This is a genomic window from Algoriphagus aquimarinus (assembly GCF_900112005.1).
In the GTDB taxonomy this organism is placed as follows: domain Bacteria; phylum Bacteroidota; class Bacteroidia; order Cytophagales; family Cyclobacteriaceae; genus Algoriphagus; species Algoriphagus aquimarinus.
In genome coordinates, this window is record NZ_FOKK01000009.1 from 42,456 (window position 1) to 100,126 (window position 57,671).

A 57,671-nucleotide genomic window follows, 5' to 3' on the forward strand; every position below is an offset into this window, starting at 1 on the left:
TTTCCAGCCATTGAAATGGCTGGCTAAGTGATCGTACGTCCCGATGGGACTATTTATTAAGCAACCTTCCCCACTCCACTTTCACCTCAAAATCCCAAAACCGAAAAACTATCCATCCTTTTGATTGATAGTAGTCATTGACTTCCTGATCCCGCTGCATATTCCGTTCGATCTTGGCGATCCAGAATTCACGGTTGGATTTGATCGTATGTTTTCAGTTGTCCTAATCATAGCCATGCCAGAAGGTGCCGTCTACAAAGATGACGAGTTTGTACATTTTGAGACTGATCTCAAGCTTGCCATAGAGAGGCTTCTTTGGAGTTTTATACCTCACTCCTGCTTGCCATAAGGCTTTCTTTAGAAGCTTTTCTGGCTTGGTATTCTTAGCCCTGATCATAGACATGTTATAGGACCTGGTCTTGGTAGTGTAGAACCCATTTTCCTCGCAGAATTGGGGGATTGCTATTTTGGGCCGTATGTAGGGTTCATTCTTCAAACAGTTCTTTAATGTGAATTTCCAATGCTTCAGCGAGCTTCTCCATTACCTCGAGCGATACATTGCGTTTACCTTGCTCGATGCCCGAGATGTAAGGGCGGTTGAGGCCTGATTTAAGAGCTAACTCCTCTTGTGACAGCTCTTTACCTTTTCTTAGTAACTTTACTTTTTCTCCAAATATCTCTTTTATGTCCATATATTTTGTTTACTATTGTAAACATTTAAATTTTTTAGTATATTTAGTTATACTAATCACAGCAGCATTTTACTAAAGATATCATGTACAAAAAACATTTACCTGAATTGTTGCCAGAAAACTGGAAGCTCAGTGATCTGGATGAAGCCAATGGCTATGCGGAGTTCTTAGGGTTTGACGGTGAGTTTTTGATTTCCATCATGAAACACCTCGATGAATATCCATCCGATCCCTACTTTCTATGTCTTAACCAAATGAAAGGAATACTGGGTCGATATGATTTTGACAGCCTAGACTGGCCAGAATGGTTTGAAAACCCAAAAGAGGCGATGGATTCTGCTTTGAAGCTAATAGAATGGATTAATCAGAACTATGCGAATTTTGCTCCGGTAACGCAGTACGTGATGGTGTCCTTGGGGACTGAGGATAGGATCAATTCAATTTCAAGGCATTTTGATGGATATATAACCGTACAGGAATTTCAAAACAAGAGACTTGTATTCAGAAAGGTCAACTTGACATGGGGAGCAGCTAATTACTCCGAAGCAGCTTTGAAAGCTATTTCCTTGTTTTACAAAACACAAGGCTTCGATACAGAGAACTTGGTGGTGGGGTATTTAACCAATGAAAAGTTTCAGTTAATAGAAGACCTAAGGCCTGCTGTATTGGATCAGATAAAACAACGTCCTTTTTGAAAAGTAAAACCTAAACTCTATGAAAGCAATTGAAGAAAACCCAATCATGCTTAAGCGAGGTCATTTAGTCAAGTTTCACACACCATATCCTGAAGAAGACCCAAGTCAGTTGTACTTACTGTTAGAAGTTAAAGATCATGATCATTTTGATACGCCTTGGGCAGATATTTTGGCATTGGGCACAGGGTTTTCTTTTCCCTCTATCAATATGGTGAAACTGGAGGATCTGGAAGTGGTGGAATGGGACAGTTTCGAGCTCATAGGACATTATGCCACTGTTGTAACAGAAGAAGGATTGAATGTGTCGGGAAAAATAGTCCATATTCTGGAAAATGAGAATAATACAAAACCCCTACAAACCTTGAAGATCCATGTAATGCTAAAAGATGAACGGGGGGAAATGACCGCTGGTGAGTTGCTGTTGAATGCTTTTAGACAGCAGACTGGAAAAACATATTTTTAAAGGATTTGGCTAAAGCCCCATTGTGATTGTTATATTCAATGGGAATGGGCTGAAGCCACATTCCTATTGATAGCAATGCCAGACCAAAATCGTAGCAGTGCCAAATCAATTCCCTCCAGCTTCAGATGGTGGTTAAAAAAAATTCGGCCATCGTTTTCCGGCTTTAGCCTAAGTATTCATTCCACATAGGAATGAGCTGAAGCCCATGAGTATCAAATGGAATCTAAACGACTCCATCGCCCCATTTCTTTACCAGGCATCAGCAAAGCTATTGGAGGGGTGATCTTGGAAATTTGGCTAAAGCCCTATTGTGATTGTTATATTCAATGGGAATGGGCTGAAGCCACATTCCTATTGATAGTAATGCCAAACTAAAATCGGAGCAGTGCCCAGTCAATTCCCTCCATCTTCAGATGGAGGTTAAAAAAAATTCGGCCATAGTTTTCCGGCTTTAGCCTAAGTATTCATTTTACATAGGAATGGGTTGAAGCCACATTCCTATTGATAGCAATGCCGCTGAATATTGGATTTGTGCATGGTGTTTGAATTTATTTATAAAAAGATTGTATGAAGCTTTCAAAAAACAAATTCACTATTCTGACAGCTATTCTCTCTGTTGGAGTGGCAGCATTGGCAAAAGCAGCCGTTGATAATCGATATGAGGCATATACTGGGGAACCCGCCCCAAAAAATCCAGAGACTGATGAAGCATCTATAGGGAAAGTGATTCTTTATACCACCCTTACAGCAGCAATTGGTATCACTGTAAAACTTGTTGTGAGGAAATATTTCACCAAACAGTGGAAAGCATTGGATGGTGAAGTTCCAAAGCATTTGAATTAAAAAAGAATACTAGTGTCCGCAATGATGCGAGAGGCACTAATTCCTTTACCCTCTCTGGGAGTAGTCAAATTGTCTTTTGGCTAAAGCCCCGGTTGGGAATTTTATCTACAATTAGGAATGGGCTAAAGCCACATTCCTATTGATAGCAATACCAAACTAACATCCGAGCAGTGCCCAGTCAATTCCCTCCTGCTTCAGATGGAGGTTAAAAAAAACTGGCCATCGTTTTCCGGCTTTAGCCTAAGTATTCATTTTACATAGGAATGGGTTGAAGCCACATGCCTATTGATAGCAATACCAAACTAACTTCCGAGCGCTGCCCAGTCAATTCCCTCCTGCTTCAGATGGAGGTTAAAAAAAACTGGCCACCTTTTTCCGGCTTTAGCCCAAATATTCATGCACATAGGAATGGGCTGAAGCCCATGAGTATCAACTGGGAAATAAACGACCCCATCCCCCCAATTCTTTACCAAACATCAGCAAAGCTATCGGTAGGGTGATCTTGGAAATTTGGCTAAAGCCCCATTGTGATTGTTATATTCAATGGGAATGGGCTGAAGCCACATTCCTATTGATAGCAATACCAAACTAAAATCCGAGCAGTGCCAAATCAATTCCCTCCATCTTCAGATGGAGATTAAAAAAAAATTCTGCCATAGTTTTCCGGCTTTAGTCCAAGTATTCATTTTACATAGGAATGGGCTGAAGCCACATTCCTATTGATAGCAATGCCAAACTAACATCCGAGCAGTGCCAAATCAATTCCCTCCATCTTCAGATGGAGGTTAAAAAAAACTGGCCATCGTTTTCCGTCTTTAGCCTAAGTATTCATTTTACATAGGAAAGGAGAGCATAAGCAAAGCACCTAGTTATGTAGCTGCATTTACAGCTTAAACTGTAGCGTCAGATACACGCCTCTACCGTCGGAAGGCAGAATTCCGGGCCCTGGATATCCTGTGGCTCTTCGGGTGAAATAGATGGTATTTGTCAAATTGTTTACGGAACCTTCCAGCTTGAATTTTTGGAATTCATAAGACAAACTCAAATCCAGAATTTGGTATGCTGGAATCAAGCCTACTACTGCCGAAACACCGCCTTCAGTGGCATTGGTGGCATCACTAAATTGGTCACTAAGGAAGCTGTATTGTAGGGAGGTTTTGAATTTATCGTAACCCAAAGCTACACCACTTTTGAAGTTGAGTTTGGGAACAAACTCCACTTGATTGCCTGTGATTCCAGGCACCTCGCTCAGTTTATACTGGGAGTGAATAAGGGCAATATTGGTAAAAACAGATCCTTTCCAAAGCTTGTTTTCAGGTAGGAAAGTGTTGATGTAATTCCACTCCACATAACTTTCTAGGCCCTTTAGGATGGCTTGCCCTATATTGGTTCTCTGTCTAAGCACTCTATTGCTTTCGTTGTAATACTGCACTTCCCCAATTCTATTGTTGTAATTCAGATAGAAAAAGCTCAGGTCGTAATTGAGGATTTTTCCCTGATCTGAGCGAATTCCCAAATCCAAAGAATAGCCTTTTTCATCCTGCAAGTTGGGATCTATGGTCGCGGAGGGATTAGATATCCGCATGTCACTGAAGGTAATGGATCTGTAATTTTGGGAAATATTGGAATACAGTTCTACCTGCTGCGTAGGCTTGTAGCTGAAACCCAGCCCTCCTATCAGGAAACTTCTGGTACTTGACCTGGACTCTTCAGTGACTGTTCTATCCAAAATATTGCCGGCAAGATCTTTAAATTCCGTCGCATAATATCCCTCAGATGAGGTTTTGATGTATTCAAATCGTACCCCTGGAGTTATGGAAAACTGCTCATTGATGAAAAAGATGTTTTCCATAAAAAGAGAGGTATTTCTATTAGGAAACTCATAATCATTGAGCAACTTATTTTCCCCTGGCACATAGTCAAAATCAGCATCTGATCCTGTGCTACCAAAGCCCTGACTGCTATGGTTATACCCATGGTAATACCTGATGCCCGCAAGTCCTATCGATTGAATATTCCCTATCGTGTATCTTTTCAAATATCGAAGTTCTGCTCCCCAGTTTTCGAAATCCCCTTTGATCAAATCTCTTTCCGAGTTGTCGTCTATAGTTGCTACACGGTTGGGACGAAAGCCCACAGAATAGCGGTTGGCATTTAAGCCGAAAACTCTAAGATTGATGGAATTACTTTTATTGAATTTATGGTCCAAATGCAGGGCATAAAGATTCCAATCCACCTGAAACCAGTTTCTCTCCCTGTTGCTTTGTCGGGGATCCTGCAGGTACATCTCATCGGTAAGTCCACCCGGCTGCTGGGCGAGGTAAGACATCTTGGTGAAATCCACACCCACACTGGTTTTCTCAGAAAGCTGGTAATTGATGTTTGAGTAAAAATTATAGCTCTCAAATTGAGAATTCGGTCTCCAGCCCTCCCCTTTTTTGTATTGAAAAAAGGAGTAGTAACTGAGTTTGCCTGCAGTGCCACTGACGCTGGTAAAGGTATTGTAGAATCCAAAGGAGCCCAGGGTCTGTCTGGCTGTAAGTTCAAACTTTTTATCTTCCACCGGGCGCTTCATCTGGAAGTTGATAAGCCCACCGAATTGAGTTCCATACTGCAAGGAAGCCGCTCCACGGACGATTTGAATTTTCCCTACACCTTCCAATGGCGGAGTATAATAACTCTCAGGATAGCCCAAGGCATCTGCGCTAATGTCGTAGCCGTTTTGTCTGGTGTTGAAATTGGAAGAGCGATTGGGATCCAAGCCCCTGCCTCCTATGCTGAGCTGAAGTCCTGCCCCATCATTTTCCCAGATATTCAAGCCGGCCACTTTGGAATAAGCCTGTCTGGCATTGTTGGTAGATAGGTTTGCTGTCAAATTCTCGGTTAAAATCACCTCAGACTTTTTAGCTTCATAAAGTCCCATATCATCCACAGAGCGCATTCTGACAAGCCCAAAATCCGACCCTGAATCTGTCACTACCGTTTCGGCTAAGTCTTGGCTTTGGGGAGTTAATAGGACTTGCAGGGTTTGATCTTTTCCAGAGATAAGCACTTGTATATTTTTATACTGGAAGGATTCACTGGTGAAATGTACCGTATAGGCTCCATCAGGAAGCTTATCGAAACTGAATTCTCCTTTCTTATTTACCTCTACCAATTTGGATCCATCATTCAGGTAGACCGTGCATTCTGCAATGATGCTCTGATCCTCAGCAGACTTGACAGTTCCGCTCAGTTTGTGCTGAGCCATCAGGATCAGCGGAAACAAGCTTAATATCAGGGTGTTATAAACCTTTAATTTCATCTTGAAATGGTAATATCCAATATTTAGGGCGAAATGATTCTTTTTCCTTTGACAGGTCGACAGTTGGGTCAATCAGTGCTTTTCCTATTCTTCCGTTTAGAGAGACGTAGGTGTCCGCATAGATTTCAGGGTTTTTAAAACCCGCTATTTCATAATGTTCTTTGAGAATATGGGCATACTGCAGCATCATATCCGGCTGTGTTGCCATCATTTTCTCCTGCTGTGGAGTCAGGAACTCCTTGTTATCCACCTCAATGGTTTTCCCCAACTCATCCTTTACAATGAATGAGGCTGCCCCCATTTTTTCCATAAGCATAACACGCCAGGAAAATCTATAACCTTCCTCCGTCCAGAACAACTCACCCGGATATAGCAGGTATCTAAAGGGTAAAAGAAGCTGAAAGGAGAAGAAAATAAGCAGTCCACCTGTTGCAAGATTTTGCTGGAACTTCGAAAAACTATAGGTTCGAACAGGTGTAAGAAAGGAATGGCTAATGGTGAGAATTGCAGCTATTTTCCCAATCAGGGCATGGTGAAATCCAGTAGAGAAGAAGATCATTGCCGTCCCTATCATGATGTAAGGGAACATCCCAATCGGAAAGAGTAGCGAGGTAAGCAAGTGGAAAGTAACCACTGAAAGGAAAGCCAGTTTACGGGTAGGCTTATAGAGCAAGAGAAAAGCTATACTCAAATCATATAGGCAAGCGATCCAACTGAACAGGTACGCCACCCACAGTTCGTTGAATAATCCTCCAATAAGCGGAATATCATTTTTTGCCGGTAGCCATATTTTCATAGGCAAGGCATGGAATAACCAGTCAGAGTTCAGCTTGGCTAGCCCGGCATAGAAATACAGGATAACTACTAGCAACCTGATGGAATCAGTGCACCAGCTTGGAATTTTGTCTGAGTTTATACTGGGTTTTCTCCAGGCATCCACAGAGAAATAGGCATTTGCTGGCAAGAAAATCAGGAGAAAACTGAGCAGTGAGATGAAATAGTAATGGTTTAAATAGGTGGTTTTATCCATCAGCTCTATGTAGGTGAAGCTAAGGAAAAACAGCATGCTCGCTCCCCTGTAAAATAGCCCAATGCAGATAAGCAATGCGGATAGAATCGCCACGATAAAAAGTAGATAAGTATAGGGTCCTAATGGCTTTATCCATTCGAAACCATAAAAAGTGAAATGATGCTTTGGCTCAATGTATAGCTGAAAAATCCAGCCCTTGTACCAAAAGCGCAACATACTGATCATCATCAAAACACCAAACATCATCCTGAAAACAGCCAAGGCTGCAGCGGATGATGTCTGGTTTAAATAGGATGAAAATGATGTTTTCAGATCAGTCACCATCATTGTCTGTGTAAGTGATGGTGATGCTCATGGCTGAAGTCATGTCAACCTTAAGAATTCTCACAGCTTTTTGCATCTCCTGATACACCTTAACCATGGCATCATTATCAGTTTCTATTTGATAGTAATAATCATCCGATAAGGCTTCAACAAGATTTTCTATAATTGAAAATTGCTCATTGATGTATTCCGATAGTAATTTTCCAGTGCTAGGATCTTTTGCATCAATTGAATTCAAATAGGACTTCAAGGATGGTCCTTGTTTTCCATTTGCAATTCCATTGAAAAAATTGCTGAAAGCTAGCTGAGCGGTCTTAGCTAATTTCCCTGAAATGTCTTTTTTGTAATAAGCTTCCACTTTATCAGGATTTGGAGTGCCTGCACTGGCAATTGTTGCTCCTGAAGGAATACCAAATTTCCCGCTTCTCACATGTCTCTCATAATAAAGCACATAAGCATTCACCAGGGAGGCAGTGGATGAACCTATATCCAAACCGGTTCGACTGATAAAATCTGCTTTTGCAGTTCCCTTCCAATCAGAGATGACCTGATCTAACAGGGTATTCATTCTGGACACAAGCACATTTACATAAGAAAGTCTCTGTGCTCCTTTTTCTGAGTCTTGATAAAAGGCAAGGATGTTTTCGTCTTGAGCTGCTACTCCATTGAGAAGGAAATCCAAAGCTGGAAATCCTTGCTGGGCATAAGCGGAGGGCAGGTTTAGATTGGCAGTACCTGAATTGATGTTGTTCTGAATTCCGGCTACATCCGCAGGATAGATATTATAGAAACTTCTCAGGGTGTATTTCTCAGCAGGTCCTACCTCATACATTTCTACATTCTGCCAAGAGATATAAGCTTCAGTCCAGGAGGTTCTAAAAGCCGATAGGCTAGCCTCAGTGGGATTGGTGGTGAATTCTTCTGCACTGATCACCATAGCCTGCAGATCCTTGTCAAACTCAGCGTAAGAAGGAAGAATCAATTCCTCTACCCAGAAAGTCAGCATTTCTTTTCGGTCATTGGAAACGTCCGGCTGAGTGATCTTCTCGGTAGAATCTACGCAGCTACTCATGGCAGCCAAAAGCAGAAATAGAATTAGAACCTTATTATTTTTCATCGTTATGCTTTGTCAGAAATGAAAAAGTATCGACCCAGTAAATAGGCCGATACATTTTTGGAAATCTTTATTTATCAGAGGTTAAACTTCGCCTTAATGGCAGCTTCAGCGTTGCTGATTTTAGAAGCGTCCAAGTCCCAAAATCCATTGTCACTTCCAATAAGTGCGAGTAAGATTGAGTCTGAGAAACTGGCATCAGCTTGATAAGCAGTAGCAAATCGTAAGGAGTAAATGAATCCAATGGCTTCGCCAATAGCATGCGCTCTCTTATCTTCAGTTGCGCTAGTTCTCCACTTACCTAAATAACCTAGGGCAGCATTGGCCAACGCTTTTTCAAATTCCTGACGGATAAATAAGGCTTGATTTTCTAATTCAACACGGTCATTGTTAGCAATCGCAGCTCTTCCTCTTAGAAATGCAGGGTAGATTTTAGCATAGCTCGCTTTATTGTACTCCCAGATGTAGGATCCTGCACCAAACTCAGATACAGTTCCTTTCTCACTGTCTGTGAAACCTTCCAGGTAGATTGGATTAGTAGTAAGCGTACCGTAGGCTGTATCCCAGTTATGCTCAAGTTGCGTGTAGTTTGTTCCAGCTACTAGTGTAGAATTATCAGCATTTAAACCAGCTGATAAAAGCACGTTGCCAATGTAATCAAGCTGAAATGCTCCAATCAAAGATTTCTGAATGACCTGAGCCACTTCAACTCCGTCCTCATTTAAAAGGTAAGTTCCTAGTTTGCCGGCCTTGTTCACTGCCGCTTCCTCATTGAGAGATAAGCTTATGCCTTCAATTTCTGCAAAAAGTAATTCGAAGTTTGCTTTAGTGCTTTCAATTTCCTGTGCGGATTTGGAAGTTGCAACTCTCTCGCTTAAGCTGATGTCAGAGCTGTTCAAATCAGCAGCAGTGAATAAATCACCTGTTAATTCCAGCGTTGAAAAAGGAGACTGAGTATTCGTAAATAGATTAGAAAGTATGGTCTTATCCAGTTGGGTGTTTGCACTGACGTTAGTCGTCACGTACTTGTTCAAGGACTGAAACATCATCAGAGAGATATTTCCTTCCTCTAAGGATACTGTGGAAGTTCCATTCGCATCCAGGAATTGTGAAGTGTAAGAACTATTGGAGTCTAGGCTGCTGTATTCTACGCTAGCTCTAAGTTTTGGATTATCTGATTCGCTTTCGCAGGCGGTGCTTCCTAACAAGACAAGCCCTATCCATACCTGAGGTTTTTTGAAATACTGAAACATTATAAATCGATGGTTTAATTGAGATCTGAGGCAAAGGTATTTATTTAGACTAATTCTAAAAAGGTTATTTGGATAAATTCTAAATAAAAAACTTTTAGTCAATTGTAACCTCCTGATTATGGGTAAAAAACAGTCCGAATATTTTTAAGAAAATATTTAATGTGATTATCCGCAATGATGCCAGTTGCCTTAGATTCTTTGTTTATCTGGTCGGAAGACCGATGACCGAAGACCGAAGTGACCTCAATTATAAATTTGAACAAATTCTAGATTGCTTTTCCCTCTTTACTGGTAGAAAAGCGGATATACATAAAATTTAAAAAAAGATTTGGGAGAAAAAGCGATTAATTTAAAACTAACACTTTTTGTAGGTAGCTACGATAGTATGCTTAGGCTAAGCTAGTTCCAGAGAAGAGTATACTGCCAATTTAAAAAATGACTTTATACCCCCTGAAGAGAGCATGCGGGTGAAAGAAAACCTATCAATTGCCTTCTAAGAAAGGATATATACAAATAAGGCTTTATGATGACACTTGTGTCAACTCAACTAATATCATTGGCCAAGTAGCCCAGTTAATTCAATACTGCTAAGCCCTATGCTACTTTCTTTTTGTTCTAGGTTGGTCCAGGCAAAATAGACTTTTCCTCCATGAATTTCCATTTGGGGAAAGCCACTATTTCTCGTAAGATCCATAGTTGTCACTCTTCGTACTGGGAATTCATCTCCAGCTTTATTTACCCTGCGAACGAATAGAAAAGTAGAATCATTTTCCATCCCCATCCAGGAGACCAACCCATTTTCCTCATCCAAGAGTGCCACATCTACCCTACCCATATCACCTGAAGAACCTATAAGTTGCGGGGCATCAAAACTGCCTCCAGCATCGGAAGAAAATGCCAGTTTAACCTGTGCACTTTGGTTTACATCTGTAAACCAACTCACCAGTACAGTCTCTCCTCGAGCTGCTACCTTGGGACCATTCACGGGACAACCTTTGATTTCCCAGCCATCTGCGTGAATAATCATGGGTTCGGTCCAGTTGCCTTCTACTAGTCTGGTAATAGCAATATCCCGGATTTCCCGGTCAGATCGGTTTCTATAAACTACCACAGGTCCCCTCCCTGTCATAGCTACGGAAGTTTGACAGCAGTCACAGGTTCGTGCATCCAGAAGTTCGTCCCAGCGTACATTTCCCTGCAGATCCACTTCGGCTGCCCGGATGGACATGGCCCCAGCGTGCTCATGTCCAGACCCTCCGGTATTTCTACCATCTAGCCAAGTCAGGAAAAATGTACTGTCACTACTTGCAATAGTACTGACAAAACCGTGCTCAGTCAAGGTACTATCCTGATGCAATGGAAGGCCTGTTTTCCAACTTTGCTGGCCTTTGGGAAGCACGTTTAATTTGATATCGTAGGCATAACTATCCGGAGCGGATTTTTGGAGTATATGTGTCAATAGGTTCCCCTTGTTTTGGGCAATAGCTGGGAAATCAGCCCAGTTGACAAACCAGTCGGTACCCTGCGTAATAAGTTGGGGACTGCTGAACTGCTCATTTTTCAATTGTGAATAGAACAGTCCGTAGGTAGAATCGTTGAGCTGCTCCACATAGGATAGCAGAAGATTCTCTCCATCTGAAGTTAAAACAGAAAGGGATGAAATTCCATTTCCAGGAAAAGTAAGGAATTCAACTTGGGCTTCCGGCTCATTAGACTGTTGGCAGGAAAGCAAAAAAATTAGGGGAAAGAGGTAAAGTAACTGTTTCATGATCCTAAAGTAAGAAATGAGTAATTCAAAACATGATTACCCACATTAAACAACTGGATTTTCGAGGAATTACTTAGTAAGAGAGATTCTTCCCCGCCAGATTTGCACCAACCTGCTTAACTTATCTCAACTTCTCATTTTTATCCTTCTTCACTTTTCTAATTCTGCGTCTAAAAATTAAGTACACGACAAGAATAAGAGCAGGTATGACCAAAAAAATGACCACGTTGCTGGTCTCGGAAAAGTCAATAGGACCTGTTGGTTTGGGTATATCTTTTGGTATTTGTGAATAGACAAAGCTCGGAATGGAGAGGAGCAAAAGAAGAACACTTGAAGTGGTGGATAGATATCTTTTATAGTTGTTCATAGTCATTGCTATTTGGTTATTAATTTATATGATTATACGCTTCTTTGCCAGTGGAATGTAATTAGGTAAATGGCCTCGACAAGCTCGGCCACACAGCTATTTGATACCTGTTCCAATTGGTATCAAGAATACCAAAACTTATAATTCTTTGATATCCTTACTGGTAGATAAGCTATTGATCTTGAGATCTTAGTATGCACAAAGTTCAATCCGACTATGGTTTTTCAGCAATACAAGCGACGGTAATTGTTTTGACGGATGCGCCTAGGCCAAGGAATCATTCCAATAAGGCACTCCTACATCACTTTAGCAGCTAAGTATCTTTGTACTTCATATACATCAATGCTTTTATTGAATCGCTTACTGACGGAAGGCATATTCTCACTGGATATCCAAATCTTAAGTTCGGCGTCTAAATCAAAGGTACCAGCTGTTTCCAGTGAAAACCTGGATATGCTCTTATAAGGCATGGACTTATACTCCACCTTGCTTCCGGTAAGTCCTTGTACATCAATAATTATAAGGCGCTTATCTGTAAACATAAACGTATCCCGAATCAGCTGAAATCCCAACTCGATCTGCTCTCCCTCAGCAAGTAATCTTCCGTACTTCTCTGTCAGCTTCTCTACAGAGACCTCACTTGCATTACCCAGTATTTTATTGAAAATGCCCATTATAATTTTTAGGATTGGTTAGTTGATTCCCTAAGTTAAAAAGATTAGCGGCTTAGTTTTCATTTCTAATTATGAAAATTTAGATAAATGGAAAGCTAATGTGACCTAACTACATCCTGCTATTCAGCACTTATCAAATGGTTTGAAAGTCTCAGTAAAGACATTTCTCCGAGTTTTATAGGTCCAATGACAATCAATAAAAAACACATTCCAACAGGGATTAAATCAATGAAACCTAAAAATCCTGTTTTGTCCGCTTATTTCAATATGCTAAATTGGAGCTTGACTTTACTAAAATGCTTGAAGTAACCTGCTTTCTTATAGATGATGATCTGGATGACAGGGAGTCTTTTGAAATTGGACTGAAGAAGGTGCCAATTCCAATTAAATACTCCTCAGCTCAAAACGGCCTCGAAGCGCTTGATTTCCTCTCAAGTTTGAATGACAAGCCGCAATTTATATTCTTAGACCTGAATATGCCTATACTTTCAGGGAAGGAATGTCTACCTCAGATCCGTCAGCTAGCAGGATATGAAAAAGTGCCTGTCATCATCTATTCTACCTCCTCCTATAAGGCAGATATCGAGGATTGCCAGAGATTAGGAGCTACGCATTTTTTCACAAAGGCGCATAGTATCAAAACTCTGACAGAGACCCTAACTCAGCTTCTCTCAGGTGAAAAATTGCCCTTTGTTTTAAATTCCACAAATCAATGAAAGACTATAACAGCACACCTACCTACCAGTCCGAGTACCGTTTCCAGCGGATGATTGAAGAAGTGCAGGATTATGCCATTATACTAATGGATATAGATGGTACGATACAAAATTGGAACAAGGGTGCTCAAAAAATAAAAGGGTACCAGGAGCAAGAGATTATAGGCCAAAACTTCAGTGTATTTTACCTTCCAGAAGACCAAAAGGACAGGCTTCCATGCAAATTAATCAATGAAGCAACGCTAAATGGTAGAGCTACGCATGAGGGCTGGCGGGTTCGTAAAGATGGAACAACATTTTGGGGATATATAGTAATCACTGCATTGCATGATGAGCAGGATAATGTGATTGGTTTCACCAAAGTAACGCGAGACCTGACAGAGCGCAAACTGGCGGAGGAGCAAAAAGACCGGGATGCCAAGAGCATAGAAATGCAGAATAAGCGATTGGAAGAATTTGCTTACGTGACCTCACATGATCTTCAGGAACCTATACGGAAAATCAGGGCTTTCGCAGATCTGGCAAAAGCTGAAATAGACGATAGAGAAAAGCTGGAATGGTATTTAGGAAAAATTGACAGCAGCGCAGAAAAGATGGTTCAGCTAATAAAAGACGTATTGGCTTATTCAAAGCTTTCGCATGATCACTCTCAATTTATCCCTATTGATTTGAATGCAGTAGTGCTTGACGTTTTGTCTGAGTTTGAAGTGTTAATTTCAGAAAAGCAGGTTGTACTTGAAGTTTCCAATCTGCCAGTAATTCTGGGTGTACGAGTTCAGATTCATCAACTCCTCAGCAACTTGATAAGCAATGCAATCAAGTTTAATCATGGTGTCCCACACCTCAGCCTTACCTCCATTTCAATTGTTGAAAGTAGAGATGATTCTGAACAGGAGTCAGGTTACCAAATCACCTTAACAGATAATGGAATTGGCTTTGATCAAAAATATGCGGAGAGGGCCTTTGAGCCCTTTAAGCGACTTTCTTCTGAATTTAATGGCACAGGAATAGGTTTGGCGCTTTGCAAGAGAATAGTAGAAAACCATAAAGGATCGATACAGGTGCAAAGTGAGCTTGGCAAAGGCAGTACTTTTTCGGTGTTTTTTCCTGAGATAATTTCAGAATAGATACTGACCATAGAAATCCATCTTCACTAATGAATAGCGCTATTACAGCTTTAGAAGGCCGTTTCTGACATTTTTTACCTGTTGATGAATTGCAGTTCTGACATTTTTTCAGAAAAAAGTGACAAAATTCACCCTTAAAACTATTGGCATCTGACTTGTATTTTCTCTCTCAGAATCGCGATTCTTTAATTGGTTTCTTGATTTGATAGTCTCGCTGACTCATCCTTTCGAGAACGTTTATTTGTTTAACTCTAAAATGTAAAAGCAATGAACACATTAATGAAAAGAAACGGGTACAGTCCAGCTGCCTCCTTATTTGATGACTTTCCTAGCAGAGGATTAGTGGACTGGCTTGATGCTGCTGGGTTTGGGAGATCAAATGAAAGCAGCACACTACCGAGCGTCAACATAGCAGAGACGGGCAATGACTTCAGGGTAGAAATGGCTGTTCCGGGCATGCAAAAAGAGAATTTCAAGGTGGAACTGGACAACAACACCTTGACTATACAGGCAGCAGTTTCCGAGAATTCTGAAGACACTACTAGAGAAAATGTAAACTACGCCCGTAAAGAATTCAGTTACCGTTCCTTTAAGCGCTCCTTTTACTTACCAAATACGGTAGAAAGTGACAATATAGAAGCTAAGTATCAAGACGGTATTCTGAAACTTATTATCCCAAAACGGGAGGAAGCCAAGCAAAAACCAGTAAAAACAATCCAAATTTCTTAAGGGTCAAAAGGCAATCTATCTAGGTTGCCTTTACCTACTTCTACCTAGACAATAAATATAGTTTTAGGTTAGCGATTTACAGATCTAAGCAAGTCTGTGTTTTTTGTTGAACAAAAAGTAATGAAACAATGGATAAACGCTCTTTTCTGAACTATTACAAAACGATTCTTGAAAAGGTAAGCTTTGACAAAAAGCTTTTAGAAAAGGAATATAAAAAAGCAAAAAGACTATTGGAAGGCCCGGAGGCCAAGGATTTAGATTATTGGGTGAACTCCAATGGACTTGCCCATAAAATTGGGACTTTTTCGATGAATAGGAAGTCCGAAAGAATCAATTGACTTACTTATCCATCAGCATTAGATTTAATAAGTTGGTATGGGTGTAATAGCTAGATCTTTTTAGCTATTACACTCTACTGACCTTTCACAATAAATCTATAGAATAGCAGGTCTACACAGGCCTTTTATTTTTGTTTGGTATCTTGAAATAAAACTGCATAACTATAGCTTAAATTATTGCATTATGAATGAATACCAAAACCCAAAAGACAGAAAATACACGGCCGAATTGCTTAATTCAGCTCCCAAAGAATCTGAAGCATTTATGAATCTGAAGCACACGGCAGAAAGAAAAGACGGAGCCATACCCGTGAAATACAGGGAGCTAATGTCTATAGCTGTAGCGCTAACCACGCAGTGTGCTTATTGTATGGAATCTCATATACAGAACGCTAAGAAAGCAGGAGCAACTAAGGAAGAAATAGCTGAAACTGTTTTTATAGCCTCTGCAATCCGTGCAGGAGGTGCTGTTGGAAATGGGCTTTTAGCCATGCGCATTTTTGATGAAGTTTAAGAATCCTGCCACTTTCTTCTGCTTTTGTAATGCTATTTTTCTTTACAGAAAAGGAATCAAGAAATAAAAGTGTGATAAAGCAGAAGCTATAACTCATCTTCTACTTTTGTCATTTTAATGATGGTTGGTGGCTCCTGAAGTTTTGCAGCAGCCATTGCAACAAATTCTTGAATATAGGGCTGATTATTGTGCAAGTCTAAGCCAGCTTGGTCTTCCCAAATCTCATAGAACACAAAGGTATTGGCATCATCAATCCCCTGATGCAAATCGTATTGTATACAGGCTTTCTCTTTTTTAGTTTCAACCACCATGCGCTCTAGAGCAGTTTTTATTTCGGAAGTAAATTCTGGTTTGGCTTTGGCAATTGCGGTCAAATAAATTTTCATCGTGTTGTTGTTATCAGGCTTTGTGGTAGGAAAATATTTTTCAAGTGTTTTTGGTACTTCTTGGTATAGGCATCTATGCGCTCCTGGGTCACATTCTTCTCCAGATCGTGAAAGTGCACTCCGTTTATGCGTTCCAAAGATAGAAAAGCATTCATCTTATGAAAGCCAAAAAGAACACCATCGTCAACACTGGTTTGGTCAAAAAATTCCCCCGGAAGCAAAAAGGCACTTTCTGGAGCATTCCAGGTAGTAGTTCCCATGTAATATTTGCCTGACAATCTTCCCCCTGTCCCATAGCCTACTTCTGGGTTTTCTGCTTTCCGTCCATCGCTGTAGTACATGCCTTTTCTATGCCCTGCGGTGAATACCTCATCTATATATTTTTTCAGACCGTTTGGCATCCCAAACCACCAGACCGGGAAATGGTAGATAATCACGTCTGCCCATACGTATTTCTCCACTTCCTCACTTAGCACATAGGGTTCATTGATATCGGTAGTTTGTAATCCAAATCCATTTTCATCGGCAAAGAATTCTTTGTCCAACTCCAACAATGTTTTATTGAATTTCCCTGCTGAATGCCCGAATATCTGGCCTCCATTTATTGCAAATACTTTCTTCATGTTTAAATCTATTTCGTTTGAAATGCAAAGTTTCATGAAATACTTTCATCATCAAAATAACTTAAGTTGTACATTTGTATCATAATAATTATAGATATGCAAGTCAACTTAGAGTGGTACCGTACCTTTAAAGCCATATTTGAAACAGGCACTTTGTCTGCTGCCGCGCAGGAACTGTTCATATCCCAACCGGGTGTGAGTCTGCACCTTAATTCCTTGGAGGCGTATACTGGTTACAAGATTTTTGACCGCTCTGCGCGACGCATGGTGCCTACGGAAAAAGGGAAAATTCTCTATAATTTCATTTTGGAGCCCCTGAAAAAACTGGAAGCTGCAGAACAGCATTTCCATAAGCGCTCTAAGTCCGAACGAGCCACAATCAGCGTAGGAATGTGTTTTGAAACATTTCAATACACCTTAGAGGAACATATTCCAGGGCTTCCATTTAACCTGATTATCAAATTCGGAGAATATCCACAGATGCAGCATGATCTGGATAATGGACTGCTTGATTTGATAGTAACTCCGCAAAAGGGGAATCAGAAAAACTTAAGCTACCGTCCATTTTCAAAGGAAAAGATTGTGCTGGTTGCGGGTAGCGGAACGGATCGAAAGGAATTGGACTCCTTACTGAAAAAGAAAGATATTTCCGCGGTAGGCAATTATCTCAAGCAGCAATTGTGGTACAGCACTGCCGGAGACATGGAACACCTGAAAAATTTCTGGTTGAAGAACTTCGGCGAACATCCCGATTTCAGCCCAAACTACATAGTTCCGAATATCAGCTCTATCATCAGATGTCTAAGTGGAGGCAATGGTTTTTCTGTATTGCCTGATTTTCTATGCAAAGAAGCAATAGCTTCTGGTAGCATCATGCTGGTGTGGGAAGGCAATCCGCCTTTAGAAAATACGCTGTATTTTGGCACCCGCAGGAAAACAATGTACCAGACAGAATTGGAGCAACTCCAAAAGCTTTTTGAAGAAAAGTGGGAGCAGGTACATAGCTAGGAATTAGTTCTACCTCTATATAAAAGAGGGATAAAGTTTGACATGTACCATACTTTATCCCTCTCCTTATTATTCTCCTTTCACGTATTTCCGCCAGTTGTGCTGCTCTTTGAAGCCCAGAACCTCACGGATTTTACGATTTGAAAACAAGGCTTCATGCTCTTCCAATTCCCTAGTGATGGGCACTCCTGGAAAGAACTGTTTAGCCAATTCCTTGCTCGGGAGGATCGCACCATTATGATCGTTTCCAGCATTGAAAACCTGATAACCAAGGCCGTCTTTCTTCAAACACAAATCCACGATCTGTCCGAGGTCTCGTGCATCTATATAGCAGAAAGCATTTCTACGACGAACTTCTGGGTTTTTGAAGTAACCTGGAAAGAGTTCAGCGTACTCGTGTGGCTCAATGACATTCCCAATACGCAACGCATAAATATCAATCCCTGAGCGTCGTTGGAAACTGCGGGCAGTTTTCTCATTTACCACCTTTGATAAGCCGTAGCTATCCATGGGATCCACATCGTAATCCTCTTCCAAGGGCAGCACATGGGGGTCTGTTTTCCCGTCCGAAAAACAAATACCGTAGGTGGTTTCCGAGGAAGCGATAACAACCTTCTTAATGCCCAGCTTTACAGCTGCTTCGATCACATTGTAAGTTCCTATGGTATTGACACGAAAAGTCTCATTGTCAGGATTGATCAAGATTCTTGGTACCGCCGCAAAATGCACCACGGCATCAAACTTGGGTACGCCAGTTCCAGCTTCCAACTCACCTAAGCCGGCATAGGAACTCATGGCATTGAACATCTGACCTGAATCCGTAATATCCGCGATCAGGTTATCTACCCTTGGATGATCCAAAGGCACCCGATCTACATTCACTACTCTATGTCCTTGATCGAGCAAATAGGCTACTGCATATTTCCCTGCTTTTCCAGATCCTCCAGTAAAAAGAATTCGCATTTTATTTATGTGTTTTTCTTCGTTAACGATGCTTCTACTTGTAGCCTGAGCCTGTAATCGCAACTTCCAAGTAAAGCATACAAATTAAGGAAAAATCGAAGACTATGTTTTCGGGATAATTAATCCCCTATTTATCAGATGAGAGACGCAGGTGCACCTCCCTCCACTTATTCATCTAGGCCATTCAAGTATTTCGCTAAAACGAATCCCATGCTAAAGCAGCCCTGCAACAAATACCCGCCCGTGGGTGCATACCAGTCCAGCATTTCTCCAATAGCATAGGTATTAGGAATTTTTTTACACTGAAAATTCTCATCTACCTCCTCCAAAGCAATTCCACCAAGACTTGAGATGGCTTCATCCAATCCCCCAGCGGATTTGATGGTTACGGGGACGGATTTGATAGTTTCCATCAGTAGATCAGGATTCGAAAAAGTAGCTTTTGCTGTGAATTGCTTCAAAAGTCCAATCGAGGTGCGGTCAAGATTTAAATCCTTCTTAAGAATATCTGTAACCTTAGCTCGTCCTGCATTCTTGTATTTTGCCCGCAGTTGTTCTACGGACATGGTGGGCTTTAGGTCCAAATGGATTACAACACTTTCTTGGGTAAGAAGCTTATCCTGAATCTTTTGGCTTAAAGCATAAATGGCATTTCCCTCCAGACCAAATTTGGAGATGACCAACTCCCCTGTAGAAAAATGGTTAGCATAAGTCAATGCAATGTTTTTCAAGGGTTTCCCCTCGTGTTTCTCTATGAAATCTTTATCCCAATCTATCTCAAAAGCACAATTGGCCGCTCTAAATGGCTGCACTTTCACACCACGCTCCTCGAATAGTTTTTTCCAGCCTCCATCTGAGCCAGTCACTTTCCAGCTGGATCCACCCATCGCAAATATTACGATATCAGAATCTATTGCATCTATATCTTCAAAGGACAATTGCCCCTCCTTATCCCATCCTACCCACTTCGTACCTAATTTGAAGTCTATTTCTCTACCTGAGATAAATCCCAGGATTTTATTGAGAACCTCGATAGGCTTTAGATCCAATTCTGGAAAAACCCGATTACTTGACCCAATAAAGGTGGGGATATCATGCGCATTCAGCCAGTTTATCAAATCCTTATTCGTAAACTGACGAATGATAGGCGCCATAAAGTCACTTGGGAAGTAGCGCTTTATCAGCTCCTCAATGGAGGAGTTGTAGGTCAGATTCAGTCCACCTTCACCGGCTACCAAAAATTTCCGACCCATAGTTTTTTTCCTCTCACACAGGGTCACTTTATACTTCGTAGTGTCCAGCTCAGCGGCAAGTATTAGTGCTGCTGGACCTCCTCCTATTATTGTCAACTTCTTCATCTCAGAAAATACATGGTTACTTATTTGTGTTTGGGATTTCAGAGATAAGATATTGTAGTGAAATAATTTAGAGTATTCAGGAGAAGATATTTTGATGATCCTTTGAGATATATGGTTTGCAAACAATGAACTGGCCATTTAAAACACCTTTTCTAATATTGCTAGCTCTTCCCTCTTCTCACTAGTTTCACAGTACGACTATAGCTGATCTCCGCCAAATTACAGTCATATCCATCAAAGTTGCTTGTATTATTAAAGTGAATAACAACCGTATCATGATTCAAGCCTTTACCAATTACAAAAAGGAAGCAGGATAAGAATATTTGATTATTAAAGTAACTACTCACTTTCTACAATAGCCATACGATACCGTTCAGTGGCCTTTTTTAAGTTTTCAGAAAGAGACTTAAGCCAGTTCAAGTGATTGGCCATTAGGTATGCTTCCTGAAGTTCATGAAGCGTTTCTGTATCTAATTCGGTATTACCTTGACGGATATTTTCATCTCTCAAACTTGATAATTGGTGGTATTTGCCTAACAATTTCTCCTGTGCATCTTCACTATTTTCTTCAGCCACACCTTGCTTTATTTCAGTATGAGCTAAGCTATCGAATGAAAACTGTAAGGTGTTAGAAATTTTTTCAATGAGTAGATTAAATTCTTTAGAAGCAGGGGTGGTTTTATGACTGACGATAAAATTACCAATGGATGCAATAGCTGAAATCATGGTCTGATTGAGCGTCACAATTTCATAAATCAGTTGAAATTCCTTCTGCTTCGACTTTGGGTCTTGGGTTAATCTCTGGAAGGCGGCATTCAAATTACTTATGGCAAGAAAAGCTTCTTTCCTAGCCACACTATAGGCGTGATTGTTTTTGTTGATATCCTGATATAGCTCATGTGTGGCTAGCAGGTACTTTCTATTCATTGTTAATGTATTGAGCAGCACTTGCTTTAAATTATTGACTTCCCAACTTGGAAAAATTAAATAATTGGCAACCACAGCGATAACTGCCCCTATGATCGTATCAATTACCCGAAATTGAATCACTTCAAAGGCATTAGGATTAATCACGGAATACACAAAAACAATACTAATGGTGATCAATGCAGCTGAATACTTATAATTCTGCTGGATCAATGAAAATGCCAATATCATCGATACAAATGCCAGCGCAGAATAGACCACTATATTTTGAGTAAGCAAAACAATACTTACAGCAAATGCAGCACCTATAAGTGTACCGATGATTCGATCTTTCGAACGTTCTTTGGTTAGCCCATAGCTAGGTCTCATAATGACTATAATGGTCAGTAAAATCCAATAGCTGTTTTGAATATCAAACAGAAAACCTATGAGATAAGCAACCACAATCGCAATGGTGAGGCGTAACGAATGTCTAAACATGGTGGAGTCCAGACTGAAATTTTGACTAAGAACATTTAGTCTGTATTCTTGAAGAGTTAAAAAATGACTAGAATCTTCTCTTTTCAGCGATACTACAGAGGCATTTTTGACATTTGCCATCACTCGTCTGATAGCCTTTATTTCTTGAAGGATTTGCTCTTGGTAATCGTATAGATTTTTCAACATCAAAGCACCCTCACGAGCTGCCGGCAATTTGACTGTATCAACGTAATTTGTGATAGATTCATTGGCATTTGATAATGCAGTTAACAAAGTATCCTTATTTGGTATTTTATCCTTTTGAATCAATAATTCAGACAAACGTATGAGATGATTCCCCATTATTTTGCTCAATTTCTTTGAAGCTTTAAGAAACTCTTTATGCTTGCCAAAAACCTCATCGATCAATTTATAATCCAAGTGTTTTGCCTCTATCAATTCGAAAATACGGATAGAAGAAAGTAGAATGAGAAGTTGCTTTTCTTCATAATGTGACCTTCCAGAGCGTTTGCGAGATGTCAGCAATGCTTCTCGAAGTGTTTCGTGCTTTTCATTGATTTTATGCTGAAGCACGAATGTTTGTTTAACGTGTTCGTCACGCTTAGCTTTCCCTGTTAATAATTTGGCTCGTAATTTTAGATACTCACCAATAAGCAGAAGTGTATCCGACAATAACTGATTCTGGTCTTTTACTGGAGCAAGTTTTTGAAAAACAAAGGATACTACCAAATACCACAGGCCACCAACTCCCATCAAACCAACCTGTACTAAAATCTCATGAGGAGTTTCCTTCTGAATGGCAAATGCCATTACCATTGCGAGCAAACCAGAAAAAGAAACTAAAGACGCCCTAAAACCATAAACAGAAATCAGCGAGACAATAAATGAAATAGTTAACAGCGCCACTACTAGAAGAGGTAGGAAAGGTTTTGAAAACAGGATGATAGCTGTAATAACCATCGTTAAGCCTATACTGACTAAAATGGCATTGATCTTTCGTTTGAAACTACCTGGAATATCACCAGGCGCGTTTAAAAAAGTGCCGACTACAACAGCCGGAGCATATTCAACATACCCTAAAAAATATAATACAGCAAAGGGAACTGCTATACCTACTCCCAGCCGAATTCCTCGGTCAAAATTGGAGCTTTTTAGAAACAGTTCAAGTAGTTTAAGTTTTTCTTTCAAGCGGCTTTAGCATGTGATTTATAAAGTTAAGATAATTAGGTAAGGGAAGCATAGACTGATAAAATCATTCCATTTACTCAAAAAAAGGGTATTTGATAAAAGTGCCAATAGAATTCCTTAGAACTGACATAATAGCAAGAGCCTATTTAAGGCAAGGCTATAACCTCATCTGAAAACACTGGGTAAATCTTGGCTCCAGCAGCCTTTTTCAAAATATGAAGCCCGGTCAACTGTCCAAAGGCAGGTAGAATTAAACATTGATTATGGTAGTGAAAACAGGGCAAGCGAAAGCTTTGTCTTCCTTTGGCCTTAATCAATACACCGGGATGAATGTGACCTACAATATTCAACTTATCTTCCTCCACTATTGCTTCTGGTTCATGAGTGAAAAGCAGATACTTTCCCACTTCAAACTCATCGACAACCTCAATAGAAGTATCATCCATCACTGAAGCAGCGAGAATATCGTGATTCCCCTTGGTCAAAATAAAACGAATAGCTGGGTGACATAGAAGAAATCCCTTCAAACCCTCCCACTCCTTATTCAGAGAACTATGGAATAAATCTCCCAGAAAAACCACAGTGGTAGGTTTTAAAGACATAATCAACTCATCCATTCTCTGCAGATCAGGGGAAATTTCTGGCAGAGGAATCATTATACCTTCCTTGCGGAAATGAGATGCTTTTCCCAGATGGAGATCCGCCACCACAAGAATCTGATGTTCAGGCAAAAAAGCGACTTTCTCTGGTAATAATTGAATTAATTCCTCCTTGTAATAAAAATCCATAGTTCATCTGGGAGCTATTATTTCTCCAATCTGTCTTTAAGTTTTCCCAAACGGGTTTGCCAATCTTCGTTGCTGTACCTTTCCCGGAAGGATTCTGCGAAAATAGGAAAAGAAAAGGGAGTTAGGCGTGAAGGAAAAGTCAAATTAATGGCATGGGTGCTGATCCTCACGAAGGCTGCATACATACGAGCAGACTCCAATTGAAAATCCATCACTTCATCATAAGCTTGTCTAAGCAATAAGTTTCCCGGATCGTAATCTTCAAAAACGGAAAAGAATAAAGCTGAATTGGCTTGCAGATGTCTTGTTTTGATTGGTTTGCCCGGATATCCCTGAAAAACCAAACCGGCAATGCTGGCAATATCCCTAAATCTTCTGCGAGCCATCTCAGTGGTATTGATACCAAGTCGAATGTCAGACACCAAATCATCTGTACTAAACAAGCCTAGCTCCAATGCTTCCTCCACTGGAATTGGAGAATCGCTCAGCAACTCAAATCCATACTCATTAGTAGCAATACTAAAAGTCGCAGGTTTGATTTTACTCAGTCGAAATGCAATCACCGCGGCCATTCCCTCATGAACAAATTTCCCCTCAAAAGGATAGACAAAAAGATGGAACCCATATTTGGTCTGAATATTTTCTATTAAAAGAGTGCCTTCAGCAGGAAGAGCAGAAAGCTCTCTCTGCTTTTCAAATAGCGGACTCAAAAACTGTAACTCAGGGCTTTTCAATTTCACAGGATTATGGATTACATCCATGGAATGACGTAGAGCTACACCCAAGTCTGCGGAAAGTGGCAACCTTCCTCCCATCCACGATGGCACAGCACCTTTCTTACCCGAACTGCTTCTTACAATCGCCTGCATTTCCCGCACCATCACCAGCTCCAGATTTCTTCCCGAAAACCAAAAGGTATCCCCAGGTTTCAGTTTAGAGATAAACCATTCTTCTATAGTTCCCAAGTATTTTCCGCTCATAAACTTCACTTGTATCATCGCATCACTGACGATAGTTCCGATGTTGAGCAAATGTCTATGGGCAATTCTGCGACTTGTGACCTTGAAAACTCCCTCTTCCGAAACTACCTTATGGAATTCATCATACGCTCCTAGCGAACGACCGCCTTTGGTGATCATAAGCAGGCATTCGTTGAACTCATCCTGAGTAATGGAAGAAAAGCAATGCGTATTCTTCACTTCATTGTACGTTTCCTCCGCTTTAAATCCTTCGGAAATTGCCAGCGTGACCAAGTATTGAATCAACACATCAAAGGAGCGGATGTATGGAATTCTACGTTCCATCATCCCTTCCTTCACTGCGAATTTGAGCGAAGCTCCCTCCATTATCTCTAGGGAATGAGTGGGTAAGAAATAAATGCGACTTAAAGCTCCAGGCTGGTGTCCACTTCTTCCTGCTCTCTGGAGAAAACGGGCGATTCCCTTCGGAGATCCTATCTGCACAACCGTATCAACAGGCCTGAAGTCTACCCCAAGATCCAAACTACTGGTACAGATCACAGCTTTCAAACTACCCTCATGCAACGCTGCCTCCACCCACATGCGAATCTCATTACTCAGCGAACCATGATGAAGCGCAATCGCTCCCGCCCAGTCGGGCTTAAGCTCAAGCAACTGTCTATACCAGATCTCTGCTTGCGAACGTGTATTCGTGAACAACAAGGTGGATTGGCTCTTCTCAATGATAGGAATGACCGTTTCAGCCATGTGAACGCCCAGATGTCCTGCCCATGGGAATTTCTCCAGTACCTCAGGTAGCAAGGTTTCTATCTGCAACTTCTTTTTAATCGCTGATTTGATCATCACACCTGAATTCTCCGGGCCTAGAAGTATGTCTTGAGCCTCTTCCAAATTCCCAATAGTGGCGGAAATCCCCCAGATCTTTAACTTTGGATTGAGGGCTTTTAAACGGCTTAGTGCCAGCTCGATTAGCACACCTCTTTTACTGCCCATCAGCTCGTGCCACTCGTCTACTACCACAAATTCCAGATCAGAGAAGTACTCCGTATATCCTTTGCCGGCTAGCAAAATATGCACACTTTCAGGTGTGGTGACTAGCGCTTGAGGGGGCTTCTTCTTTTGTGCTTGTCGTATTTTAGTAGAAGTATCACCAGTTCGTAAACCTATCTGATAATCAAGAGCCAAATCATCACTCACCAAGGTAGTAGCGGAATGTATCTCACTGGATAAAGCTCTTAATGGTGTAATCCAGAGACAATGCAACTTTCGAGTATCCTTGCCTTTTTTTACTTTTCGCTGTATGTAGTAATGATGCAAAACGCCAAACCAAATAGCCATGGTCTTCCCATAGCCAGTCGGAGCATTCAATAAACCCGAGCGGCCTTTGGCCATGGCAGACCAAGTCTTTTTCTGAAAGGCATGCGCAGTCCATCCCTGGTTGGAAAACCATACATCAGCGAAGCTATTCATGGCTTTTGTGCTTCTATCAATTGTAACAAATCGTTTTTAGTGTTTGCTTCCTTAACGGATTTATCCTTCCTCCATCTCAAGATTCTGGGAAAACGAAGCGCTACTCCTGACTTATGCCTCGGGCTGGAATTGATTCCTTCAAAAGCGATCTCAAAAACAAATTCAGGTTTGACACTTCTTACTGGCCCAAATTTTTCCAAGGTATTTCGTTTAACCCAGTTATCGAGCTCATTGATTTCCTTGTCAGTCAAGCCAGAATAAGCTTTCGCAAAAGGTACTAGAAGTTCCCCATCCCAAACTGCGAAGGTATAATCAGTAAAAAGGTTGGCTCTGCGTCCGTGCCCACTTTGCGCATATAGAAGCACGCCATCCACTGTCATGGGATCTGTTTTCCATTTCCACCAATTGCCTCGACGTCTGCCCGTCTCATAAGGACTTGTTTTTCTTTTGAGCATTACTCCCTCACAATTGTACTCACGAGCATTCTCACGAAAGACTGCTACTTCCTGCCAATTAGTGAAATCCATAGCTGCTGAAAGCAATAACTTTCCGTCTGTATGCTTAGCTATGATTTCTTTCAATAGTTCTCGTCGTTCCATTAGAGGCCTCTCTCTCAGGTCTACCCCGTCTTTTTCTAACACATCGAAACAAACCATGACTAAGGGAGCTTCTTTCAGGTATTTTGGTGATATATTCTTCCTACCAATTCTAGTCTGCATCACCTGAAAAGGCAAGGGTTGGCCATCTCGCCAAGGAATAATCTCTCCGTCTAGGACGGTGCCATTGGGAAGTGAGTCCTGCAAAGAAGTAAACTCAGGGAATTTATCTGTCAGGAGTTCCTCCCCTCTACTCCACACGAATATCTCCTTGTTCCTTACGATGATCTGCCCTCGTATCCCATCCAGCTTTTTCTCTATACACCACTCACTAATAGCTCCCAAATCCTCGGGCTCTGAATCCAATTGGTACGCAAGAAAAAAAGGATAGGGAATGTACGATTTGTCCAATTGACTTTCTGCTGCAAACATGGAGCTCATGGTTTCCTCATAAGGATTCCATTTCCCCATCAACTGGTGGGCAATAGAAGTTTGCTCTTTATCTAGATATTTTGCCAGCGCTTTGATAACCAATTGTCGGGAAACGCCCATTCTAAAATTTCCCGTTATCAGCTTATTGAATACGAATCGCTCAGCTAATGGAGCGCTCATCCAATAATCAATGATCAACTCTTTTTTTTCCTCGGAGGGTAAATCAGTCAATCGAGCAAGAAGAGCTAAGGTCTCTCTTAGGGAAACCTGTTGTTCCTTTTTCTGCGCAGGAAGTACCAAGGCGATGGCTTCTGCAAGGTCACCAACAGTGTAATAAGATTCTTCGAAAAGCCACATAGGCAAATCCGCAAGTTGAGCAGCCCACTCTTTTAGCTCAGAAGTTTTTACTGGTCGTTTGGGCTTATTGCCAATCAAGATCGAAACCGCAAAAATCTTATCCTCCTCCTCAGCGTGGGTAAAATAATCTACCATCGCCTGAATCTTCTGATTGGTCTTCGTAGTCTGGTCAACTGTCGTAAACATGGTAGTAAATGCCTTCATAACTTATTACACGTCTCCAGTCGCAGGTTCAAATTGAGTCTTCATTTCTACAGCATTGAGGTGGTACCGTTCTGTTAGCCACTTGGCGTAGGTAGTTTGATAACCGTGAGTGACATAGATATTTTCTGCACCAGTAGCCAGCACAGCCTCATTCAACTGGTTCCAGTCGCAATGGTCTGATAATACAAAACCCCGATCTACTCCTGAGCGTCTTCTGGCGCCTCGCAATTGCATCCATCCACTGCACAGTGCTTTTCGGGAAGGAGAAAATTTACTCATCCAAGGTGTGGACAATGCCGAAGGTGGCGCAACGATCATAGATCCCTTTATCGCTTTCCTATCCATCTCGGGAGTAACCCAGATTCCAGGAAAATTATGTCCATTCTCATTAAGTGTATTATTCACATTGGCTACTGCTCCGTGGAGGTAAATCTCTCCTATGCTTTGATCTAGGTGATGTAGAATGGATTGGGATTTTCCCAGAGCATAAGCTATCACAATGGAATTGAAGCCCTCTGCAGAATTTTGCTGCCACCATTCATTGATGCTTGTGTAGATATCCTGAGTTGGGGGGAATTTATAAATAGGAAGCCCAAAAGTAGATTCTGTGATGAAATGATGACATTTCACCGGTTCAAAGGGTACACTTAGCCCATCAGGAATCAGCTTATAATCTCCTGATACGACCCATATTTCGCCCTTATATTCCAGACGAACCTGAGCAGAACCGATGATATGCCCCGCAGGATGTAGGCTGATCTTTACTCCATTTATTGAAATTCCCTCATTATAGTCCACGCCTTGAACAGCGATGTTCAAACCTAATCTCAAGCGCAGAATAGCCACCGTATCCTTGTGGCAGATATAATGTCCATTACCCATTCTCGCATGATCACTATGCCCATGGGTGATGATAGCCGACTTTACAGGCTTCCAAGGATCAATGTATACGTCTGCTCTAGGACAATAAATGCCCTTATCAGTAAATTCCAGCATGGAAAGGCTTTTAGGAAGTTGATAATCGCTTTGGTGAATTACAACTTTTATACCGAGTGATTGTTTTGTTCACATTCCTAGGCACGGGATAGGAGGAATTTGGCTAAAGCGACTATCAGATAATATTCTACAATTAGGAATGGGCTAAAGCCACATTCCTATTGAATAAAATCGAAATACCGTGGAATTCTAATCTCTATCAATTACCTCTTGCTTCAGCTGGAGGTTTAAAACAACCGGCCATAGTTTTCCGGCTTTAGCCGAAATATTGATTCGGCTAATATTTCGACTAAAGCCCTGTTGGGATTAATACAAACAATTAGGAATGGGCTAAAGGCGCATTCCTCTTGAATAAATTCGAAATACCGTGGAATTCTAATCTCAATCAATTACCTCTTACTTTAGCTGGAGGTTTAAAACAAACGGCCATAGTTTTCCGGCTTTAGCCGAAATATTGATTCGGTTAATATTTCGACTAAAACCCTGTTGGGATTAATACAAACAATTAGGAATGGGCTAAAGCAGCATTCCTATTGAATAAATTCGAAATACCGTGGAATTCTAATCTCAATCAATTACCTCTTGCTTCAGCTGGAGGTTTAAAACAAACGGCCATAGTTTTCCGGCTTTAGCCGAAATATTGATTCGGCTAATATTTCGACTAAAGCCCTGTTGGGATTAATACAAACAATTAGGAATGGGCTAAAGGCGCATTCCTCTTGAATAAATTCGAAATACCGTGGAATTCTAATCTCAATCAATTACCTCTTACTTTAGCTGGAGGTTTAAAACAAACGGCCATAGTTTTCCAGCTTTAGCCGAAATATTGATTCGGTTAATATTTCGACTAAAGCCCTGTTGGGATTAATACAAACAATTAGGAATGGGTTAAAGCCGCATTCCTATTGAATAAATTCGAAATACCGTGGAATTCTAATCTCTATCAATTACCTCTTGCTTCAGCTGGAGGTTTAAAACAAACGGCCATAGTTTCCGGCTTTAGCCGAAATATTGATTCGGTTAATATTTCGGCTAAAGCCGCTATCAGATAAAATTCTACAATTAGGAATGGGCTAAAGCCACATTCCTATTGAATAAATTCGAAATACCGTGGAATTCTAATCTCAATAAATTACCTCCTGCTTCAGCTGGAGGTTTAAAAAAAATCCCCGCTATAGGCAGGGACTTACTCATACTGAGTTAAAACTGATTCTACTTTATAATATATTAGTTGGCTTCATCTTCTAATGCCTTGATGTTATTGTCTTCATAGTACTTATCACGATACTCCTGAAATTCCTCTTCCAAAGCAGTAACTAATTCGAGATTGGAATTTACATTTTGCCACATGTCAGGAAGTTTCTTTTCCAGTAAACCCACCCCTAAGTTGATGTTATCGGCTTCTATCTTGGATATTTTTTTCAAAACTGAAGTTTGACTATTCTTCAAATCATCAAATTCCCGAAGGATTTTATCCATCATTTCTAATTTCTCTAATTTATCCATGGTTCGATTTTTTAAGGTTATAGCAAATCGCTAATAACAAGATAATGAATAATTACCATGCCTAATGAAACCCCTTTAACCCACTTTGTGAAAACAGCCATGAGCGAAAGCAAAGACAACGAACCTTTTTAAACGCTATCAAACTGGACAAATCCCTCATAATTATTTTTTCGGTAAGTCCATTCCCCAAAGAATCCTATATTTTGCATACCCTTTAGTAAAAGAAGACTATTGACAATAAACCTATTCTTATTCCTCTAATTCAACAGATGTTTATTTCTAAAAAACTTATACTTTCTACTGGTATTTCACTGGCTATTTTTGCCAATTGTACACCAGAAAAATCACCCTTTGACGTATCTCCTGCCGATTCTCTGGATCCCAAAAGGATGGAAGCGCCCTACCCTGCCATCAGCATTCCCGAAGGCACTGACATGGAGTCTCCCCGCTGGAAAGGCATTGACCTAACTCCTCAGCCGCCTGTGGTGCCTGTTTCTGCTAATGAGCAACTGAAATCTTTTGTCTTACAACCTGGCTACAAACTAACTCCTATACTTTCTGAGCCTCAGATCCGAGAGCCTGCCGCCATTCAGTTTGATGGTAATGGAAGAATGTATGTACTGGAACTAAGAACCTACATGCAGGATATCGACGCCAACGGGGAATTGATGCCTACGTCACGCATTTCCCGCTGGGAGGATAAAGACAATGATGGTGTCTATGAAACTAGCGTCATCTTCTTGGATAGCTTAGTATTTCCTCGCTATGTAGTTCCCTTTGGGAAAAACACCATTTTGTCCATGGAGTCTAATGAAGACAATGTCTATAAGTACACCGACACGGACGGTGATGGAAAGGCCGACAAAAAAGAGCTCTTCGCTTCTGGACTTGGGAGATCAGGGAATGTAGAGCATCAGACCAGTTTCCTGACTTGGACTATGGACAATTGGATGTACAGCACATATAATTCCCGCAGAATTCGCTGGACTCCTGATGGAGTAATTCAAGAACCTACCGGAAACCCATATGGACAATGGGGCGTCACTCAGGATAATTACGGTCAGGTATGGTTCCAAGACGGTGCTGGCGGAGTACCTCAAAACTTTAACTTACCAATTGTCTATGGCAATTTCGGAATAAAGGGTCAGTACAAAGACGGCTTCAGAGAACCTTTCAGTTTGGTGAAATTGGCTGATTTCGAGCCAGGCATGCGGGAAACAAAGCCTGATAACTCCTTGAATAATGTAACGGGATCGGCTGGAAATGACGTATTCCGCGGAGATAGACTGCCAAAAGAAATTCAAAACAAATACTTCTACGGTGAGCCTGTAGGAAGAATTGTGCGTCAGGTAAACACTGAGAAATCAGAAGGACTTTCTTACATACAAAACCCTTACAGAGAAGCTCAATCAGAATTCATACAATCAACTGATCCGCTTTTCCGCCCAGTAGATATGGCAACAGCTCCCGACGGCACCATGTATATAGTAGATATGTATCGTGGGATTATTCAGCAGGGAAACTGGACTCAGGAAGGGAGTTACCTACGTACCAAAATCCAGCAGTATCAAATGGATGATATCGCAGGAAATGGTCGTATCTGGAGATTGACTTACGAGGGTATGGAGCGAAATACCGAAAAGCCAAGAATGTACGAGGAAACTTCTGCAGAGCTAGTTCGGCATCTGAGCAATCCAAATGGTTGGTGGAGAGATCAGGCGCAGCAGTTGATCATCCTGAACCAAGATAAATCGGTGGTGAAGGATTTGGAAAAATTAGTGAACAGTTCGGATAATGAACTGGCAAGAATACATGCATTGTGGACACTTGAAGGATTAAACTCCTTGAAAGTGGATATGATCAGAAAACTGATGAAAGACAGTAATCCTAAAATTCGTATTCAAGCACTCAGAGCAAGTGAAAGCCTATACAAATACGGTGAGAAAAGCCTTGCAGCGGATTATAGAACGATGGTCAAAGATTCTGATGTCGATGTAGCTTTTCAGGCATTGTTGAGTGCCTATATTCTAAATATCGATAAGGTAGAAGAGTTTATAAAAACGTCTATCAAAGAGAATCCTGCTCAGAGTTTTCAGGTAATAGGAGCTCAACTCTTAGAGAAAATGGCAGAACAAAAGAAGACGGCTGCCACTCAGTTTGCTCCTCAACAACTTGCACTTTTCAATAAGGGAAAAACCATCTTCGATGGCTATTGCTCTACGTGTCATGGTGTAAAAGGTCTTGGAACTCCTACTGGTGGAGGTGAGCTCATTGCTCCAGCATTCTCAGGGTCTCCTAGACTAATGGGCCATCCGGAATATGCAGTAAAAACACTTTTGCATGGGTTAACTGGAGCACTTGACGGTAAGGAATACGAAGGCGTAATGATCGCCATGGACAGTAATGATGATGAGTACATAGCTTCTGTGATTTCTTACATACGGAATGATTTTGGAAACTCAGGGAGTTTCGTCACCCCAGAATATGTAGCTCAGCTAAGAAAAGAAACAGCCGATAGAGAAGGTACATATGAGTTTGACGAACTGATCGGAGAAATACCTAAAGCACTTACACTTCAGGATAACTGGAAAATCACAGCTAGCAGTACTGCATTGCAGGGTGTTGGATCTACAAAGGATCCTTCATACGCCTTCAGCTTTAAAGGTTGGAAAACAGATGGGGCACAAGAAGCAGGCATGTGGTTCCAAGTAGAACTTCCTAAAGAAAGAAATCTCACGGAATTGCAGTTTAATTCCGGGGATAAAGAGTATCCAAGAAAGTATAAAGTATCTATTTCTTCTGATGGCAAAGCCTGGACTGAAGTTGCGACTGGCGAAGGAGTAAAAGGCATGAACACTATCCACTGGAATGCGGATAATCCTGCGAGATTCCTGAAAATTGAAACTTTGGATAAAGCCGAAGAACCATGGGCAATGAAGCAGTTAGTGCTGCTTGCTAGGTGATTTAAGCCTTAGAATTTTATAGCTTTGAAAGGCTATAAAGTAAAGCGATGGGAAAACCCCATCGCTTTTTTTATGAATTAAGTCTGAGGATTTATTGGTGGATATTTCAGATTTCAAGGATATTGCGCCCTGTCAGGGCTAGTATTTCTAAACTGCATTTTCACACAACGGCCTAGCTACCGTTGCTAAGGTATATTGCCCCTACAGGGCAAATTTGAAGGTTGATATTTAGTGTATTGTAATAGTAACAATAGGCCTGAAAGGCCTAAATTGAAAAGCGATGGCTGCAGCCCATCGCAAGTGAGAATGTGAAGATTGATTAGCTCTACCTCGATTGCAATCTTGAAGGGCGAGATAGAAAATCATTTTAAACCTTTTGACTAGCATTTAAAAACTAAGCCCCCATATCCTTTCAGCTCATTTCACGTACTTTTAACCCAAACCCATAAGTTAAATACACATGAAAAGATTTGTACTTGGATTTTTGGCAGCGCTACTGGTTATTGGAGGCATCTGGTTCTTTACTGATAGCAGAGCGAAAGAAGCTGAACTCCAGGCTAATTCAGATATGATCCAACAGCAGATCCAGCAAGTGGGAAAGTTAATCGTGACAGAGGCTTATTATTCACAGGTATTTACCTATAAAAACTCACAAAAGCTTTTTCTAAATCTGGTTAGCGCAAATAAAAAAGCCTTGATCATAGCTAAGGCTAAGGCCACAGTGGAATATGATCTTAGGCAAATGGAAACATCTATAGATGCCGATAATAAGACGGTCACTATTGTAAAAATCCCGGATCCTGTAATCAATGTTTATCCAGAGTTCGAATATTATGATGTGACTCAGGATTACCTGAATCAATTTGAAGGCAAAGATTACAACAATATCAAGACTAGTATAACAGCGCAGTTTCGAAAGAAAATAGATGAATCAGGACTTAAGAAAGATGCTCAAGAACGCTTGATGAGTGAGCTACTTAATATCTATATTCTCACCAAATCTATGGGTTGGACGCTAGTGTATAATGAAGTAGTAATCGAAAGTCCTGAGCAGATGAGTAATCTAAAAAAGTAAGCATATTAAGCTACATTAAACCGACGGGGCACTCCAAGTATCAAATACGCTTGTGATCGATTTACCGATTCGCTGAGGATCCTTAGCAATAATAGCTATTCCCAAAGCGACTAAGGTAGCAGCTACATCCAATCCCTTTTGAATATTGCGTAGTGTCTTAATGGTTCCTTTAATATCTTCTGTAATCGTATTTATTTTACCTAAGGAATCAGCAACCTCATCCATAATTAAGGTATTCGCAAAAGCCAAAATATCTTCGCCAGATTTCAACAGTTTGTAACGAGTATCCCCAAGTTCCTTATTCTCTTCCAGACTTAGTTTCTCCCAGTTTGCTATCCTAAAGTCTGTAATAGCTACAGACAAATCAAAAAAGTTATCAGATAATTGTTGCGCTTGATCAGAAGTCAGGTTTGCCATAATATCAGTCGTTAAGTTTGTTGAATTCGGAGATCAGCTCCTTTACATTACTAGAATATCCATGCAGTAATTCCTGAAGATTTTTGACAGAAAGCTTATTTCTGTTTTCATATAAAACCTGATGACCTTTAGCGATTTCCGCCAAGCTTCTCCCAAATACTTCGAGTTCCATTTCCTTTCGCTGTATAGTTTCCAAAGCTTGGTAGTAGTCTGCTGTTGCTTTACCCTTTTCGTAGTCTGAAGTCAGCGTTCTATTCATTTTCATATCTGTGTAATAGGCATAAAGTCTCTCCTGTTTGAATCTTAATTCCTTTTTTAGGTTGTTGCTGATGATAGTTTCAAACTTTTCAAATAAAATCTGAATGGGTTCATTGGCTTGCTCTATGTACTGAACGATTTTCTTACGCCTATAGAAATCCGTAGAGGCTCGTAAAAGAGTGTTAGAAAGACTGGAAAAGGCAGATGCCGTACGCTCTTCGATTTTTACCGGGCCAAGCTCATCTGCAGTCAGTGTTCCTATTAGAGCGTTGCTGCTGTATTGGGTCAGCTTATTCTGAGAAAGGTTTCCCAGACCTTGAAAATACCCTTCAATAGAATTATAAAAGATCTGAGTCACGCTATCAGCTTCTTGATAAAGTGCGCAGGAACAGTCTTGAGCTCGCTTTATTTCAAAAGTTCGTATCGCCTCATCCGCACATCTATCCAAACAGTGTTGTAAAAATGAATACTCTATTTGTTCAAAATTTCTGATGCTCTCGAGAGAAGTAGCAGAATAATCGCCGACAGATTTAAGATTGATACAACTAGATATCAACAACGGAAAAGTCATTAATATCAAAACTAGACTTTTCTCCAAAAGAAGATTTTTCATTTGAAAATGGTTTAAAAATGGTTGACAGGATCAACTTGTATATGCCACTAAAAACTTACATAACATTTACCATCAATAAGATAGGAAAAAAAATAGGAGTAGTTTAAACTTAAACAATACAAAATTACATCCGAGAAAATACTCCCTGAACTTTGCTCTGGAATCACAGGCTATAAAAAGTATAGGGAAGAGGATGAATATTAATTTACCACATTCATCCTCTTCCCTAATAAAACAAAAGTTCGAAGCTCTAGCTTAATCGAGGCCAAAGTGAGATATATCTACTTTTTTAACAAAAAAGCGGGGCCATGATAGAAGTCTCAGTTTTACGCAAACCTGTATTTAATCTAAATGAGGTAATTACAGCAAGACCATAAAACCTATTACTTCCTATAAGCCGATTGTCTCTCCACCATCCAGCCTGGATATAGCATAGGAAGTGGACTTACTTCATCTATTTTTACCAAATCATCCTCTGTCAAAATGAGCTGAGTAGAGTCAATATTGAGTTTCAATTGTTCCAAGGTTTTCGCCCCAATGATAGTACTGGTAATACCTTTCTGCTGACGAACCCAAGCCAAAGCTACCTGAGCAATACTCGCATCATGGATTTTCGCCAAATCCCCCATCACGTCCACTAAATCATATGCTTTTTCCTTGTCAATTGGAGGGAAATCAAATTTGGCTCTTCGAGAATCCGCATCAGCTCCTTCTCTGGTAAATTTGCCAGTCAAGAATCCACCGGCTAAGGGACTCCAAGGGAAAATAGCCAAATCATGATCTGCAGCCATAGGTACCAACTCATGTTCGATATCACGGCTGACAGCCGAGTAATAATATTGCAAGCCCATGAACTTGTGCCAGCCTCTATAATGCGCGATCGCCTGAGCTTTGGCCACCATCCATGCCGGCCAGTTACATATGGCAATGTATCTGACTTTGCCAGACTCGATGATATCATTTAGCGAACGGACGATTTCCTCCAAGGAAGTGAGGGGATCTACACCATGGACGTAAAGAATATCCACATATTCCATTTGCAATCTTTTCAAACTTGCATCTACCGAATTGAAAATATTGTATCTGGAAAGTCCAGCGCTATTCGGCTTGTCTTTCATTTTAGCCAAAAGTTTGGTAGCTATCACCACTTCGTCTCTCGGCACAGCTAAGTCCAATAATCCTTGTCCTAGCAGCTCCTCGGATTGTCCAAAGGAATATACATTGGCCGTATCAATAAAGTTGATTCCTGATTCGACCACTGCGCCAAGCATATCATTGACTTCTTTCTGCTGTAGCTTTCCAATGTTAGCCCACATATCAGCCTCTTGACCTCCGAAAGTCATGGTTCCAAAACATAGTTCGGAAACAATCAAGCCAGTGTTTCCTACATTATTATACTTCATCTTTAAAATAGGTTAGTAGTGGTTATTAAGTTGAATTAGTAAAACTAAAGCTATTACAAAACAGTTGCGTGAAGCCTAAAAAATATCAAGAAAAGTGGCTAGATCCAGTTTGAATGGCCGATTTATACTTTTTGCTCCTTACCTTTAATTTCAAATTACATAATAGATGAAGCTAAAACTCACCTTTCTTTTCTCCTTCCTGATTATACACGCTACTTTTTCATGTATAATGGAAAATGAAAAAGCATTCAATTCACAGCTAATTCCACTAGGAGGAAACACCTATCAAACTCAAGGATTAAGTGAAGAGAAAATCAGTTCTGAAGGAATTTTAAACTGGAAAAATCCAGACACCGAGTTCTCTGTTTTTGTAAAGTCAACTGCAGAGGAAGAAATCAATCTTGCACTAGAAATACTCTCACAAGAGAGCAATAGCCAAATCAGCATAGAATTAAATGGCCAAAAACAGCTTGTAAAACTGGAAAAAGGGAAAGCTGGAATCATTTCCGTAGGGAAAATGAAGCTCATGAATGGTTACAATGAAATCAAATTGAGAGGAGTAGAAAAATCAGGTACAGACTTCGCCCAAATTAAGGCTATTCAGATAAATTCAGAGAAAGAACTTTCTTTGGATTTTGTGAAAGACAATGTAGACAATCGATACTACTGGGGCCGTAGAGGACCTTCAGTTCACCTGAGTTATACCCTTCCGGCGGACAAAGATTTCAAATGGTTTTACAATGAGGTAACTGTTCCTGAAGGTGCTGACCCAATTGGCTCTTACTTCATGGCAAATGGTTTTGGGGAAGGGTACTTTGGAATACAGGTTAATTCAGAATCAGAACGTAGAATTTTATTTTCTGTGTGGAGTCCTTTCAAAACAGACAATCCAGGAGAAATTCCTGATGAGGAAAAAATCATTCTGCTGAAAAAAGGTGATGATGTCTATACCGGTGAATTTGGTAATGAGGGTTCGGGTGGCCAAAGCTTTCTCAAATACACCTGGAATGCAGGAAAAACGTATAGCTTCCTAAATTCAGTAGAGCCCGATGGAAAGGGAAATACCATTTACACAGCGTATTTCTTGGATCCTGAAGTTGGGGAATGGATGCTGATTGCAAGTTTTTTAAGACCTAAAACAGATACTTGGTATAAGAGACCTCATTCCTTTTTGGAAAACTTTGTTCCAGAATCAGGCCATTTGGAGCGCACCGCTAACTATGGTAATCAGTGGGCATCTGATGCTGAAGGCAATTGGGAGGAACTCACTGAAGCAAAATTCACGGGAGACGATATCGCCAAACGTGGGTATAGAATGGATTATGAAGGCGGTGAGAAATCAGGACAATTCTACTTGAAAAACGGAGGCTTTTTCAACAGAGTTATCGAATTGAACAGCATGCATCAGCGTAAATCCACCGCTACCCCTCCTACTATAAACTTTAATAAATTGCCATAACCACCAACGAATTTTCAATCAGCTTGCTTGTGTCACCCCGCACAATTCTAAAACTACTGAAATTTAAATTTACGAATGAATTACACGCTTCAATCCGTGGATCTCACGGTAGAAATCAATCCTATAGGAATGGAGATCAGCTCCATCAAATCGAAAATTACTGGCCTTGAATACATATGGCAGGCCGATCCAGCTATCTGGAATGGGCAAGCACCAGTCCTGTTTCCTATCGTAGGTGGATTAAAAGATGGTTTCACAATCATTGACGGCAAAAAGTATGAAATGCCTAAGCATGGCTTTGTCCGTAATTCTTCCAAACCCAAACTTATAGAGAAAACGGATGATTCGGCTCGTTTTCGCTTAAGCTGGGATGAGGAGTCCTTAGCGCAGTATCCCTTTAAATTTCAATTGAATATGGTTTTTACCCTTGTAGGAAAAACACTTTCTATCGAGCATCAAGTCACAAATCTTGGGAGCAAAACCTTGCCTTATTTCATCGGGGCACATCCTGCATTCAATTGCCCACTTCATGCTGGCGAAACTTATGAGGAGTATTCTCTAACATTTCCTGAACTGGAAACGGATGCAACTTGGCTGATTGAAGACAGTGGCTTGATCAGTGATCAGACTCAGTCTTTCTTAGAAAATAGCAGCTCTATTAACTTGGAAAAGCATCTTTTTGATAAGGATGCGTTGATTTTCAAACACCTGAAATCGCGAGAAGTGACACTTACCCATAAAGACAAGGGAGCAATTCTGTCGGTACAATTTGATGACTTTGATTACTTAGGTATTTGGGCAAAATCAGGAGCACCATTCGTATGCATTGAGCCTTGGCTAGGAATCGGTGACAGCGCAAATTCCAATAATGAATTCTTAGAGAAAGAAGGTTTGCAAAAACTCGAACCTCAGCAGAGTGAAACCAAAAGCTATTCAATTACGGTTATTGCCTAAATAGGGAGAAACAATAACTAAAGTGATGTCAGAGTTGAAAATCGGTTTTGGAGGAGGATGTCACTGGTGTACGGAGGCAGTTTTCCAAGCTTTACGAGGAGTTAGTAAGGTTGATCAAGGCTGGATAGCTTCTGAGGGAAAATTCAGCAGCTTTTCGGAAGCCGTGATGGTGACTTTTGACTCTGAGTCGATTTCCCTCAAAACCTTGATAGAGATTCACTTGCTCACTCATGCGAGTACTTCAGCTCACAGCTTTCGAAGTAAATACAGATCGGCTATCTACTATGAGCACTTGGAACAAAAAGCGATGTTGGAAAAAGCATTTGAGCAAGCTCAAGAAGTGGTAGAAGGAGATGCAGTCACGATGATTCTGCCGCTGGCGGAGTTTAAGAAGAATGAGGAGGAATTCTTAAATTATTACCAGAGTCGACCTGATGCACCTTTCTGCCAAACTTACATTTCCCCTAAACTTGATATGCTTAGAAAGCGTTTCACCAAAGAACTCAATTAGTAATTAAACTGAAGGAAAATATATGCTTAACTGGAACGACATCATCAAATTTGCAAACAACGGCAATCCTACTCCTCCAAAACGTGTGGAAAAAACGGATGAAGAATGGAAGGCACTTTTGACAGACGAGGAATACTACGTCGCTAGGCAGAAAGGAACTGAGCGAGCACATAGTTCTGAACTTTGCAGCTTATTTGAGCCTGGTTTGTATGCCTGCAAATGCTGTAAAACACCACTTTTTGATTCGAATGAGAAATTTGAAAGCGGTACAGGTTGGCCATCATTCACACAACCCGTAGCAGTGGAAAATGTAGGATATCATAAAGACATCAGCTTTGGGATGGTAAGAGTAGAAGCATTATGTAATGTCTGCGATGCGCATCTTGGTCACGTATTTCCAGATGGACCAGTTCCTAGTGGCTTACGCTATTGTATGAATGCTGTTTCTATGGAAAAAGTAGTTGAGGAATAAGAAAATCTTATCCCATAAATACAAACGCAGCAGGCTCTTATGGGCCTGCTGCGATTTTTTTTTAGCCAACATTCGCAATGAATGGAGCTTCTTTTACATGACTTACATTCTGCAAAGCAGCAATTAGGAATTTCGCCAAGCTAGTAGCTGAAATATGCTGTCCGGGACAATCTGTAAGTGAAACAGAAATCTCTGGAGCTTCATCTGTCTGGCCTATTAAGGGTAACCTTACTAATGTCCAATCCAACTTACTAGCACAGAGAAGTTCATATTCTAACTGTCTATCCTTAGTAGAAACCGGATAATTAGTATACATCCAATCCGTGGCAGCCTTTGTAGCTACTCCTTTTTGATCAAACTCAGTATCTACATTCAATCCTGTGACGACGATGTATCGACTAATTTTAGTCATTTCCAGTACTTCCAAAATGAGCTTAGTTGCCATGGTGAAAATGGTTGGTTCACTGAATGGAATGCCTGCTCCTAACGTACTTATCAATCCCCCACAACCGGAAATAAGTTCATGTAGCGCATTCTTGTCTAGCACATCTCCGATAATCACTTCCATGTTGGGATGAGCAGGTGGAATCTTCTCAGGATTTCGAATGAGTACTTTAATTTTGAAATTTTGACGAAGGAGTTCTTTGACTAGATATACTCCAGATTTGCCTGTACCGCCGATTACGGCTATTTTATTGAAGTTTTGCATGAGATTCTTTATAAAATTTGAGTAAAAATAAACCACAGCATTCCCTAGCAGGGATAGCTTAATCACTTGCTAAAAAGCAAGCGCTTGGTTCTGTCAGATATTTTATAAAGAGATTTTAATAGGTCAAACATAGCTTAAAATAATTTGTCTTAAAAGTAAAAGGGAGCTAGTTTCCAGTTAGCCCCCTTCTTTATCTGTTACGTATTTCCACTATTCCGCTAGTAATCGGACTAATGCATTGTAGGATTTGGTGAAATCAAACCTTGAGGCTCTTCGGTCACCCGTCATCGGTCTTCCCGCTTTAAAACAAGGGAGTTAAGATTAATCGTATGTGGATATAAAAACCTCCTATTTAGCCCATTCGATGTAATCTCGATTGACTTGTCCGTCTAGGACTGTTTCATTGGAATAAATGATAATTCTATACTTGAATGTAGCTGACTCGCCTTTTGCCAATTTGAAGTTCAGCTCATCCTTACCATCACTAAGCGCTTTTTGTCCCAAAGGATTTGCCGCAAACAAACCATATCCTCTAGCATGCCAGTAGGTTGGATAGCCTGGATTAGATGGAAAATCAAGTATAGCAACAGAGATGTTCTCGTCTTTAATTTTGCCTGTAAGACTTACCCAGTCTCCTCTAGTACCCCAAACATCATCACCTTCGACTCCTTCACTACTAAGGTACATGCCAGTGATTCCATCATTGTTCATCGTCGGCACACCCGTTGCTACTCCTGAAGCATCAGTGAAAATCTCAGGTTTATTAGATGGATGCTCCAGTTGTCTCGCAGTGCGAAGACCCAGCATACCTTCCTTATTATCTGTCATCTTCACTTCACCATTAGGTGCAGTCAGTGTAGCTATTCTATCAATAGTCCGTTGATCATCCTTGCCTCTGAAAATAAAGGTGGTATTCTCTGTCAAAAGGACTTCGCCTGCATTGTTCACCCAATCCAAACTCACTTCCAATATTCCTTCCTCATTTCCACTTTTCACTGACTTGATGGATTTATGAACAATATGTCCATACTTCGTTTTGTCTTTGATCGCAGAGGAATTGTTCCAAAAGTCAAGACCATTTACATCGCCATAATTGAACCACAGTCCCAAATGGTGCGGATGATCCACACGCTCCCCTGGACGAGGTGTTACTGGCCAGCCTCGGGTAATTGCATTTCCATTAGCAGTATTGATTGGATATAAAACTGGCTTTTCCAAAGAGTCCGGATAGATATAAGAAGTAAAGAACTTACCATCAATGATGACATCTACTTTCTTTGCAGCGTCGTCTTGGACTAGTTCTATTCTATCTTTCATCTGCTCAGAATCTTGTTCAGTTTCAGTTTTCCCCTCTGTACCTCCACAAGCAATAGTCATTGCTGATAAGGTAATTAGAGCTGTATAGTTAAAGAGTTTTTGTTTATGAAAATTCATCTTATAATTCACGATTTAGTAATACATGTTTAATGAAATAGAGTTAATGAGTTTTATCTAACTCACTATTTCCCTTTTTTCAATTGATTGAATAATGCCAGTTGCTCCTTCAGTGCTGCTACCCGATCAACAGGTTCGGTTCGGGCTTCCATCAGAATCCAACCGTCGTACTTGATCTCATTAAACAGTTTGAAAAGCTGCGCGTATGGATAGTCCCCTTCGTTGAACTCACGTACGTGAACAGTATCTCCAAACCATTTTTTCACCGAGTTGAAATTAGCCTCCAAGCCCGGCGCTAATAGATCTTCAGCATTACAGTTCCAGCATATTTTCACAGCTGGTTCTGTTACCTGATCAAATATCGCCTTCATCACCGGAAGTTCTTGAGTCAAATGCCCGTGTACCTCCACTCGCACTACTTGCCCATATTCAGCTGCGAACTTGCCAACTTCATTGAAAGCTGCTGCGATCTGAGCGATGGTTTTTTCTTTAGGCACACCTTCAGGCAGATTGTTTGGTTTAACCTTAATTCCAGTCGCACCTATATCCTTGCAGAGTTTGATATACTCTTTTGTACCATCAATATTTTTGCGAAGCACCGCAGGATCTGGACTGTGATATTCAAAATTACTTCCGTAGCCCAAGCAAGTCACTTTGCTTTCCTTAAAGCGCCTTTTCACTTCTGCACGTTCTGCTGCATTCAGGCTTGTCTCCACCCCATGCGCATGCTCTGTACGAAGCTCCACTCCTAGTACTCCTGCTTTTTCACAGTTTGCAATAAGCGTAGGTAGATCCCAGTCCTTACCCCATTGGTAAGTCACCAAACCGAATTTCATCCCTGATTTTGCCATTGAAAAGGCATCGAAGGGAATTTGCATAGCAGCTAGGCTTAAACCCGCAGCTACGCTTTTCTGCATAAAATCTCTTCTAGAATTACTCATAGCATTATACCTTATTTGGTACAGTGTAAGGATCACGATAATCTCTTGTCAGCATTTTGTCTGCTTCCTTGTCCTTGACAAACTTTTCTGTAGTTCCATCAAATCGTAATTCGCGGCCAGTCAGGTAAGATACGTTTGCTATCAAAGGCAGTACTGAAGACTTAAAGCCTTCTTCTATATCACAGTGAAGTGTCTCGTTATTTCCAGCTCGGATTGCATCCAAGAAGTTGGCATAATGCTCAGCACCACCTGGTGCCGCCAATACCTGAGTACTTGCTGCCGGAGCCGCTTGTTTTTTGGATTGGGCAAAAGGCTCTTTTTCCTTCTGACGGAAAGCTTTCCAAGTACCACCGTCAAGTTCTAAATACCCATTAGTACCATAAAACACATTTCCTATTTCTATGCCCAAGCTAGACTCACCATTAGTATATCTTCCACGGGTTTCAAATTCCAGCATGGTGCCATCAGCATATTTGAATACGGAGCTTTGCGTATTTGGAGTTTCCTGAGAGCAATCATTCGGATCGATGCCGTAGATTCCACCAGCAGAATAAACTGAAACTGGGTGCTCATTCTTATTCATTCCCCATCGAGCTACGTCAAACTGATGTGGTCCCTGATTTCCTGTATCACCATTTCCTGTAGCCCAGTGCCAGTGCCAGTTGTAATGCACTTTCTTCTCATTGTAAGGAATCATCTCTGCAGGACCTCTCCAATAATCGTAATGCAATGAAGCCGGTGGTGTGCTATCAGCTACTTTTCCAAAAGAATCTCTCGGTTTGTAGCAAGTACCACGAGCCATATAAACATCTCCTATTCCCCCACCATGAAGAAATTCCATAGCTTCCATTACGTTGGCAATGGAACGGTTTTGAAAACCTACCTGCACTCTGCGGTCGTACTTACGGGCTGCTTCTACCATTTTTCTGCCTTCCCATACATTGTGACTGGCAGGTTTTTCTACATAGACATGTTTACCCGCCTGGCAAGCCCAAACTGTAGCTAGCGCATGCCAGTGATTTGGAACCGCAAAGGAAACCGCATCAAGCTCTTTATCATCTAATACTTTGCGCATATCCCATTCTGTCAATGGGGTAACACCTGTTTTATCTATGACTACTTTTGATTTCTCAGAGAAATATTGTTCGTCTGCGTCACAAAGAGTTTTCAATCTCACATTGCGATTGTCTTTCAAAGCACACCACTGATTGATGTGATTGCTACCTTGTCCGCGGATTCCAACCACGGCGATGTTGATTCGCTCATTTGCTCCTATGATGGAAGCATATGATTTGGCACTCATACTCATGCCAGCCATTGCTATCCCGGCTGTGCCTAAGAGACTTTTCTTTATGAATTCTCTTCTTTTTTCCATTTCAATTTTAGGTTATAGGGTTTTTTGTGTTTGCTTTTTATGCTTACTGATTATTCGTTTTATCTTCTCATAGGCAGTATATGAGCTATGAATTTTTAATCTAAACAATCTCTTCATACCAATCAATACTAATTATTTGGACACCTAGATAACTTGTGCAAACGATTGCTTTTTTTTAACAAGCTAAGGTTTCTACAGAAGCTATACTTACACTTTATCACCGTAAATGGTGATATTCTGTTTTATCACTGTAAATGGTGATATTTTGATTTATCACCGTAAATGGTGATATTAGAATTATGATTGCATTGCTTACAGGAGACATTATTAATTCTAGAGAATTGAAGGATCAGAACCTCTGGATTAATCCATTTAAGAAATTGCTAGAAAAATGGGGACAGACTCCCAAGCAATGGGAGATATTTCGTGGAGATAGCTTCCAATTGGAAATTTCAGACCCCAAGGAAAGCTTACTCGCAGCTCTGCAGATCAAAGCACTTATCAAAAGTCTCCCATATCCAAATGAGAATAAAAGAAGCTCTCCAGTGGATGTCCGAATGGCAATAGGACTTGGTACAAAATCCTATGACGCAGATAGAATATCTGAAAGCAACGGGGACGCTTTTGTACGCTCAGGAGAAAAATTTGAGCAATTGAAAAGTGAAATGATTACGCTGGCGATCAACTCCCCATGGGCTGAATGGAATGATGAGATGAACCTTTACCTGAAACTGGCTGGGATTCAAATGGACAGTTGGTCCATATCATCTGGGGAATTGATGTCTGAAATGCTCTCCAACCCAGACCGCAAGCAGGCAGAAATCGGAGAAGTTCTTCACATCAATCAAAACTCAGTAAGTAAAAGATACAAAGCTGCAAACGGTGAGGATATCTTGGCTATGGAGAAATTATTCAGAAAGAAACTGAGCCAACTTCTCTGATGCTTATACTAATCAAACTTATTCTCGCTCATATAATCGGAGATTTCCTGCTACAGCCTACCACTTGGGTGAAGGAAAAGGAAAAACTAAAAGCCACATCGCCAAAGCTATATTTGCATGTTTTAATTCATGGAGCACTGGTCGCCCTACTTCTATGGGATCTTAGTTTGTGGCCAATAGTTCTTGCAATCACCATCCTGCATTTACTGATTGATCTCATCAAACTTTACGCTCAAAAGCCTAAAACAAAAACAACTTGGTTCATCGCAGATCAAGCGATGCATCTGCTTAGCATCATGATTATTTGGGCAGTATTTACGGAGGTCTCTGTGAACTGGTTATTAGTATTTCAAGACCCTGCAGTACTTGGACTGATCACTATTGTGCTTTTTCTCACGCAGCCTACCTCGATTATCCTATCCACTTTACTCAAAAAGTGGGCTGACTCCATCCCTTCCCAACCTGATCAATCCCTCCAAGATGCAGGCAAGTATATAGGAATTCTAGAACGACTATTTGTTTTTTCCTTTATAGCCACAGGACATTGGGAAGCCGTAGGTTTCTTACTAGCAGCAAAATCAGTCTTTAGATTTGGCGATTTAAAAAAATCAAAAGAGCGAAAACTCACTGAATACATCCTGATAGGAACCTTGCTCAGCTTTGGAACCGCCATGCTTGCGGGGATTATCTTTCTATCTATCTCCAATTAAATGACATCAAACTCCGAACTGGATTCCATCCAACTCAATTTTTCCTCAAGTGATTTACTGCTGCTCAATCTAGCTCTTGCCCTCATTATGTATGGAGTGGCGCTGGATCTCAGATTTGAGGACTTCAAATACTTGGTGAAAAATCCGAAAGGATTCATTTTAGGAATCTTTTCACAGTTTTTACTCCTGCCATTTCTTACTTGGTGCCTAGTGTTGATCATGAAACCACCTCCATCAGTAGCATTGGGGATGTTTCTGGTAGCAGCATGCCCCGGAGGAAATGTATCCAATTTTCTTACCAGCCTAGCTAGAGGAAACACAGCACTTTCGGTAAGTCTTACCGGGTTTTCCAGCATCCTATGTATCATCAGTACTCCATTGAATTTTGCACTCTGGGCAGGATTCTATGCGCCTACCTCAAACTTACTAAGAGATATCAGTCTGAATTATACCGAAGCATTTACTACAGTGGCGCTGATTCTAGGCCTTCCATTACTACTCGGGATCATCACACATAAGTATGCTCCTGTTTTTGCAGAAAAAGCATCTAAAATTCTCAAACCACTGAGCATTCTGATTTTTGCTGCCTTTATAGTAATTGCTTTTGCTGGAAATTTCGATTTGTTCACCAAGTACATTTCTTTGATTTTCCTCTGGGTGTTGGCTCACAATTTCGTGGCGCTTGGATCGGGTTTCTTAACTGGCAAAATATTCAAATTACCCCTGGCTGATGTGAAAACTATGACCATAGAGACAGGGATTCAAAATTCAGGTTTAGGGCTGGTTTTGATCTTTACTTATTTTGATGGCCTTGGTGGAATGGCTATTATTACGGCTTGGTGGGGCATTTGGCACCTGATCTCAGGCATGTGCATCGCAAGTCTTTGGAAATTAAAAGTTTGACAATATAAGCAGGCGGTGAAAACGCTAACATATCAATGCAATACTTAATAAATGAATTCCTTCGAACCCTCGTAATGATCTCATTAAAGGGATATTTCAAAAAAATAGTAATTGAAGGAAAAGAAAATATCCCTAAAAACACTCCCATCCTTTTGGTCTCGAATCACCAAAATGCGCTTATCGACCCCTTGCTTTTGGGCACGCACACCTGGTTAAAACCATATTATTTGACTCGCGCGTCTGTTTTCAAGCAATCATTTGTTGCCAAATTTCTGAATTATATACACATGCTTCCTGTATATCGCGTGCGGGATGGGTTTTCTTCTATTCAGCAAAATCAAGGCACTTTTGACCAAACCTATGAAGTACTTCGCAATAATGGAACAGTGATCATTTTTGCCGAAGGCTCACATAGTCTGATCCGAAATCTGCGACCACTAAGTAAGGGTTTTACCAGAATAGCTTTTGGGCTAAAGGAGAAGTACCCAGAAACTAATCCTGTGATCTTACCAGTAGCAGTGGATTACAGTGCACATAAGCGATCTGGAGGAATTGCACGAGTTACTATTGGTAAGGCCATTCCTGTGGATATGCCTGCCGCTAAGTCTGGTTTGCTCACCAAATCGGTACAAGTAGCCCTGGAAAACCTGGTAGTAGAGATACCAAGTGAGGGGTATGAACAACATCTGGAGCGACTGATCGAGCATCAAGTGGATTTGAGTTCAAGTTCAGATGTAAGTCAGTTTCTGGAAACCGGAGAAGTTCCTAACCCCGTAAAAGAAATATCAGGGTTCACGAATAAACTGATGAAGATCTTCCATTTCCCACTCTATTGGATATGGTTGTGGAAAAAGCCAAGCGTGAAAGATCCTGTTTTCTCATCCACGTGGAAGTTTTTGATCGGCTATGTATTGGGTCCTTCCTATTACTTATTACTGCTTTTGCTTGCCATAAGCAGCACATTAGGTTCTTGGGCATTGGCATTTTTGGTAATGGCAATAATCACCTTAATCATCAATAAAAACCCTCAGGAATAATCGCAGGCTTGACCAAATATTCTTTGGGATATTTTATACCTTTGAAAGAAGAGATAAACCCAAAAATAATTAACCATGAGTCAAGACTTCCTGCCCCTAAAAGGCACTGATTACGTAGAATTGTATGTTGGCAATGCCAAGCAATCTGCACTATACTATCAATATGCTTTTGGCTACGAACTCATCGCCTACGCCGGCCCCGAAACTGGTGTGAAGGACAGAGCTTCCTATGTACTGAAGCAAGATAAAATTAGACTCGTACTTACTTCTCCTTTACATCCTGATGGAGAAATCGCCGAGCATATTCAAAAACACGGGGATGGCGTAAAAGTACTCGCTCTCTGGGTGGATGATGCCGAGCAATCCTGGATAGAAACGACCAACAGAGGAGCTGAATCTGCTCTGGAACCAAAAACACTAAGCGATGAATTTGGCGAAGTCAAGGTAGCATCCATCAAAACCTATGGTGAAACCATCCATACGTTTGTAGAGCGAAACAACTATACAGGCATTTTCCTTCCGGGCTATCAACCAAGATCAAGTACCTATACTCCTCAGCCAATTGGCTTGAAATACATAGATCACTGCGTGGGAAATGTAGCTCTTGGCGAGATGAACCGTTGGGTGGAGTTCTATGAAACCGTCATGGGTTTCAAATTGCTCATCACCTTTGATGACGAGGATATTTCTACGGAGTATTCTGCCTTGATGTCCAAAGTAGTCTCCAACGGCAATGGCTACGTCAAATTCCCGATCAATGAGCCTGCGGAAGGAAAGAAGAAATCACAGATTGAAGAATACCTAGACTTCTATCGTGGTCCAGGAGTGCAACATATGGCAATTGCCACTGACGATATCATTCACACTGTGACTGAATTGAGAAAAAGGGGAGTTGAGTTCCTTGTGGTACCTTCCTCCTACTATGATGATTTGCTGGATCGTGTAGGGAAAATAGATGAGGATTTACAACCACTGAAGGATCTAAATATCCTTGTGGATAGGGATGATGAAGGTTATTTACTTCAGATTTTCACCAAACCTGTGCAGGATAGACCTACACTGTTCTTTGAGATCATCCAGAGAAAAGGTGCAAAGTCCTTCGGAAAAGGAAATTTCAAGGCGCTGTTCGAAGCCATAGAAAGAGAACAAGGACTGAGAGGTAACTTGTAATACTGTCACCAATAGCCGACTTGTAAGAGTCGGCTATTTTTTTTGCTCCAGAAAGAGCTGGGTTTGCATAGGACTTGTAATGATTTTAGAAAACATTCTAACATCATAACCACATGGTCACAGCCGCCGAACTCCCAAAAGGTCTTGTATATATACGAGACTCACAGCCTGGAATACTTAGAAAGAAAAAAGGTCGTGGTTTTATTTTTATTGACAAAGACGAGCAAAAGCTTTCAAATGAATCACAACTAGAGAGAATACATGGTCTGGTGATTCCGCCTGCGTGGAAAAACGTATGGATCAGTCCAAAAAAGAATAGCTATCTACAAGCTACTGGGATAGACGAAAAAGGCAGAAAGCAATACCTCTATCATCCGAAATGGTCCGAATATTCACAAAAAATCAAATATGATGACCTGCTCAAATTTGGGTTTTATTTGCCCAAACTGCGTGAGCGCTATCAAAGAGATTTGAGACAAAAGTCGTGGACCAAGTATAAAGTTTTGGCTCTGGCTACGGCTCTTTTGGATGAGTTATATCTGCGTGTTGGGAATAAACAATATACCGAAAGCAACAAAACTCACGGATTAACGACGCTCCGGAGAAAGCACTTGAAAGAAGATGGTAAAAAACTTCTCATCAATTACACTGCAAAAAGTGGTAAAGAACGCTCAGTGTCTCTCACCAACGTAAGACTAGTACGATTACTCAAAGATTGCTCTCAGCTGCCCGGCTATGAACTATTCAGATATCAGGAAGATGATGAGTGGCATACAGTGGGTTCTTCAGCATTAAACGACTATATCAGTCTTGAAGCTCCTGCAGACGACTATTATACGGCTAAATACTTTCGAACCTGGGGCGCTAATAGTGTTTGTATTAAGAACACAGAGGAAGTTGGGAAGCTATGCGAGGATACTAGGAAAAAGCCAGAAACTACTTTGGTCAGACTGGTAGCAGAGAAAATGGGACATACAGTGGCTGTTTGCAAAAGCTCTTACTTACATCCAGAAATTCTGTCCCAGTGTTTAAATCCACAAAAACTTAAAGATTGTTTGCCTAAGGATTTCTCAAGTGAAGGATATAAACCAGAAGAAGTTCTGCTGATGCAAATCCTCTGTACTAAAATAAGCTAAGGGACTGTAAGGTCATCTTGGCATGTTTTTTTGACTTAAAGGATTAAAAAGAAAATATATACCTATGAGTACAGCAGAAGTTTTAGAGTATGATACCGAGAAAGTATTTGAAAAGATCACAGGCAAACTAAGCACATGGCTAGACATTATGGTGGAGAATTTACCAAATTTTGTCCTAGCCATTATCCTTATTATCTGTACTCTTTTTATAGCAAAATCAATCAAAAAGCTAGCTGCCCGATACATTCATAAATTGGGGACCAATGAGACTATTTCTAAATTTCTAAGTCAACTCATTTTCCTCGGTATTTTGATACTGGGAATTATGCTAGCCTTGTCAGCAATGGATCTTACCAAGACCGTTTCCTCCATTCTGGCAGGTTTGGGGATCATTGGATTGGCTTTGGGATTTGCTTTTCAGGACACTGCAGCCAATTTCATCTCAGGTATTTATATCACTTTTAATCAGCCCTACAAACTCGGAGATATCATTCAGACCCAAGATGGACACGAGGGTTCTGTCATTGAAATCAATCTTCGTGTCACCAAGATTAAAACTTACAACGGTCCAATTGTCTATGTGCCAAACCGCTATTTGTTCCAAGAATGCTTTACGAATTTCACAGAATTCGAAAAGAGACGAGTACAGATTGAATGTGGCGTAAGTTATGGAGAAGATCTAGAACAGGTAGAAAAAATAGCTCTAGAGTCAGCCAGGAACGTATCCAGCCGACTGGAGTCCGAAGAGCCTACCTTATTCTGGACTGGATTTGGGGATAGCTCCATAAATTTCACTTTGAATATCTGGTGCAAATTCAAAGGAGCAAATCTTGATTACATACCTGTAAGGAACGAAGCAATCATTGCTCTTAAGAAAGCATTCGATAAAAATGATATAATGATTCCATTCCCTATCCGTACTTTGGATTTTGGAATAAAGGGCGGCACTCAGCTTAATAAAGAATTATCTGGACTTTCTATTTCGCCAAAAAATGGCTCTAATCAAACTAATGAGAGCTAATGGAAACTGAAGAAAATATGGGAAACATTACCCCTACGAGGTTTAAAATAACGCACATCCCCAGTTTAATGGTGGAGAGTTTCAAGCAGTGGAATGCTGCCGATCCTTGGAGACTCAGTGCTGTAGTTGCATATTATGCGGTACTTTCACTACCCGCACTCATGATCATCGTCATCAACACGGTAGGCGCTATCTGGGGAGTAGAGATTGTAACGGGTAAGCTAAATAATGAATTAGCATCTGCCATGGGACCAGAAACTGCTAAGTTTCTTACAGAAATGGTAGAACAAACCCAGAAAAGTGATAAGTCGCTGATAGCATCTATTATAGGAGTGGGTGTATTGATATTTGGTGCTTCGGGTGTTTTCCTACACCTAAAAATTTCCATCAATGCTATATGGGGACTCAAACAAACCGATGAAGTCAAGTGGTATTATACAATTTGGGATCGAGCTGTCAGTTTTGGTTTTGTCCTTGTACTCGGATTCTTGCTTTTCATTAGTTTCGTACTTACTGCCTTATTATCGTTTTTCAGTGATTTTATTAAAAGCATTTTACCTGAGTTCGTGGTGGTATTTGCCTTTGTAGTTGATTTTGCGATTTCTTACGGAGTGATTGCGGTACTTTTCGCCTTAATATTTAAATATCTTCCTGATGCTAAAATCAGATGGAAATCGGTATGGATTGGTGCATTTCTAACCTCTTTCCTGTTTACTATTTCTAAATTTTTACTCGGTATTTATTTTGGCGCGGCAGAACCTGGTTCTACCTACGGAGCTGCAGGATCAGTTATCCTTGTCTTACTTTGGGTTTCCTATTCCTGCCTAATCTTCTTTTATGGTGCGGAATTCACCAAAGTATTCTCCATCAGATATGGCTATGGCATCATCCCTAGAAATCATTATTCAAGGGTAAAAAAAAAAGAAGTAGTACTTGATGGCGATTTTGTCCCACCTCCTGAAGACCCTATTCCTGAAGGCGAGGTAGATGATTTGAAGGAGGAAAATGAAAGTCAAGAAGAAGATTCAAAGGAGAACAAATAGATTTACAAATTCCATTTGTGTCTAATCAGGAAGTATCAATCAAATCTAAACCATAGGATCATGGATGAGGCTTGCTCTTCCCTAGATGCTTTTACAGTTTCAGGTGCAATCATCTCTGATCCTAAGTGAAACTTGGTGCCTATTGTTGGTATTGAGTAAAGGAAACTGAGATCTGAATGAGGCAGAACTGGCTTAGTCCCTGGAGTAGAATTCTCAGGCAACACTGGTTTAAACAAGCCCATATACAAGTTTGGGGTTTCTGTTCTTACTTCTATTCTCCCTTCTTCAGTTTCTAATAAGAGTGCATGGAAATCAGCATGGAAGCCTTTGAATTCTGGGTAAACCAAGTTTTCAAAACTATGACCAGTCATTGTATTATTGTATTCCTTTTCCCAAAGTCCAAACTCAACTCCTTTCATTCTGTTTGCCCAAACGCGGTAAGGACCATTTCCTATCCATTTGGCACTTAACACTTTTTCCTCCGGAAATGAAAATCCTATGCCTAGCAAATCCAAGCTGCTCTCAGGAGCAGAAGCCTCCATCATTAATTCTCCTGTAGTGAATACAGTCCAGGTAATTTTTTTAGGATAGGTATCATAGGTTGACATGATCTGAATAGTGCCATCCTTCATCTGTTTCCACGTTACCTTTTCCACAGATGCATTTACTCCTTCAGGATTTAAAGCTTGATTTAAATTAATTATACTTTTCCCAACCTTTACCAGTTGGAGATTGCCTCTATCCTTTCCAAAAACAAAAAGCTTCTCCCCTATAGAAATATGAATGTCAACGGAGGATTCCCGGACGGTGATAATTTGGCTATCCAATGCAGGTCTTGAAGAAAAGTAAGATGGATTTCCCTCCTTAGGTTTTCTAATTGCTTCAGACCAAGTATAGAGTTCTTCTCCATTTATTCCTATTGCCGCAATTTTCAAAACATCTCCATCGCGCCAAGTAATAGGAAGACCTAAATCAACTTCGGTGGATTGGCCGGGTTTGACATTTGGCAGTAAAACGCTTCCCGAATGCAGCTTCTCAGCATCCTTCCAGCTGTCATTTTTTTCTACTGACCATTCGAGTTTACTTGTGCTTAGATCAGAATAGAGGTAATTATTGGTTACCTGGATTTTGCCATCAAACCCATCTGTGGGAATAAAAGCTCCGAGTTGAATCGGTGACCAAACTTCCTTGATCGTATAAAAACTTCCCTCTTTCTCCCGATATGGACCCAAAATCCCGTCAGGAGCATGATTTCCATCAGAATCCAGCATACCACCTTTATCATCTCTTATTACTGCTTCATCAGAAAACACCCAAAGAAATCCACCTGCGAAAAGTGGGCTCTTGCTGTACTTCGTCCAGAAATCATCTAAACCTGCACCTAGCCCACCATCATACATTCCATGCAGCAACTCAGTAGGCATAAAGATGTTCCCGCTTTTATCCAATCTTCCTTCTGGGGAATCATAGGTAGGATAATGTTTGGTATCAATGCCATTTCGATTCAACCATGGATAGATTATCGGCCGCTTCTGTACATCAACTAAATGAAAGAAAGGCTCATTCTGAAAGTTCCATCCGCCTTCATTCCCATGGTCCCAAGCGATCACCGCAGGATGATTGGCATCTTTCAGAACAGTTTCTTGTATCAACTTAGGTCCAACAATGGTATCATACCCATCTTGCCATCCCGTCACTTCATCAAGTACGAAAAGGCCAAGCGAATCCGCCAACTCCAAAAACCGCTCATCCGGATTATAATGAGACATGCGTACTGCATTCATATTCATTTCCTTCATCAGTAATATGTCCTCCAAGTGATTTGCTTCACTTAAGGCTCTGCCAGTAGTCGGATAGAAAGAATGTCTATTCACACCTTTCAAAATCACCTTCACATTATTGATATATATCCCATCTTGGCTGCGAAGCTCAACAGTTCTAAACCCAATTTTTTCCGTTTTTTGATATAGTATTTTCTTGTTTCGAATAAGAGAAAAACGGGCAATATATAAGTTGGGAGTTTCGGGATTCCAGGATTTGACTCCCGGAAAAACATGGCTTAGCCAGACAGAATCAGAATCGATCGCTTGAGCGAATTCACCAACAACTTCTCCTGATTTCTGCTCTACTAATTGTACCTGAATTTCTGACAACCTAGGAACATCTTTCACTGTAATGAGAGCTTCGAAGGACCCATCTGCTTTCGCATTTACAGCAATCCTCGTGAAATGATTATGGGGTACAACCTCTAGAAATACAGGCCTAAATATTCCTCCAAAAATCCAAAAATCAGCTTCTCTCTCTGCTTTGTTAACTGACTGATTTGAAGATCGTTTGTAAACTTTCACTTCAAGTATGTTTTTAGATCCAAAATCCAAAAAATCTGAAATATCATAAGAGAATCTATAGAAGCCTCCTTGATGTATTGGGCCCACAATTTCCCCATTTATTTTCACCTCAGTATCAGTCATCGCCCCATCGAAAACCAAGTTGATAACATTCTTTCTCCACGCCGAAGGAACATCAAATTCATGCTTGTAATAGCCTATTTCATCGGCTACTTTTCGTTCAGGATTCTTATGGTCATGACCATAATTGAAGTTGCCAAAACCTTGCATTTCCCAGTTTGAAGGAACCAAGATTTTTGTCCACTGCTCTTTCTTTCTACCATCAGAAACTTTGAAATCCCAGTAAACTTGAGAGGCAGCATCTTTACCACTTAAGTATACTCGTTTATATTCATTTTGAGATTGTCCTTTGGCAGTAGAAAAAAGTAAAAGAGATAGGCCAAAAATGGAAATTAAGCGACAAATGTTCGAGGGCATGTAGGATGTTTTCTTGAAAATTGAAATTAGGGTAATCCCTTCGATTTAAAAAAGACTGTAAATGATTTATACCAAGGCCAATTATTTCCTTTTAAAAAATAATTGCCACTACTCAAGATGATTTTAAACTTGGGAATGGCATATTTTATGTTTTTCTATATCTTAGAACTCAAACAATTTTTAAAACATGACAACCATAGACCCTAACATATTAGCCAAAGCAGATTCTTGGCTTAATGGCAATATCGATGAAGATTCGAAAGCCCAAATCCGCAGCCTTATTGATCAAAACCCATCTGAGCTCACGGATTCCTTCTACCAAGATTTAGAATTCGGTACGGGCGGCCTAAGAGGTCTGATGGGTGTAGGTACCAATCGAATGAATGTTTATACCATAGGTATGGCCACTCAGGGATTGGCAAACTACCTATTGAAGTGCTTTCCTGGTGAAACAATTAGAGTAGCAATTACCCACGATTGTAGAATAAACAACACACTTTTTGCGACGACCACCGCAAATGTGTTGACTGCAAATGGGATTCACGTGTTGTACTTTAAAGAAATGCGCCCTACTCCTATGCTTTCCTTTGCGGTAAGACATTTTAACTGCAAAAGCGGTGTGATGATCACGGCTTCACACAATCCTAAAGAGTACAATGGCTACAAGGCTTATTGGGATGATGGAGCGCAAGTAGTTGCCCCACACGATAAGAACATCATAGATGAGGTGAAGAAAATCACTTCGTTCGACGAGGTAAATTGGGATAAGAATGATGCCCTTTTCCAATATATAGAAGAAGACTTCGACGAGATTTACATGAAGCTTGTCAAAGGCTTGAGCTTGGCTCCTGATGCTATCAGGGCTCAAAAGGATATGCCGATTGTGTTTTCTCCGATTCATGGAGCCTCCGGCAAAATGGTACCTGCTGCAATAAAAGCCTTTGGTTTCGACAATGTGCATGTAGTAAAAGAGCAGGCTGAGCCAGATGGAAATTTCCCAACGGTTATTTACCCTAATCCAGAAGAAGCAGAGGCTTTGACCCTTTCTTTGAAACTTGGAAAAGAAGTTGGTGCTGAATTGGTTTTGGCTTGTGATCCCGATGGTGACCGCTATGCGGCGGCTGTTCCTAATGCTTCAGGGGAATTTGAGTTATTGAACGGTAATCAAACAGGTACTTTACTCACTTACTACCTGTTGAGTCAATGGAAAAAAGCTGGTAAACTTGACGGCAAACAATTCATGGTAAACACCATTGTAACCACTGAGTTAATCGATAGAATCTGTGAAGGATTTGGCGTAAAATGCTTTTCTGTCCTGACTGGATTCAAAAATATCGCTGCCATTATCAAGGATCTTGAAGGCAAAGAAACCTTCATTGGAGGCGGCGAAGAATCTTACGGTTATCTCATTGGAGATTTTGTCCGTGACAAAGACGGTGTGAGTGCCTGTGCCATGGTAGCTGAGGTGATCGCTTATTACAAAACTCAGGGAAAAACAGTTTTTGATGTGCTTGCTGAAATATATAATCAGTTCGGATTCTATAAGGAGTCGCTTATTTCTGTTACCAAAAAAGGAAAAGATGGTGCCGAGCAAATTCAGGCGTTGATGACTGATTTCCGTCACCATCCACCAGCTGAGATGAATGGAATTAAAGTGGCCAAAATTGTGGATGTGAAAGAAAGCACAGTTACAGATGTGAACACAGGAAAATCAGAGAAGCTGGATATGGACAAGTCCAATGTGATGCAGTTCTACCTCGCAGACGGAAGTAAGATCTCTGCCAGGCCATCGGGCACTGAGCCAAAAATCAAGTATTATTTCTCAGTGAATGCACCGCTTTCCAATGTTGCAGATTACAGAAAAGTAGAAGCTGAACTTGACGAAAGAATAGAAGGCTTGAAGCGATATTTCAGTTAAAAATATAGATATCACAAAATGAAAGCACTGAGAGATCAGTGCTTTTTTTTTTGATTTTTGAGAATCTGGATATATATGAAAACCAGGATATACTGGGATATAAATACGAAAGCTCTAACAGACAAATTATTAACTATATATTGTATTATAGTAAAATCGAAACATCCAGT

Annotated in this window: 50 protein-coding genes; 24 read left to right on the top strand and 26 right to left on the bottom strand. The window is 40.7% G+C overall.

The genetic code is table 11. The annotated features are described in order from the left end of the window. Positions 1–223: 223 nt before the first annotated feature. Positions 224–496: a very short patch repair endonuclease gene (locus tag BM291_RS22430; protein WP_262481221.1), complete on the bottom strand. Its 273-nt coding sequence runs from the start codon at positions 494–496 to the stop codon at positions 224–226. Continuing rightward, positions 486–692 (bottom strand): helix-turn-helix domain-containing protein, encoded by a 207-nt coding sequence (locus tag BM291_RS12830; protein WP_092898030.1) that lies wholly within the window; start codon positions 690–692, stop codon positions 486–488. The genes BM291_RS22430 and BM291_RS12830 overlap by 11 nt, the downstream gene beginning before the upstream one ends. 83 nt (positions 693–775) lie before the next feature. Here BM291_RS12830 and BM291_RS12835 point away from each other — a divergent pair, with 83 nt between their 5' ends. From BM291_RS12835 to BM291_RS12845, 3 genes are all read left to right on the top strand, one after another. Beyond that, positions 776–1,387: a hypothetical protein gene (locus BM291_RS12835; RefSeq protein ID WP_092898032.1), complete on the top strand. Its 612-nt coding sequence runs from the start codon at positions 776–778 to the stop codon at positions 1,385–1,387. A 19-nt stretch (positions 1,388–1,406) separates the two neighbouring features. Next, positions 1,407–1,850 carry a hypothetical protein gene (locus tag BM291_RS12840; RefSeq protein ID WP_092898034.1) on the top strand — a complete coding sequence of 148 codons (444 nt, stop codon included), beginning with the start codon at positions 1,407–1,409 and terminating at the stop codon, positions 1,848–1,850. 567 nt (positions 1,851–2,417) lie between these two features. Next, on the top strand, positions 2,418–2,693 hold the full coding sequence (locus BM291_RS12845) for a DUF4235 domain-containing protein (RefSeq protein WP_092898036.1): 276 nt from the start codon (positions 2,418–2,420) through the stop codon (positions 2,691–2,693). Positions 2,694–3,576: 883 nt separating this feature from the next. Here BM291_RS12845 and BM291_RS12850 read toward each other — a convergent pair. From BM291_RS12850 to BM291_RS12875, 6 genes are all read right to left on the bottom strand, one after another. After that, positions 3,577–5,997: a TonB-dependent receptor domain-containing protein gene (locus tag BM291_RS12850; RefSeq protein WP_092898038.1), complete on the bottom strand. Its 2,421-nt coding sequence runs from the start codon at positions 5,995–5,997 to the stop codon at positions 3,577–3,579. Further along, positions 5,978–7,354 carry an HTTM domain-containing protein gene (locus BM291_RS12855; protein ID WP_245786863.1) on the bottom strand — a complete coding sequence of 459 codons (1,377 nt, stop codon included), beginning with the start codon at positions 7,352–7,354 and terminating at the stop codon, positions 5,978–5,980. The genes BM291_RS12850 and BM291_RS12855 overlap by 20 nt, the downstream gene beginning before the upstream one ends. After that, positions 7,341–8,468, bottom strand: a complete 1,128-nt coding sequence (locus BM291_RS12860; protein ID WP_092898040.1) for an imelysin family protein — start codon at positions 8,466–8,468, stop codon at positions 7,341–7,343. The genes BM291_RS12855 and BM291_RS12860 overlap by 14 nt, the downstream gene beginning before the upstream one ends. A 74-nt stretch (positions 8,469–8,542) precedes the next feature. After that, positions 8,543–9,718, bottom strand: a complete 1,176-nt coding sequence (locus BM291_RS12865) for a DUF4856 domain-containing protein (protein ID WP_092898042.1) — start codon at positions 9,716–9,718, stop codon at positions 8,543–8,545. Between the two features lie 553 nt (positions 9,719–10,271). Further along, positions 10,272–11,486: a hypothetical protein gene (locus tag BM291_RS12870; RefSeq protein WP_092898044.1), complete on the bottom strand. Its 1,215-nt coding sequence runs from the start codon at positions 11,484–11,486 to the stop codon at positions 10,272–10,274. A gap of 663 nt (positions 11,487–12,149) precedes the next feature. Then, entirely contained in the window at positions 12,150–12,527 is a 378-nt protein-coding gene (locus BM291_RS12875) for a PH domain-containing protein (protein ID WP_092898046.1), read from the bottom strand. Between the two features lie 296 nt (positions 12,528–12,823). Between BM291_RS12875 and BM291_RS12880 the strand changes: the two genes are divergently transcribed. The 5 genes from BM291_RS12880 to BM291_RS12900 all read left to right on the top strand — a co-directional run bounded on the left by BM291_RS12880 (position 12,824) and on the right by BM291_RS12900 (position 15,951). Continuing rightward, the gene (locus BM291_RS12880) at positions 12,824–13,243 is read left to right on the top strand and encodes a response regulator (RefSeq protein WP_092898048.1); all 420 of its coding nucleotides are present in this window, start codon (positions 12,824–12,826) and stop codon (positions 13,241–13,243) included. Next, the gene (locus tag BM291_RS12885) at positions 13,240–14,370 is read left to right on the top strand and encodes a sensor histidine kinase (protein WP_092898050.1); all 1,131 of its coding nucleotides are present in this window, start codon (positions 13,240–13,242) and stop codon (positions 14,368–14,370) included. The genes BM291_RS12880 and BM291_RS12885 overlap by 4 nt, the downstream gene beginning before the upstream one ends. A 267-nt stretch (positions 14,371–14,637) precedes the next feature. Beyond that, the gene (locus BM291_RS12890) at positions 14,638–15,099 is read left to right on the top strand and encodes an Hsp20/alpha crystallin family protein (RefSeq protein ID WP_092898052.1); all 462 of its coding nucleotides are present in this window, start codon (positions 14,638–14,640) and stop codon (positions 15,097–15,099) included. Between the two features lie 128 nt (positions 15,100–15,227). Further along, positions 15,228–15,437, top strand: coding sequence for a hypothetical protein (locus BM291_RS12895; RefSeq protein ID WP_092898054.1), 210 nt, complete (start codon positions 15,228–15,230; stop codon positions 15,435–15,437). A 184-nt stretch (positions 15,438–15,621) separates the two neighbouring features. Next, positions 15,622–15,951: a carboxymuconolactone decarboxylase family protein gene (locus BM291_RS12900; RefSeq protein WP_092898056.1), complete on the top strand. Its 330-nt coding sequence runs from the start codon at positions 15,622–15,624 to the stop codon at positions 15,949–15,951. Between the two features lie 86 nt (positions 15,952–16,037). Here the strand turns inward: BM291_RS12900 and BM291_RS12905 are convergent, their stop codons facing one another. Beyond that, complete coding sequence (locus tag BM291_RS12905; RefSeq protein ID WP_092898058.1) at positions 16,038–16,337, bottom strand: putative quinol monooxygenase; 300 nt, start codon at positions 16,335–16,337, stop codon at positions 16,038–16,040. After that, positions 16,334–16,960: an NAD(P)H-dependent oxidoreductase gene (locus tag BM291_RS12910; protein ID WP_092898274.1), complete on the bottom strand. Its 627-nt coding sequence runs from the start codon at positions 16,958–16,960 to the stop codon at positions 16,334–16,336. The genes BM291_RS12905 and BM291_RS12910 overlap by 4 nt, the downstream gene beginning before the upstream one ends. Positions 16,961–17,056: 96 nt before the next feature. On the opposite strand from BM291_RS12910, the gene BM291_RS12915 reads away from it, so the two are divergent. After that, on the top strand, positions 17,057–17,968 hold the full coding sequence (locus tag BM291_RS12915; protein WP_092898060.1) for a LysR family transcriptional regulator: 912 nt from the start codon (positions 17,057–17,059) through the stop codon (positions 17,966–17,968). A 69-nt stretch (positions 17,969–18,037) separates the two neighbouring features. Here BM291_RS12915 and BM291_RS12920 read toward each other — a convergent pair whose 3' ends face one another. The 8 genes from BM291_RS12920 to BM291_RS12960 form a co-directional block, all read right to left on the bottom strand. Further along, positions 18,038–18,931 carry an NAD-dependent epimerase/dehydratase family protein gene (locus tag BM291_RS12920; RefSeq protein ID WP_175499700.1) on the bottom strand — a complete coding sequence of 298 codons (894 nt, stop codon included), beginning with the start codon at positions 18,929–18,931 and terminating at the stop codon, positions 18,038–18,040. A 167-nt stretch (positions 18,932–19,098) separates the two neighbouring features. Beyond that, on the bottom strand, positions 19,099–20,289 hold the full coding sequence (locus tag BM291_RS12925) for a BaiN/RdsA family NAD(P)/FAD-dependent oxidoreductase (RefSeq protein ID WP_092898278.1): 1,191 nt from the start codon (positions 20,287–20,289) through the stop codon (positions 19,099–19,101). 339 nt (positions 20,290–20,628) lie between these two features. Beyond that, the gene (locus tag BM291_RS12935; RefSeq protein ID WP_092898064.1) at positions 20,629–22,884 is read right to left on the bottom strand and encodes an FUSC family protein; all 2,256 of its coding nucleotides are present in this window, start codon (positions 22,882–22,884) and stop codon (positions 20,629–20,631) included. 146 nt (positions 22,885–23,030) lie between these two features. Beyond that, complete coding sequence (gene pdeM / locus BM291_RS12940) at positions 23,031–23,672, bottom strand: ligase-associated DNA damage response endonuclease PdeM (RefSeq protein WP_092898066.1); 642 nt, start codon at positions 23,670–23,672, stop codon at positions 23,031–23,033. A gap of 17 nt (positions 23,673–23,689) precedes the next feature. Next, the gene (locus BM291_RS12945) at positions 23,690–26,122 is read right to left on the bottom strand and encodes a ligase-associated DNA damage response DEXH box helicase (protein WP_092898068.1); all 2,433 of its coding nucleotides are present in this window, start codon (positions 26,120–26,122) and stop codon (positions 23,690–23,692) included. Continuing rightward, positions 26,119–27,711 (bottom strand): ATP-dependent DNA ligase, encoded by a 1,593-nt coding sequence (locus BM291_RS12950; RefSeq protein WP_092898070.1) that lies wholly within the window; start codon positions 27,709–27,711, stop codon positions 26,119–26,121. Before BM291_RS12950 ends, BM291_RS12945 begins: the two co-directional genes overlap by 4 nt. Positions 27,712–27,717: 6 nt before the next feature. Beyond that, complete coding sequence (locus tag BM291_RS12955) at positions 27,718–28,707, bottom strand: ligase-associated DNA damage response exonuclease (protein ID WP_092898072.1); 990 nt, start codon at positions 28,705–28,707, stop codon at positions 27,718–27,720. Between the two features lie 1,227 nt (positions 28,708–29,934). After that, a complete protein-coding gene (locus BM291_RS12960; RefSeq protein WP_092898074.1) occupies positions 29,935–30,213 on the bottom strand; it encodes a hypothetical protein in 279 nt (92 codons plus the stop codon). A gap of 269 nt (positions 30,214–30,482) precedes the next feature. Here BM291_RS12960 and BM291_RS12965 point away from each other — a divergent pair, with 269 nt between their 5' ends. Then, the gene (locus BM291_RS12965; RefSeq protein WP_092898076.1) at positions 30,483–33,176 is read left to right on the top strand and encodes a DUF7133 domain-containing protein; all 2,694 of its coding nucleotides are present in this window, start codon (positions 30,483–30,485) and stop codon (positions 33,174–33,176) included. Positions 33,177–33,636: 460 nt separating this feature from the next. Then, positions 33,637–34,251, top strand: coding sequence for a DUF4230 domain-containing protein (locus BM291_RS12970; RefSeq protein WP_092898078.1), 615 nt, complete (start codon positions 33,637–33,639; stop codon positions 34,249–34,251). Between the two features lie 15 nt (positions 34,252–34,266). On the opposite strand, the gene BM291_RS12975 is transcribed toward BM291_RS12970, so the two are convergent. From BM291_RS12975 to BM291_RS12985, 3 genes are all read right to left on the bottom strand, one after another. After that, complete coding sequence (locus BM291_RS12975) at positions 34,267–34,668, bottom strand: hypothetical protein (RefSeq protein ID WP_092898080.1); 402 nt, start codon at positions 34,666–34,668, stop codon at positions 34,267–34,269. 4 nt (positions 34,669–34,672) lie between these two features. Then, positions 34,673–35,539, bottom strand: a complete 867-nt coding sequence (locus BM291_RS12980) for a hypothetical protein (RefSeq protein WP_092898082.1) — start codon at positions 35,537–35,539, stop codon at positions 34,673–34,675. Positions 35,540–35,922: 383 nt separating this feature from the next. After that, entirely contained in the window at positions 35,923–36,942 is a 1,020-nt protein-coding gene (locus BM291_RS12985; protein ID WP_092898084.1) for an aldo/keto reductase, read from the bottom strand. A gap of 166 nt (positions 36,943–37,108) precedes the next feature. On the opposite strand from BM291_RS12985, the gene BM291_RS12990 reads away from it, so the two are divergent. The 4 genes from BM291_RS12990 to msrB all read left to right on the top strand — a co-directional run bounded on the left by BM291_RS12990 (position 37,109) and on the right by msrB (position 40,338). Then, positions 37,109–38,401 carry a DUF3472 domain-containing protein gene (locus tag BM291_RS12990; protein WP_245786864.1) on the top strand — a complete coding sequence of 431 codons (1,293 nt, stop codon included), beginning with the start codon at positions 37,109–37,111 and terminating at the stop codon, positions 38,399–38,401. A 75-nt stretch (positions 38,402–38,476) separates the two neighbouring features. After that, positions 38,477–39,355 (top strand): aldose 1-epimerase family protein, encoded by an 879-nt coding sequence (locus BM291_RS12995; RefSeq protein ID WP_092898088.1) that lies wholly within the window; start codon positions 38,477–38,479, stop codon positions 39,353–39,355. Between the two features lie 25 nt (positions 39,356–39,380). Next, positions 39,381–39,866: a peptide-methionine (S)-S-oxide reductase gene (locus tag BM291_RS13000; protein WP_092898090.1), complete on the top strand. Its 486-nt coding sequence runs from the start codon at positions 39,381–39,383 to the stop codon at positions 39,864–39,866. Between the two features lie 22 nt (positions 39,867–39,888). Then, on the top strand, positions 39,889–40,338 hold the full coding sequence (gene msrB / locus BM291_RS13005; protein WP_092898092.1) for a peptide-methionine (R)-S-oxide reductase MsrB: 450 nt from the start codon (positions 39,889–39,891) through the stop codon (positions 40,336–40,338). Between the two features lie 61 nt (positions 40,339–40,399). On the opposite strand, the gene BM291_RS13010 is transcribed toward msrB, so the two are convergent. The 4 genes from BM291_RS13010 to BM291_RS13025 form a co-directional block, all read right to left on the bottom strand. Continuing rightward, the gene (locus BM291_RS13010; RefSeq protein ID WP_092898094.1) at positions 40,400–41,047 is read right to left on the bottom strand and encodes an NAD(P)-dependent oxidoreductase; all 648 of its coding nucleotides are present in this window, start codon (positions 41,045–41,047) and stop codon (positions 40,400–40,402) included. Between the two features lie 348 nt (positions 41,048–41,395). Beyond that, positions 41,396–42,481: a DUF6807 domain-containing protein gene (locus BM291_RS13015; RefSeq protein WP_317045662.1), complete on the bottom strand. Its 1,086-nt coding sequence runs from the start codon at positions 42,479–42,481 to the stop codon at positions 41,396–41,398. A gap of 65 nt (positions 42,482–42,546) precedes the next feature. After that, a complete protein-coding gene (locus tag BM291_RS13020; protein WP_092898096.1) occupies positions 42,547–43,422 on the bottom strand; it encodes a sugar phosphate isomerase/epimerase family protein in 876 nt (291 codons plus the stop codon). A gap of 4 nt (positions 43,423–43,426) precedes the next feature. Then, complete coding sequence (locus BM291_RS13025; protein ID WP_092898098.1) at positions 43,427–44,797, bottom strand: Gfo/Idh/MocA family protein; 1,371 nt, start codon at positions 44,795–44,797, stop codon at positions 43,427–43,429. A gap of 299 nt (positions 44,798–45,096) precedes the next feature. On the opposite strand from BM291_RS13025, the gene BM291_RS13030 reads away from it, so the two are divergent. The 8 genes from BM291_RS13030 to BM291_RS13065 all read left to right on the top strand — a co-directional run bounded on the left by BM291_RS13030 (position 45,097) and on the right by BM291_RS13065 (position 52,758). Continuing rightward, positions 45,097–45,738 (top strand): hypothetical protein, encoded by a 642-nt coding sequence (locus tag BM291_RS13030; RefSeq protein ID WP_092898099.1) that lies wholly within the window; start codon positions 45,097–45,099, stop codon positions 45,736–45,738. Further along, on the top strand, positions 45,738–46,448 hold the full coding sequence (locus BM291_RS13035) for a DUF3307 domain-containing protein (protein WP_092898101.1): 711 nt from the start codon (positions 45,738–45,740) through the stop codon (positions 46,446–46,448). Before BM291_RS13030 ends, BM291_RS13035 begins: the two co-directional genes overlap by 1 nt. After that, positions 46,449–47,351 carry a bile acid:sodium symporter family protein gene (locus BM291_RS13040; protein ID WP_092898103.1) on the top strand — a complete coding sequence of 301 codons (903 nt, stop codon included), beginning with the start codon at positions 46,449–46,451 and terminating at the stop codon, positions 47,349–47,351. It begins immediately after the preceding gene. Between the two features lie 74 nt (positions 47,352–47,425). Beyond that, positions 47,426–48,388 (top strand): 1-acyl-sn-glycerol-3-phosphate acyltransferase, encoded by a 963-nt coding sequence (locus BM291_RS13045; RefSeq protein WP_245786865.1) that lies wholly within the window; start codon positions 47,426–47,428, stop codon positions 48,386–48,388. A gap of 75 nt (positions 48,389–48,463) precedes the next feature. After that, positions 48,464–49,558: a 4-hydroxyphenylpyruvate dioxygenase gene (gene hppD, locus BM291_RS13050; RefSeq protein WP_092898107.1), complete on the top strand. Its 1,095-nt coding sequence runs from the start codon at positions 48,464–48,466 to the stop codon at positions 49,556–49,558. A 113-nt stretch (positions 49,559–49,671) separates the two neighbouring features. Continuing rightward, on the top strand, positions 49,672–50,694 hold the full coding sequence (locus tag BM291_RS13055) for a DNA topoisomerase IB (protein WP_092898109.1): 1,023 nt from the start codon (positions 49,672–49,674) through the stop codon (positions 50,692–50,694). Between the two features lie 64 nt (positions 50,695–50,758). Beyond that, positions 50,759–51,715: a mechanosensitive ion channel family protein gene (locus BM291_RS13060; RefSeq protein ID WP_092898111.1), complete on the top strand. Its 957-nt coding sequence runs from the start codon at positions 50,759–50,761 to the stop codon at positions 51,713–51,715. Next, positions 51,715–52,758, top strand: a complete 1,044-nt coding sequence (locus tag BM291_RS13065; RefSeq protein WP_217647320.1) for a YihY/virulence factor BrkB family protein — start codon at positions 51,715–51,717, stop codon at positions 52,756–52,758. The genes BM291_RS13060 and BM291_RS13065 overlap by 1 nt, the downstream gene beginning before the upstream one ends. Positions 52,759–52,793: 35 nt before the next feature. Here the strand turns inward: BM291_RS13065 and BM291_RS13070 are convergent, their stop codons facing one another. Next, complete coding sequence (locus BM291_RS13070; RefSeq protein ID WP_092898113.1) at positions 52,794–55,583, bottom strand: glycoside hydrolase family 2 TIM barrel-domain containing protein; 2,790 nt, start codon at positions 55,581–55,583, stop codon at positions 52,794–52,796. A gap of 187 nt (positions 55,584–55,770) precedes the next feature. Here BM291_RS13070 and BM291_RS13075 point away from each other — a divergent pair, with 187 nt between their 5' ends. Beyond that, positions 55,771–57,501 carry a phospho-sugar mutase gene (locus BM291_RS13075; RefSeq protein ID WP_092898115.1) on the top strand — a complete coding sequence of 577 codons (1,731 nt, stop codon included), beginning with the start codon at positions 55,771–55,773 and terminating at the stop codon, positions 57,499–57,501. Positions 57,502–57,671: the final 170 nt, after the last annotated feature.

Bases quoted from the DNA above. Each gene is read 5' to 3' on its own strand.
- BM291_RS13075 (WP_092898115.1), top strand. From the start codon at position 55,771: ATGACAACCATAGACCCTAACATATTAGCCAAAGCAGATTCTTGGCTT.
- BM291_RS13065 (WP_217647320.1), top strand. From the start codon at position 51,715: ATGGAAACTGAAGAAAATATGGGAAACATTACCCCTACGAGGTTTAAA.
- BM291_RS12830 (WP_092898030.1), bottom strand. From the start codon at position 692: ATGGACATAAAAGAGATATTTGGAGAAAAAGTAAAGTTACTAAGAAAA.
- BM291_RS12845 (WP_092898036.1), top strand. From the start codon at position 2,418: ATGAAGCTTTCAAAAAACAAATTCACTATTCTGACAGCTATTCTCTCT.
- BM291_RS12985 (WP_092898084.1), bottom strand. From the start codon at position 36,942: ATGAAGTATAATAATGTAGGAAACACTGGCTTGATTGTTTCCGAACTA.
- BM291_RS12835 (WP_092898032.1), top strand. From the start codon at position 776: ATGTACAAAAAACATTTACCTGAATTGTTGCCAGAAAACTGGAAGCTC.
- msrB (WP_092898092.1), top strand. From the start codon at position 39,889: ATGCTTAACTGGAACGACATCATCAAATTTGCAAACAACGGCAATCCT.
- BM291_RS12890 (WP_092898052.1), top strand. From the start codon at position 14,638: ATGAACACATTAATGAAAAGAAACGGGTACAGTCCAGCTGCCTCCTTA.
- BM291_RS13000 (WP_092898090.1), top strand. From the start codon at position 39,381: ATGTCAGAGTTGAAAATCGGTTTTGGAGGAGGATGTCACTGGTGTACG.
- BM291_RS12860 (WP_092898040.1), bottom strand. From the start codon at position 8,468: ATGAAAAATAATAAGGTTCTAATTCTATTTCTGCTTTTGGCTGCCATG.
- BM291_RS12885 (WP_092898050.1), top strand. From the start codon at position 13,240: ATGAAAGACTATAACAGCACACCTACCTACCAGTCCGAGTACCGTTTC.
- hppD (WP_092898107.1), top strand. From the start codon at position 48,464: ATGAGTCAAGACTTCCTGCCCCTAAAAGGCACTGATTACGTAGAATTG.
- BM291_RS13015 (WP_317045662.1), bottom strand. From the start codon at position 42,481: ATGAATTTTCATAAACAAAAACTCTTTAACTATACAGCTCTAATTACC.
- BM291_RS12880 (WP_092898048.1), top strand. From the start codon at position 12,824: ATGCTTGAAGTAACCTGCTTTCTTATAGATGATGATCTGGATGACAGG.
- BM291_RS12840 (WP_092898034.1), top strand. From the start codon at position 1,407: ATGAAAGCAATTGAAGAAAACCCAATCATGCTTAAGCGAGGTCATTTA.
- BM291_RS12925 (WP_092898278.1), bottom strand. From the start codon at position 20,289: ATGAAGAAGTTGACAATAATAGGAGGAGGTCCAGCAGCACTAATACTT.
- BM291_RS13030 (WP_092898099.1), top strand. From the start codon at position 45,097: ATGATTGCATTGCTTACAGGAGACATTATTAATTCTAGAGAATTGAAG.
- BM291_RS12870 (WP_092898044.1), bottom strand. From the start codon at position 11,486: ATGAAACAGTTACTTTACCTCTTTCCCCTAATTTTTTTGCTTTCCTGC.
- BM291_RS12995 (WP_092898088.1), top strand. From the start codon at position 38,477: ATGAATTACACGCTTCAATCCGTGGATCTCACGGTAGAAATCAATCCT.
- BM291_RS13070 (WP_092898113.1), bottom strand. From the start codon at position 55,583: ATGCCCTCGAACATTTGTCGCTTAATTTCCATTTTTGGCCTATCTCTT.
- BM291_RS12950 (WP_092898070.1), bottom strand. From the start codon at position 27,711: ATGAAGGCATTTACTACCATGTTTACGACAGTTGACCAGACTACGAAG.
- BM291_RS12975 (WP_092898080.1), bottom strand. From the start codon at position 34,668: ATGGCAAACCTGACTTCTGATCAAGCGCAACAATTATCTGATAACTTT.
- BM291_RS13035 (WP_092898101.1), top strand. From the start codon at position 45,738: ATGCTTATACTAATCAAACTTATTCTCGCTCATATAATCGGAGATTTC.
- BM291_RS13055 (WP_092898109.1), top strand. From the start codon at position 49,672: ATGGTCACAGCCGCCGAACTCCCAAAAGGTCTTGTATATATACGAGAC.
- BM291_RS12900 (WP_092898056.1), top strand. From the start codon at position 15,622: ATGAATGAATACCAAAACCCAAAAGACAGAAAATACACGGCCGAATTG.
- BM291_RS12910 (WP_092898274.1), bottom strand. From the start codon at position 16,960: ATGAAGAAAGTATTTGCAATAAATGGAGGCCAGATATTCGGGCATTCA.
- pdeM (WP_092898066.1), bottom strand. From the start codon at position 23,672: ATGGATTTTTATTACAAGGAGGAATTAATTCAATTATTACCAGAGAAA.
- BM291_RS12945 (WP_092898068.1), bottom strand. From the start codon at position 26,122: ATGAATAGCTTCGCTGATGTATGGTTTTCCAACCAGGGATGGACTGCG.
- BM291_RS13060 (WP_092898111.1), top strand. From the start codon at position 50,759: ATGAGTACAGCAGAAGTTTTAGAGTATGATACCGAGAAAGTATTTGAA.
- BM291_RS12955 (WP_092898072.1), bottom strand. From the start codon at position 28,707: ATGCTGGAATTTACTGATAAGGGCATTTATTGTCCTAGAGCAGACGTA.
- BM291_RS13045 (WP_245786865.1), top strand. From the start codon at position 47,426: ATGATCTCATTAAAGGGATATTTCAAAAAAATAGTAATTGAAGGAAAA.
- BM291_RS12850 (WP_092898038.1), bottom strand. From the start codon at position 5,997: ATGAAATTAAAGGTTTATAACACCCTGATATTAAGCTTGTTTCCGCTG.
- BM291_RS12960 (WP_092898074.1), bottom strand. From the start codon at position 30,213: ATGGATAAATTAGAGAAATTAGAAATGATGGATAAAATCCTTCGGGAA.
- BM291_RS12865 (WP_092898042.1), bottom strand. From the start codon at position 9,718: ATGTTTCAGTATTTCAAAAAACCTCAGGTATGGATAGGGCTTGTCTTG.
- BM291_RS13020 (WP_092898096.1), bottom strand. From the start codon at position 43,422: ATGAGTAATTCTAGAAGAGATTTTATGCAGAAAAGCGTAGCTGCGGGT.
- BM291_RS12855 (WP_245786863.1), bottom strand. From the start codon at position 7,354: ATGATGGTGACTGATCTGAAAACATCATTTTCATCCTATTTAAACCAG.
- BM291_RS12980 (WP_092898082.1), bottom strand. From the start codon at position 35,539: ATGAAAAATCTTCTTTTGGAGAAAAGTCTAGTTTTGATATTAATGACT.
- BM291_RS12895 (WP_092898054.1), top strand. From the start codon at position 15,228: ATGGATAAACGCTCTTTTCTGAACTATTACAAAACGATTCTTGAAAAG.
- BM291_RS13040 (WP_092898103.1), top strand. From the start codon at position 46,449: ATGACATCAAACTCCGAACTGGATTCCATCCAACTCAATTTTTCCTCA.
- BM291_RS12965 (WP_092898076.1), top strand. From the start codon at position 30,483: ATGTTTATTTCTAAAAAACTTATACTTTCTACTGGTATTTCACTGGCT.
- BM291_RS12920 (WP_175499700.1), bottom strand. From the start codon at position 18,931: ATGCGAATTCTTTTTACTGGAGGATCTGGAAAAGCAGGGAAATATGCA.
- BM291_RS12970 (WP_092898078.1), top strand. From the start codon at position 33,637: ATGAAAAGATTTGTACTTGGATTTTTGGCAGCGCTACTGGTTATTGGA.
- BM291_RS12915 (WP_092898060.1), top strand. From the start codon at position 17,057: ATGCAAGTCAACTTAGAGTGGTACCGTACCTTTAAAGCCATATTTGAA.
- BM291_RS12905 (WP_092898058.1), bottom strand. From the start codon at position 16,337: ATGAAAATTTATTTGACCGCAATTGCCAAAGCCAAACCAGAATTTACT.
- BM291_RS13010 (WP_092898094.1), bottom strand. From the start codon at position 41,047: ATGCAAAACTTCAATAAAATAGCCGTAATCGGCGGTACAGGCAAATCT.
- BM291_RS13025 (WP_092898098.1), bottom strand. From the start codon at position 44,797: ATGGAAAAAAGAAGAGAATTCATAAAGAAAAGTCTCTTAGGCACAGCC.
- BM291_RS12875 (WP_092898046.1), bottom strand. From the start codon at position 12,527: ATGGGCATTTTCAATAAAATACTGGGTAATGCAAGTGAGGTCTCTGTA.
- BM291_RS12990 (WP_245786864.1), top strand. From the start codon at position 37,109: ATGAAGCTAAAACTCACCTTTCTTTTCTCCTTCCTGATTATACACGCT.